Genomic DNA, 55430 nt, shown 5'->3' with positions numbered 1-55430 from the left:
CGGCCAGATCAATGCCATTGCGACAGACAGTTTCAACCAGGCACGTATTGATGCAGGCGACCTTGTCCCTGGCCCGTTTAGCGGTGTGCCGACCTTCATCAAGGACCTGATGAACTGGAAAGGCACTCAGACCCTGATGGGAAGCCGTGCCTTTATTGGCTACATTGCGCAAGAAGACGCACCGTTTGCAGCGGCCTGGCGCAAGGCAGGCGTGGTCTCGCTCGGCAAGTCCACCACACCTGAAGATGGTCTCACCTCCACCACCGAACCGCTGGTCACCGGCCCAACCCGCAACCCATGGGACCTCTCCCGAAATACCGGCGGCTCTTCCGGAGGTGCAGCCGCGCTGGTTGCTGCACGCGTCGTTCCGTTTGCCCATGCCAGTGATGGCGGCGGCTCGATCCGGATCCCCGCATCGACATGTGGCGTCTTCGGCCTCAAGCCATCTCGCGGTCGCCTGAAAGCTGGCAGAAGCGGCCCAACTCCGCCCGTGGATCTCTCTGTGAACCACGCCGTGACCATTTCGGTTCAGGATTCCATTGAGCTCTTCCGCGTCGCTGAGACCAATGACGGCACATATGCACCATTGGGCGAGATCCGCGCTATTCGCCGCCCGCTCAAGATCGGCTTTGCGCCAGACACGATCAGCGGAACACATGTTGCGCCGGAGACACTCGCGGCGCTGGAGAAAACAGCGCAGCTTTGCCGAGACCTTGGCCATGATGTCAGAGACTTCAAAGTGCCCCTGAATGGCGAAGAGTTTACCGATAAATTCCTTATGTACTGGTCTGCAGGCGCAGCCGCTTTTGCACAGCAAGCCAGCGAGTTTACGGGCAAGCCGATCGGCCCTGAAATTGTCGAGCCATGGACGCTGGGCCTCGCTGCCCGCTTCCAGTCCCGCCAGGCGGAAATCCCCGAAATCATCAAATATCTGCAGGATTTTGAAGCCGCCTATGATGCATGGTTCGAGGACATGGATATCCTGCTGACGCCGGTGACAGGCAGTCCCGCAAGACCGATTGGCGAGCAGGCTCCAGATGGCAATTTTGAGGATGTAATGGAAAGCGTCCTGAACTTCGCGGCGTACACCGCCCCGATGAACGTAGCTGGCGCGGCCTCCATGAGTGTGCCGCTTGGCTGGTCCCCGTCCGGCCTGCCGATCGGCTCCATGTTCTCCGGCAAACGCGGAGATGACGGTCTGCTGTTTGAGCTGGCCATGCAGCTGGAGCAGGTCCGCCCCTGGATCGGCAAGGTTCCCCCTGTGTCTGCATTCTAGGCCCTCATGACACCCTCTGCGCCCTCTCAGACGTCCGCCAAAATCCATCCGCTGGTATTTGGATACGGTTTTGCCAATGACGGTACGCCCACGCCTTTGAGCTGGGAAGACGTCACATCCGGCAGGCTGGCGGAGTTCAGCCGCTACTGGCTGCACTTGAACCGGCTGTCAGAGGCGGCGCAGGAATGGGTAAGTAATGCGAGCGGCGTGGATGAACTCGCCGCCGACGCCCTGCTGCAAGCAGGTACACGCCCCCGGGCAGTTCGCCACGGCAAGGGTTTTCTGATCAATCTTCGCGGGATGAACCTGAACGAAGGCGAAGCCCGCGAAGATATGCTGGCCTTGCGCATTTGGGCGAGTGAAACCTCTCTCATCACCCTGCGCTCCAAACGCATCCAGGCTGCTCGCGATGTCGAGGCCTCAATGCGTGAAGGTGATGTGCCCAACTCCACAGGCGGCCTGGTTGCAGCACTGGCCGAGGCCCTGACGAACCGGATGGAGCCTGAAATCGCGCAATTTGATGAGCAGGCTGATGAATTCGAAGACCAGCTGCTGGATGCGGATAGCCGCCTGCCCCGCAGCGCGCTGTCGGAATTCCGCCGGCGTGTGCTGCAGGTACGCCGCTATATCATGCCCCAGCGTGATGCTCTGGCCCAACTGGTGCGTGAGGGCGCGCAGGCCGGACTGTTCAGCGATTATGACATGATGTACCTGCGCGAATCCGCAGACCGGGTGACACGCCTGTCGGAAGAGCTGGAAACCATACGCGACCGCTCAACCGTGCTGCAGGAACAGGTGATCGAGGCACGCGGTGAGATCATGAACCAACGCCTCTTCGTGCTCTCCATCCTGTCTGCGGTGTTTCTGCCAATCAGTTTCGTGACAGGGCTGTTTGGCGTGAATCTCGGCGGCATGCCGGGCCTCCACAGCCCGCTGGCCTTTGCCATTCTGGTCGGCGCGCTGATCGCGGCAACCGTGCTGATGCTGGCCATATTCCGCTGGCGGCGGTGGATCTGAGCGCCAGGCATCGCCGCCCAGATATTAACCATCACTTTCGTCTCCTTCAGAAATTCGGCCTGAAGCTTTGCATGTTCGCAATGTACTTCTGGTAATCGGAACATGTTGCAGCGCGGAAATTCGCGACGCGCGCTCTATATCTGCTGGTACACAGGCCTTACGAAAGCGGTACACCGTGAACAAATCTGTCAAAATTGCCATTGCGATTTTTGTTGTCATACTGGTCTGGTTTGCGGGGCGCAGCCTTCTTCGCGGATCGATCAGCACACAAAAGGAATCCGTCGCCATGACGACGGAGAAGCCTGTTCCCGAGGCCGTTACCATCCAGGCCAGCTCAAAGCTCCACCCCATTCGCGTCGAAGCCAAGGGGCGCACGGCGCCGGACAAGACCGTTACCGTCAAGGCCGGCACAACCGGCACCGTCATCTCCACTCCCGTCAGCGAAGGCCGCTTTGTCGAAAAAGGCACACTGCTGTGCGGGCTGGATGTCGAATCGCGCGCGGCACGCCTGAAAGAGGCTGAAGCAAATCGGGACGCCGCCCGTGTCGATTATGAAGCGGCCGAACAGCTTGCCGAAAAAGGTCTTGGCCCGAAGAACCGTGTGACCGCCACACAGGCTAGCCTGAATGCAGCCGAAGCCGCCGTGAATGCGGCCCGTGTGGAACTCTCCAAAACTCAAATCCGCGCGCCCTTTGACGGCATTTTCGAAACACGCCTGGCCGAAGCCGGGGATTTCCTCTCTCCCGGACAGGCCTGCGGTGAGCTTGTGGACATGTCCCCGGTCATCGTGGCCGTTCAGGTATCGGAAGAACATGCTGGCAAGCTGACCACGGGCATGGACGCCCGTGTTCGCCTGGCGAGTGGCGCCGAATACCCCGCAAAACTGCGCTATGTCTCCCGCTCAGCAAATGACAGCACACGTACCTTCCGGGTAGAAGCGGCTATGGAGACGGGCGAAACTCCTGTGCCCGCCGGGATCACTGCGCAATTGTTCGTTCCAATTGGCGAGGTTGAAGCAACCCGCATTTCCCCCGGCCTGCTCACCCTGAACGATTCAGGCGAAATGGGCCTCAGATACATTCAGGCGGACAACACGGTTGGCTTTGCGCCAGTCACTATCATTGATGAAAGCCCGCAGGGCGCGTGGGTAACGGGTCTGCCGAAGACGACACAGCTCATCTCTCTGGGGCAGGACTATCTGGCTGAGGGCGTGAAGGTGAAACCTGTTCCGAAAGGCGGAGCCCAGCCATGACAGGTTTGATCGATGGCGCCATTGGCCGCGCAAGGATGGTGCTCGCCATCCTTTTTTGCGCGATCATTGCCGGCACCGCCACCTATGTCGGCCTGCCGAAGGAAGCCAATCCGGACATTCCCGTTCCCTTTGTCGGCATTACCGTTCCGCTGGCAGGCGTAACGCCGGAAGATGCCGAACGCCTGCTGGTCAAACCGATTGAACAGGAAATCCAGTCGCTGGAAGGCCTGAAGACCTATTCCGGCTACGGCATGGAAGGCGCCGGACAATTGGTGCTGGAATTCGAGATCGACACCGATATCGATCAGGCGGTCCTGGACGTGAAGGACAAGGTAGACCTGGCCAAACGTTTCTTCCCGGAAGATGCCCGCGAGCCAATCATCACAGAGGTCAATGCCTCCCAATTCCCGATCATGGTGGTCAACCTGTTCGGCCAGGCGCCGGAGCGCGGCCTGAACCGGATTGCGGAAAACTTGCAGGATGCCCTGGAACGCGACCCGGGCGTGCTGGAAGCGCGCATCATCGGCAAGCGCGAGGATGTGCTTGAGATCGTCGTCGATCCGGTCAAACTCGAAACCTACAATCTGTCCTATCAGGACATCTATTCCGTCGTGTCCTCCAACAACCAACTCGTGCCTGCAGGCCAGATCGATACAGGCGAGGGCAGTTTTGCCGTCAAGGTGCCGGGCCTGATCCGCACCGCGAAGGATGCGCTGAACCTGCCGGTCAAACGGGCGGAGAATGCCACCATCACCCTGTCCGATGTGGCCGACATTCGCCGCACATACAAGGATGCCTCCGGCTTTGCCACCTTCAATGGCGAGCCTTCCCTGCAATTGCAGATCGTGAAACGCTCTGGCGCGAACATTCTCGACACGGCCAATTTTGTGCGCGATGTCGTAAAGGAGCAAAAGAAAGCCTGGCCGAGCACGGTTCAGGTTCGCATCACATCTGATGAATCCGAAATGATCGGCGACCAGTTGGGACAGCTGCAAAGCTCCATCGTTACGGCGGTCATACTGGTGATGATCATCTGTGTCGCCGCCCTTGGCTGGCGCTCTGCGCTGCTGGTCGGCATCTCGATCCCCTCTTCCTTTGTAATGGCTTTCCTGCTGCTTGGCGCGTTTGGCTATACCATCAACATGATGGTCATGTTCGGCATGGTGATCGCCGTCGGCATCTTGGTCGATGGGGCAATCGTTGTTACGGAATATGCCGACCGAAAAATGGCGGAAGGGCTGGACCGCAAGGAAGCCTATGCCATGGCCGGCAAGCGCATGTTCTGGCCGGTCATCGCCTCCACGGCCACGACACTTGCGGCTTTTGTGCCATTCCTGTTCTGGAATTCGATGCCGGGCAAGTTCATGGCATATCTGCCGATCACGCTGATCTTTGTTCTGACCGCGTCTCTCGTGATGGCGCTGATCTTCCTGCCTGTGCTTGGCTCCGTCATCGGCGCGCGTCCTGAAGGCACGGATGAGAGCCTTGCTGCACTGGCCGCAGATGCAGACCCGAAAGATGCTACAGGGTTTCTTGGCGGCTATGTCAGAACCGTTCAGGCTTTGATCGACCGCCCCCTGATGGTTACGGCGGTCGCCATTTCCGCAGTCATAGCCATTTTCATCTGGTTTGCTTCTACCCCCCATAAATCCGAACTGTTTCTGGATGTGGAGCCTGAACAGGCCTTCGTCTTCGTGCAGGCACAGGGCAGCCTCTCGGCACGGGAACAGCTGGAACTGGTCAAGCATGCCGAAGCGGCCATTCGCGGCATGGACGGCATTGAAGACATCTCCACCCAGACCGGCAGCGGCGGGGAATCAACTTTCTCTCCAGATGGTGCCAGCGCACCCATTGATACAATCGGACAGCTGCTGCTGGATCTTGCCACCGCCGATGGTGTTCATGATGGGCGCAAGACGCTTGTGAAAGTGCGCGAGCGCCTGTCTGAAGTGCCGGGCCTGCGCTTTGAAATCACGCAGCGCGAAGATGGTCCGCCTACGGGCAAGGATGTGCAGATCGCATTGCTGTCAGAGGATGAGGCTGCACTCAACCAGACCGCAGCCAAGGTCCGCACCTATCTCGACAGCCGTTCAGACCTGCGCGAAGTCGATGATACCCGCCCGCTGCCGGGCATCGAATACCAGTTGGAAGTCGACCGTGAGGAGGCCGGCAAATATGGTCTCGACATCAGCCAGGTTGGCGCCGCTGTGCAACTCGTCACGAATGGTGTGCTCGTGGGGCGCTACCGTCCGGATGATGCCTCCGATGAGGTTGATATCCGTGTCCGCTTCCCGAAAGCTGACCGCAGCGCCAGTGCGATTGACGATCTGCGCATTGCGACACCCCAAGGCAACGTGCCGCTGTCCCTGTTCGTAGATCGCGTACCTGCCCCGCGTGTCAGCAAGATCGAACGCCGCGACGGCGAACGCGTGATTGATGTGCGTGCCAATGCGCGTGAACAGGGCCAAGGCGCAGCGATCGTTGATGAACTCAAGGCCTGGGTCGCAGACCAGAACTTCCCGGCCTCCGTGGAGGTGCGCTTTGAAGGGGCTGATGAAGACAGCGCCGAGGCGGCCGCATTCTTCCAGGGCGCCCTGATGGCCATGTTGTTCATGATGGCGGTCATCCTGCTGTGGGAGTTCAACAATTTCTGGCAAGTCTTCCTGACGCTGACGGCTGTGATTATGTCGACCGCGGGTGTGGTCATCGGCATTCAGTTTGTCCTGCCCTATATTTCACAGCTGATGCTCGGAACCGGGATCGTGGCCCTCGCTGGGATCGTGGTGAACAATAATATCGTTCTTATCGACACGTATAACCGCCTGCTGAGCGATGGACGCTCGCCGGAAGAGGCCGCCATTTCAACAGCTGCCCAGCGTATCCGCCCGATCCTTTTGACGACGGGCACGACCATCTGCGGCCTGCTGCCCATGATCATTCAGATGAATGTGGACTTCGGCGACGGCGCCATCAATTTTGGCGGTGCCAGCTCTGAATGGTGGGTCCAGCTGGCGACAGCGGTCGTGTTCGGCCTTGGCTTCTCGACCATGATGATCCTTCTGGTCACACCGGTCTGGCTGCTCGCACCCTATCGCATTGGCAATTGGGCAAAGCGCCAGAAGCAGAAATTCCAGGGCCGCCGAAATACGTCGGACGTCAAACTTCTGGACAAGTCCGCCAATGAGAACACATCCAAGGATTCTTCCCTTCCTGCGGCGGAGTAGGCTTGCGAGATGACCGGCAGATGAACGCGCCATTCGGATTGCGTTCCAAGCGCCCATGCGAAACAGGGTCAGCAGCGCCGGGCAGCTCCTCCTCCCAGAGGCAAGCGTCTTCACCCATCACGCCTGAATGCTGGCCTGGTAGTTCCCAAACCCTCTCCCCTGAGACAGGTCAACCGGCGCTGCATCTTATCCTTGGAAGAGGTTATCCTGCGAGTGGCCCGCCCGGCGCGATGGCGGCCTGCTTGGACCGTTCGGCCTCGGCCCGGAAGGCTTGCGGATGCGCCATATTGGGGAAACGGATATGCGTCTCCCCGCGCCCATGAACCGACAGGCGGCCATAATCGAATATACGGCCAAAGATGCTCTGCTTAAGGGAGCTGCCCTCAATCGCGTCCAGCGTGATCTCTTCCACATCGGCAGACCACAACCCTGTTTTCAGCACCACGCGCCGGTCTGTCACAACAAATTCTGTCGTGTTGACGCGCACCATTTCCATAATGAAATACACAATACCGAACACCAGAACGCCCAGCAGGATCAACGCCGCCCAAGCCCGTGCATGTACGATCCAGTGGAACTGCCCGCGATAGCGCAGGGTCTCCCCTTCATACAGCCGCTTCTCGATATATCCTGACATATCTGCCTCTCCCCCGTCCCCGGTTTATCCAAGTCGGAAGGCGGCAAGCCGTCAAGCAATCGGTCAGGCGGGTTGAACGAAAGTGGCGATCACCTTCTTGCGGCCTGACTTCTCGAAATCGACGGTCAGCTTATTGCCTTCCGAATGCGCGATCCGGCCATAGCCGAACTTGTCATGAAAGATACGCTGGCCCTTGCGAAAGGTTTCAGGCCCGCCGCTGGTGGCCGACAAATTCGTGGCATCCTTTGGCGGACGTGTATCGAACCGTCCCGCATTTTCCTTGAGCCGCTTCCAGCCCGGGCTCTTATAGTTTGACCGCTCGCCCAGATCCTCAACCGATCCGGTAAAGCCGGTGTCTCCGCCGGGCATGCCGGAATAGCCGGTCTCCGAAACCGCCTCGACATGATCATGCGGCAGCTCGTCGACAAAGCGGCTGGGCAGAACACTCTGCCAGCGGCCATAGATCTGGCGGTTCGCCACAAAGGAAATATAGGCCTGCTGGCGTGCGCGCGTGATGCCGACATAGGCAAGCCGGCGCTCCTCTTCGAGACCCTTCAGGCCACTTTCATCCATACTGCGCTTGGACGGGAAGACTTCCTCTTCCCAGCCCGGCAGGAATACGACCGGCCATTCCAGCCCCTTCGCCGCGTGCAGCGTCAGGATCTGCACCTGATCCTCCCCTGCTCCGCCGGCGGACGTATCCATCACCAGTTCGATGTGCTCAAGGAAACCCGCCAGCGAGTCGAACTCGCCCATCGCGCGGACCAGTTCCTTCAGATTGTCCAGTCGCGTCTGCGCCTGCGGGCTGCGATCCTTTTGCAGCATATCCGTATAGCCGGACTCTTCCAGAATCGTCTCGGCAAGTTCCGTATGCGGCATGCCATTGGCCAGCTTGTCGCGCCACAGGTTGACATGGTCGATGAACTGGGTCAGGCCGCGCTTGGCTCCGCCTTTGATTTCATCTGTCTGCAGCACCATCGGCGTCAGCGTGAACAGGCTGCGCCCGTCCTGGCGCGCATAGGATTGCAGCTTGATGAGGGAGGTGTTGCCCACGCCGCGCTTCGGCTGGTTCACCACACGCTCGAACGCCAGATCATCATCGGGAGACCGCACAAGCCGCAAATAGGCCAGCGCATCACGTATCTCTGCTCGCTCGAAGAAGCGTGGCCCGCCGATCACACGATACGGAATGCCCAGCATAATGAAGCGCTCTTCAAAGGCGCGCATCTGCCAGGAGGCCCGCACCAGAACGGCGCAGTCATCATGCTTGCCGCCCTTGGAAACCCAGCTTTCAATATCGTCCGCGATCAGGCGGCTTTCCGCCTCGCCATCCCACAGGCCGCGCACTTTCACCTTGGCCGCGTCAATCTCGTCAATCGCATTGTCGTCGCCGACATAGAGCGTCTTGCCAAGGCGGCCCTTATTGTTGGCGATCACCGCAGACGCCGCCGCCAAAATGTGTTTGGTAGAACGGTAATTTTTCTCTAGACGGATCACTTTCGCGCCGGGGAAATCCTTCTCGAAGCGCAGGATGTTGTCCACTTCCGCGCCGCGCCAGCCATAGATGGACTGGTCGTCATCGCCCACACAGCAAATGTTCTGGGAGCCCTGAGCCAGAAGGCGCAGCCACAGATACTGGGCAACGTTCGTATCCTGATACTCGTCAACCAGAATATAGCGGAACTTGTCGTGATATTCCTTCAGAAGATCCGGATTGTTCTGGAAGATCGTGATGTTGTGGATCAGCAGATCGCCAAAATCGCATGCATTCAAAACTTTCAGACGGTTCTGATAAATCTGGTAGCAGGTGATGCCCTTGCCATCGGCAAACTGATGCGCCTCTTCCGGCGGCACTTTGCCTGGCGTCAGCGCCCGGTTTTTCCAGCCATCGATCAGGCTGGCCAGGAAGCGCGGCGTCCAGCGTTTGGGGTCAATGTTTTCGGCCAGGATGATCTGTTTGCACAGACGAACCTGGTCGTCCGTGTCCAGAATTGTGAAGGTGGATTTCAGGCCCGCCAACTCGGCATGCTTGCGCAGGATCTGCGCGCTGATGGAGTGGAACGTGCCCAGCCAGCGCAGGCCCTCGCCAGCCTCACCCAGCATGGACAGGGCCCGCTCGCGCATTTCCCGCGCGGCCTTGTTGGTGAAGGTCACCGTCAAGGTCTGCGACGGCCAGGCCAGCCGCGTGCCGATAATGTGCGCGAGGCGCGTCGTCAGCACGCGCGTCTTGCCCGTGCCCGCCCCTGCCAGCACCAGCAATGGGCCCTCCGTCGTCAGCACGGCCTCGCGCTGTTCGGGGTTCAGGCCTTCAAGATAGGTCTCATTGCCTGCGGACGCGGGGGCTTTCGCCGCCGCCATCTCGGAAATGGACAGTCGATTCGGATTGGAACTCATAGCGAACATATAGCAGGGATTGGCCCAATGGGCAGGGTTCGTTGCACCCAGTGAACCAATCCCGCACCTAGGCGTTGAAACAGGATGCCGGATATCCACCTCCCCCGCAGTGTCGAAATTGTCTTCGACATTGCCTGCGCCCTGCTTGTGGCCTTTGCCATCGCTCTGATCCTGATGGTTTTCCCGGCTATCGCAACGCCAGTGACCAACTGGTCGCTGAAACATTGGGGCCCGGAAAATGCCTCCGTCAGCCGAGCGCACCTTCGGTTTCCGGCCGTGAACGAAATGACGCTTGAGAATTTCCAGGCCCCCGGTACCGCAGAAGCAGAATCTGGCGAATTGCGCGTCAATTTCTTCGGGTTCCTGCCCGGTCTCAGCTGGGTGTCCCGGGCTGAGGCCCGTAATGGCTACATTGTCGTGCGCATGGACGAGCCGGAAGACGACAAGAAAGGCATGACGCTGAAAGACTGGCGCGCCCTGATTGATGAAGTGCGCGCAAAGGATATCGAAGTGCGCTTTGTACGCGATGAAGGCACAGAGCCGATCATGGTCCAGACGGCTAAAGGCTCCCTGCGCAGCGGAGACTTGTCAGTAACCGCCAACAGCAGCGGCGTGGACCTGGACTTTGAAGGCCGGGCCCGTCCATCTGACCTGTCTGTTCTGTCCGGCAAACTGAAACTGTCCGGCGACAATTTCGCAGACTTTGCAGACCTGGCCGGCTTCGCCTCCCCTGACACGCCGCCCTATGATGCGGTCGCGTATCTGACCTTCTCCAGCCAGCAAATTGCACTCGACTTCGCCCCGGAAACCCGCATTGGCGACAGCGATCTCAGTGGCCCGCTGAAGATTACCTTCGGCGAAGGCACGCCGCTGCTGGAGGCGGATCTCCAATCGGCCAATCTGGACTTTGACGATCTCGGCGTCCTGTTCGGCATACCTGTCGGGACGGGAGACAATGAAACGGCAAATAATGTTCAGAAGAAGTCCCGCGAAGCCTATGATGCCAGCGGTCGGCTGATCCCGAATGCCGTGATCGACTTTACCCGCCTCGACGCCGTGGACGGTCATGTCCTCTATCATGCCAATCGGGTGACCAATGCCATTTTCGATATTCGTGGCATCAAGCTGGAATTCAACATTGAGGGCCGCGTCGTACGCGCGCCGACCCTTCAGCTCGATTTCGAGGAAGGCGGCCTCGTTTCCTATGTCACACTGGATGGTAGCCAGTCGCCTGCCAAAACAGATGCGCAGGGCGAGCTGACCAATGTGCCGTTCAGCAATCTGTCGCTGACTCCGTATGTGCGCGGCAATGCCAATGGTCGCTTCCAGATCGAAGCGACCGGCAATGGCTTCCAGCAAGCCGCCGCGACACTTGATGGCCGTGTATCCGTCTGGTCAGAAAAGGCTGAGCTTTGGGCCCTCGCCGCCGAAGGCGCCGCCCTCGACATCGGTGAGGCACTGACTTTGCTGGGAGAGTCACCGGGAGACCGAACTTACACCCCCGCGCGCTGCGTAGCCCTCTCAATCCGCTTCGATCAGGGTATCGGAAAGGTGGATCCGGCCATTGTGGACACGGCGGACAGCCTGGTCATCGTGGATGGTAAAGTGAACATGAAACACGAGACCATGGATTTGAAGGTACGCTCTGAAGCCAAGGATGCTTCATTTGGTTCACTCATCGGGAATGTCAGCATCATGGGGACATTCCGGAATCCTCAGATCTCGGCCCTGAGTGGTGAGACCATTCTACAGCTCGGTATCTCTGCCCTGCTGGGCAGTGTCAGCGGAGGCCTGGCCGCCCTGCCTTTCATAGAACCGGGCATGGCCAAAGACGCGCCCTGCGGCGCCATCATGGCGCGGGCCAAAAGCGCGCAGCCCTGAGCCACCCACACAGAATACGCTGAAACAAAAAGTCCCGCAGGGGATGTATCGGGTGTGAGCAATACATCCCCTGCAGGGACAGACGGGATGCTGGTGTGAAGGCATCTCGTCTCAAATGCGGGCGATGCCCGCGAAGATGGGAAAATCAGACCAACCGCACAGTGCCGCCTCAGACCGGGTCAAGTATCTGAAGCTGGGCCAAGGCACACGCACAGGGTCCCCCGTACGCCTTCGCCATGTCACTTGCCAGGGAGGTCTGCCATTCGTCCCCACCACCATTTATGAAGGCTGACACGTCCCCGTCAGCGCTCCAATCAGGTATATGAAAACCATGGGCACACTCCCCTGACAAGGGAATTAATGACTTAATAAAGCTTGGCCAGGCTCGCTGCATCATAATCGTTCAACTCTGCATAGCGGCCGTCATGCACCTTGCGGGCCCATTCCGGATCCTGCAGCAAGGCACGGCCGACAGCCACCAGGTCGAATTCATCGCGCGACAGGCGCTCTTCCAGATCGTCCAGCTTACGTGTTCCGGCGCCTTGGCCCTGGAACGCGTGCATGAAATCACCCGACAGGCCAACAGAGCCAACCGTGATCGTTGGCAGGCCGGTCAGTTTCTTCGCCCAGCCAGCACCATTCAGGCCATTCTCGCCATCAATCTCTGGGAATTCAGGCTCCCAGTAGCGTCGCTGGGACACGTGCAGAATGTCGACACCCGCCTCCACGAAGACTTTCAGGAAGGCTTCCAGATCATCCGGCGTCGTGGCCAGGCGCGCACCATAATCCTGCTGTTTCCATTGCGAGTAGCGCAGGATGACAGGGAAGTCCTTGGACACTCGCTTGCGCACTTCTCGGATAATATCTCCTGCAAAGCTCGCGCGCTCGACCAAGCTGGTGCCGCCGAACCGGTCATCACGCTTGTTCATTACATCCCAGAAGAACTGGTCGATCAGATAGCCGTGTGCGCCGTGGATCTCGACACAGTCAAAGCCCAGCTCTTCGGCCTTGGCCGCCGCATCTGCATAGGCCTGCACCATGTCGTCAACTTCGGCGTCGGTCGGCGCATCAACCACCTGCTTGCCCGTATGGGTCATGCCGGAGGGGCTGTCGGTCGGCGCATCCGGTTCCGGGCCGCTGCCTGCCTTACGCACCATGCCCATATGCCAGATCTGCGGCGCGATCTTGCCGCCCTTCTCGTGCACCTTGTTGACGACAGTCTGCCAGCCAGCCAGCGAGTCCGGCTTGTAGAAGTTCGGCACGTTCGGATCATTGGAGGCCCCGCCCCGACGGATGGTCGTGCCTTCCGTCAGGATCAGGCCAACTTCATTCTCGGCGCGGCGGGCATAATAGTCGGCAACATTCTCGCCAGGCACGCCATTCGGGGATTGCGACCGCGTCATCGGCGCCATCACGATCCGGTTCGGCAGGTTCAGGGATTTGAATTTGAAAGGCGTAAACAGCGAGCTTGTCATCGGGAGTTCCTCATAAGTGTGGCCAACAGGTGGCGGTACCGGGCCCTGAGGTCAAGAATGACCCTGCGCGAATAATCGGGTGGTAAGGTTCATGCACCATTCAGTATTTCTGAAGGCTAATAGGCTGAAATCACTGGACCAAATACTTATGAGACGACTGCTTTTCCTCGCCATTCCCACTCTGGCAACGGCCTGCGCCACGCCGGGATATGACTATCAGGCCCGCATGGCCCCCAACATTCCGGAAGCCGCAAGCTACCGCGATGTTGAGGTCGGCCGGTTCCGCGGTCCGGCCGGAGAGGTCGCCGAAGCCGAGTTTGCCAACATGCTGGACCAGGTAGCTCTGGATGGCACCTACTGGTTCACGCAGACCAGTCAGGTCCCGCAAGGTGTCTATGAAGGCCGCGTCGACATCGACTCCTGGGAAGAGGAATTGCGGTTTGAACGCGAGAAACGTTGTGTGGAATATGACGGCCCGTTTGACTGTCAGCACCGCGCCATCGTCGAAACCGAGTGCCGCGAGGAAACCGTCGAAGTCGTCGTCACCGCCAATCTCGTGGATTACGATACGGGCCGACCTGTCTTCACACAGAAACAGATTGGTGGCGCAAATCGTGAAACCTGCCGCGACATTGCCGAATATGAAGACTATGGCCAGGAGCTGGGTACATGGCGCGACCCCGTCCACTCAAGCTACAATCCCTACAACGCCCCGATCGGCATGATTGAGGATGCCACCGTCGAAGCCGTGCGACGCTTCCGCAATGATGTGGCCCCCTATTACAAGACGATGCGGGCTGAGATCATCACTGAGGGGCTGATCCCCGAAGCCCAGAACGACCCGCGTTTTGCGGCGGCCGTCAAAGCCACCAAGCGCGGCGAGATCATGGGGGCTTGCGCGCAGTGGGATGCCCTTGGCCGGGAATGGCCGCGCGCACCTTCGGTGATCCATAATATCGGCGCCTGCGCCGAAGCGCGCGGAGACATGGCCACAGCCCAGCTGCGCTATGCCCGCGCAGCAGAGATCGCGCAGACCATTCCCCTGCTCAAGGACAAGAAGGCCCGGCCAATCTTCTCGGCCCTGGAACGCGTTTCGGGCCGCCGCATGGACGACGCCCTGATCAACTCCATCCTCCACCCGGAGGAGCCGGCATCGCCCGCGGAAAGCAAGCCGGGCAGCTGATCCGCGCTGAACCTAGAGCCAGTCAGTATCCAACAGGCGACGATACTCCGCGACGGCGCGCTCGGTATCGGTATCCAGAAAGCCATGCGACCATTCAGGGTGCGGTATCACCGCGCCATTGTTCAGATAGGGAACCACTCGGAGGGTCTGCAGTGTCAGGTCGTCGTCCGGATTGATCACGGCGATGCGATGACTGAGCGCCTTCAGCGTATCGGGATAGTTTGGCGCATATTCGAAGGCGGCCCGGTGGCCCCATTCGTAATTCTCGCCAGCGCGCAGGTTCTCGGCGAATGACGCCGCCATCATTTCCAGGGTCATGTCTGGTCCGGAATGGGCCTGCACGGCCTGCCACATCCTGTTGAACCGTGTTCCAGCAGCGTCAACCGGGATGGCTTCATAGGTCTTATGGAAGATGGCTTGCTCATCATCCGTGATGACCGGCGCACTGATCAGGACAAGGCGTCCGACGCGGCTCGGCTGTTGGCGGGCCATTTCGGGGGCAACCATTGAGCCTGTGTGATACCCGGAAAGATCCACCTCGCCGAGGCCCAGCGCGTCTACAGCGTCCCACATCGCCGCCGCATAATCTTCAACGCGCACAGGTGGTTCGGCGGGGGGCGGATCAGATTCCCCAAAGCCTGGATAGTCCGGCGCAACAACGATGCGGTCTTCGCCGATATGCTCCATGAACCGGGCATAGAGCCAGCCCGATTTCGGGCTCATATGCAAGCAGACCAAAGGCCGCTTCAGCGCCGTTTCAGGCTGGGCGAGCCGCAGATGTATCTGTCCGAAACGCCCATCCACATACTGCTTCCTGACTCTGACCACGCTGCCCCACCCATTTAAATGTCCGGACAATTATCTAGCAGGACGGCCGCGCGACGCGCAATGTGCCGTCTGTGATTATCAGAATTAGAAGCCTGGCAGGACGCCCGTTTCTGCCGCCTCGGCAATCAGGCCCCAGACAATGCCCACACTGAACGCAGCGACACAGAAAAGAAATTTCTTGGCGATACCGGCCATGTGAGTCCTCCCGGATTGGAACAAAGTTTCCGGGAGTGCTGCAAAGTGCAGGCCGCAGGATGAGGCGACAGGCTCAGGCCGACTTAGCTATCCTGTTCGGGATCATCCTTCAGGCGGTGCCCATCCGTCAGACGGGTCACAGTGTCGGCGCGGGCCTTGTCGAGCGTTTTTTCGGCTTTTGTCCGGCCGAATTTGGCGCGGTTTTCCTTTGCGCGCTGTTCCTTGTCGGCCTTGGCCCTTGCCTTGCGAAACTTGTTGAGATTGATCGGATCACTCATCCGCCCTGCTCCTCAAACCGTGCGAGGCGCGCCTCCAGACCGGTTTTCACACCCGGCCATTCGCGCGCCAGTATTGAGAACACCACGGTCGAGCGTACAAATCCATCCGGCAGGATACGATTGTCACGAAGAATACCCTCCTGCACGCCGCCAAGCTTTTTGACCGCCGCCTGAGAGCGTTTATTGCGCTCATCCACATTGAAGAAGACGCGGATGGCCCCCTGCTCGAAGGCATGGGCCAGCAGCAGATGCTTGCAGGCGGGGTTCACCGCCCCGCCCTGATACTCCGGCGCATAGATCGTCATGCCTACTTCGACATGTTTCGATGTGGCTTCCGGGCTCAGATAAGCCGTCATGCCGGCAAATTTCCCATCCGGCAGGATCACCGCAAACGGGATCAGCGTACCCGCTTCAGCCCGCTTGCGAATGGTCGCCACCCAGGGGGTGATCCAGTCCCCGGGTGGATTGAAATAGGGCCAGGTCGCCAGCCGCTCACCAGATCGCTCCGCCATGTCGCGCAAATCACTGGCATGCCGTTCCAGATCAAACGGAACGATCCGTACGAAACGGTTTTCGAGCGTAACCGGGCCGAGCTGCACCTGAGGTGGCTCCCTATTCCTCGTGGTTTTCGCGCCATTGCTCCATGGCCAGAGAAATCGCGAAGGTTTCGCGATATTTCGGGCTGGATGCCGGGCGCGGAGCCTTGGCAGAGGTCATAGCCATGATTTCGGCCAGCTTGTTGTGGGCAGCGCCCGACTGACCGGCACCGATATAGGCGTGCAGCTCCACAAGAGCGGAAGACAGCGGATCATGCGCCCGAATGACGAAGTAAGGCTCATCCGCTTCGAGCTTTTCCAGCACATCGAATTCGGACGGATTGGATTTGGATCCGACAGGAGCTTTAGCCATGAGCGGGGCCTTTCTGGGCAAGGGGTGATTCTATGTACGCGCAGTCTAAACTGCGTCGCCATATCTGCCATCCCCTGCCCGCAGGCTTTAGCTGCCGGAGACGATGCCGCCATCGCACGGAATGGTGTGCCCGGTGATATAGGCCGATGCCTTGGACGACAGGAAGATGGAGAGGCCCGCCACATCGCTCGGCGCGCCAACGCGGCCCATCGGCGTGCGGCTGCCAATCGCATCCCAATCGACGCCCTCGGTTTCGCCTTTATAGCCAACACCGGTCGACAGCATGTAGGTCGGGAACGGACCCGGCGCGATGCCGTTGACCAGGATGTTCTCCTTGGCAAGCTGAGACCCCATGAAGCGCGTCAGGTGAATAACGGCGGCCTTGGACGTGCCATAAATGTACCCGCTCATCGGAGAGGTGTGCATGCCATCGACGGAAGCGATATTGATGACGCGAGCCGGATTCTCGGCGCTGGCCGCCTTGCGCAACAGCGGCATCATTTTCTGCGTCAGGAAGAAAACGCCTTTGACGTTCACATCCATGACCTTGTCATAGCCATGCTCCGGAAACTCATCGAGAGAGGCGCCCCAGGCTACGCCGGCATTGTTGACCAGCACATCGACCTTGTCTTCCTTCTTCTCCAGTTCGCTGACCAGATGGTTCACGCCGTCCAGGCTGCCGACATCTGACGGGATGGCGTAGATTTCGCCACCATATTCCGCTTTCAGTCGCTCGACTGTTTCCTCACAGGCCTGCGCCTTGCGGGACGAGATGATAACTTTCGCGCCATTGGAGAGAAACCCAGCCGCGATCATTTCGCCAATGCCGCGAGAGCCGCCGGTGATGACAACTGTCTTGCCAGCGACCGAGAACATATTGCTGAAGTCCATTTCCATCCTGTTTCCTCCAAGTTTCTGAACGGCGTACCTAGTGGCGGAACAACCTGTCAGGGGCAAGGAAATTTCCGGAAAACGCGACAGACTGACCGGTCAGTGGGCCCCGCCAAACGCGCCGGTCCGCACGGAATAGTCCACCGCCAGCGCGTAATCCGGGTCATCATCGGAATCGATCATCAGCTGCCCGGCCTTGCTGAGCAGGCGGTGACAATCGCGCGACAGATGGCGCAGCTGCAGCGTCTTGCCTTGCGCCTCGTAGCGACGGGCGAGGTCTTCAATGGCCTGCAGGGCGGACTGGTCCACCACGCGGGAGCGCATGAAGTCCACGATGACCACATCCGGGTCGGTTTCCGGGTGAAACAGTTCGGCAAAGGCATCGGTGGAGCCGAAGAAGAGCGGGCCCTCAATCTCATACACATGCGCACCGGGCGTGCGCACGCTGTCACGCTCGATAACGTGAATGCGCCGCGCATTGCTCCAGGCATAGGCAAGCGCAGAAACGATCACGCCCACGACCACTGCCGTCGCAAGGTCGTAAAATACGGTCACGACCGTCACCAGCACGATCACAGCGGCGTCCATCAATGGAATGCGCGTCATGATGCGCAAACTGTTCCAGGCAAAGGTGCCGATCACGACCATGAACATCACGCCGACCAGCGCCGCCAAAGGAATCTGCTCAATCAGGCTGGAGCCGACCAGAATGAAGGCCAGCAGGAACAGCGCGGCAGCGATGCCTGCCAGGCGTGTGCGCCCGCCGGATTTCACATTGATCATGGACTGGCCGATCATCGCGCAGCCGCCCATACCGCCAAAGAAACCGGTGATCAAATTCGCTGCGCCCTGCGCCACGCATTCCTGGCTCGCCCCGCCGCGCTTGCCAGTCATTTCGCCAACCAGGTTCAGCGTCAGCAGGCTTTCGATCAGGCCGATGGCTGCCAGGATGATGGAGTAAGGCAGGATGATTTCCAGCGTCTCCCAGGTCAGCGGAACGCTCGGAATATGGAATGGCGGAAGTCCGCCCTGGATAGAGGCCAGATCGCCGACACGCGGCACATCCAGGCCAAAGCCGATGACTACGGCAGCAACGATGCCAATCCCTGCCAGCGGCGCAGGAATGATCTTCGTAACTTTCGGCAAGCCCCAGATGATCAGCATGGTCAGCCCGACAAGGCCCAGCATCAATATCAGCGGCCAGCCGCTCATCCATTCGCCGCCAGACAGGCCATGACCAGAGGCCTCCGCCGTTCCGGGCACCTTGAACTGTGTCAGCTGCGCCATGAAGATGACGATGGCCAGGCCATTCACAAAACCCAGCATAACCGGATGCGGCACCAGGCGGATGAATTTCCCGAACCGGAATATCCCCGCCGCCAGCTGCAATATGCCCATCAGAACGACCGTCGCGAACAGGTATTCCACCCCATACGTGCTGACCAGAGAGACCATCACCACCGCCAGCGCGCCCGTTGCGCCGGAGATCATGCCCGGACGTCCGCCGATCACAGCTGTCACCAAACCCACAATAAACGCAGCATATAGCCCGACCAGCGGGTGCACATGCGCGACAAAGGCAAAGGCCACAGCCTCCGGCACCAAAGCCAGCGCCACGGTCAGGCCGGACAGCAATTCAATCTTGATCCGGTTCGGCGTGAACTGGGTGAAGCTTGCCTGCGACAGGCCTTGCGCGCTGAGCCGGTCAGCGAACGCTGCAAAAGTCGATTTTACCACGGGCTTAAACTCTTCGGTCTTGAGGGAAGGAAGGGAGTTTGCCCGCCCTATGACGGTCTTCCTGCCATGGCGCAACCCGAAGGCCTGAGAAAACTGGGCCCGCGCGGCTTAGCCTGCCGCCTTTTTGTACAGGGAAACATGCATGTGACTGTCGGCGGTAAAGGGCTCCCTCGCCCAGCCGCCCCAACGCTGTTCCAGTTCCAGTCCGGCCAGCTCTGCCATCAGATCAATTTCCTGCGGCCAGGCATAGCGCATCACCAGAGGCACAAGTTTCACGCCCTGCTCCGTAATCCGCACACGCTGATACTCGATCACCTGCCGGGTTGGGTCGTGCAGCTTGGCCTCGAACCAGAGAGACTTGAAGCCGATCTTCCGTGTCCGCAGGCTCTGATGGCCCCGATAGTCGGAAAAGTCCGGAACGAAGGTCTCGATCAGGAACGCCCCGCCCGGCGCCAGCCTGTCGGCGACATTACGAAAGCAGCGCACCTGATCGGCCTGGCTCGTCAGATTGAACATTGTATTGAAGACGAGGAAGGCAAAGTCGAACCGGCCCTCTATGGCGCAGTCCGCCATGTCGCCGATCACGACCGGAATGTCCGCGCCCCCCGGCTTCTCGCGCAGCTTCTCCACCATGGCGGCCGAGCCTTCGATGCCCGAGATATCGAACCCGCGCGCCTTCAAGGGCAAGGCCATACGCCCCGTGCCGATGGCCAGCTCCAACAGCCGCCCCTGCCCTGCCAGCTCTGCAATCAGGGCGACGGACTCCTCCGTCGTGCCCGGATCGTGAAGGGCATCATAATCATCCGCATTGAGCGTACCGAACGTGTCGGGATCGAAGTCCATCATGACAAGACTTTAGCGCATGATCCGGTCCTGATCACCCTTCAATCTATCCGAGTTGACTCCCGTTCAGGACACGGCGAATAAGGCGCCGATGAAAATCGAACAGATTTCGGGAATACGTGTCGCATTCGTCGATACGAACGGTCCGCCTCTGAAACAAGAGGCCGATGCCCTGACGCTGCTAGGTGACATGTATGGCAGCGAGGCGGACTGGATCACCATTCCGGCAGAGCGCCTTCACCCCGATATGCTGGACCTTTCAACACGCCAGTTCGGCCTCTTCCTCCAGAAGTTCATGAACTACCATGCCCGGGTCGCCATCCTCGGCGATACCAGGGCCATGGCGGCATCGAGCAAACCCATGGCGGATTTCATCCGCGAGTCGAACCGCGGGCAGCACGTGCTGTTCATGCCCGACCGGGCCGCGCTGTCTGCGCGACTGGCCGGGGCATAGCCTGAAATCAGCCCGGTGAGATCATCTTGGACGGATCGACAATGTTGTCGAAATCCTCGCCCGGGATGCCATCCTTGATAGCTTCCTCACGCAGCGTCGTCCCGTTCTTGTGGGCCGTTTTGGCGATCTTGGCGGCGCGGTCGTAACCATATTTCTCTTTCAGGGGTGTCACCAGCATGAGCGAGTTCTTGAGTCCACGCTCAATATTGTCGAGGCGCGGCTCAATACCGACAACACAATTCTCTGTGAAGCTCACAGCTGCATCTGCCAGCAAACGCACTGATTGCAGGAAATTGTAGGACATCATCGGGTTGAACACGTTCAACTCGAACTGGCCCTGGCTGCCGGCAAAACCGATCGCAGCATTATTGCCATGGATGTGCGCACAGACCTGAGTCAGCGCTTCGCATTGTGTCGGGTTAACCTTGCCCGGCATGATGGAGCTGCCTGGCTCGTTCTCTGGCAGAGCCAGTTCGCCAAGGCCGGACCGAGGGCCGGAGCCGAGGAAGCGGATGTCATTGGCAATCTTGAAGCAGGACATCGCCACCGTCGTGATCGCGCCATGCGTGAACACCATCGCGTCATGCGCGGCCAGCGCTTCGAACTTGTTCGGCGCCGTCGTAAACTTCAGGCCGGTGATTCCGGCAATCTTCTCGGCCACCTTCTCGGCAAAGCCGACCGGGGATGCGAGGCCCGTGCCGACAGCCGTGCCGCCTTGCGCCAGTTCCATCAGTTTCGGCAGGGTCAGCTCGATCCGCTCGATGCCATTGGTCAGCTGCTGGGCATAGCCGGAGAATTCCTGCCCCAGCGTGACAGGCGTTGCATCCTGCGTGTGCGTGCGGCCAATCTTGATGATGTCCTTCCACTCGGCAGCTTTCTCGGCCAGCGCGCTTTGCAGCACGTTCAGCGCCGGGATCAGGCGGTGGACGACTTCCTCGGCACAGGCAATGTGCATCGCCGTCGGGAATGTGTCGTTGGAGGATTGGGACATGTTCACATGATCGTTCGGGTGAACCGGCTTCTTGGAGCCCTTCTCCCCGCCCAGAATCTCGATGGAGCGGTTAGAGATCACCTCATTGGCGTTCATGTTGGATTGCGTGCCGGAACCCGTCTGCCAGACGACCAGCGGGAAATGCTCGTTCAGCTTGCCGTCGATGACTTCCTCGGCGGCCTGAATGATCACCTTGCCCAGGTCCGGGTCCATCTTGCCGAGGTCCATGTTCACTTCGGCTGCAGCTTTCTTGACGATGCCGAGGGCGCGGATGATCGGCTCGGGCTGTTTTTCCCAGCCAATCTTGAAATTACCGAGGCTGCGCTGGGCCTGCGCGCCCCAATAGGCGTCATCGGAGACCTCGATTGGTCCCATCGTGTCGGTTTCGGTACGGGTATTGCTCATCTGATCTCTCCGCTTTGCGGTCATTCGCCGGGTCGCGCTGCGGTGTAGCATGCTGTAGAAGGACTGCAACACTGCGGCGATTGCCGCACCAGAAACAACCGGACCAGAATGGGATCGCTCGCGGACATGATCGCCAGTTTCCTGCACATCGAAGTCGCCATCGCGCTCGTGATCGCCTTTGCGCTCGGCTATCTCGTGCGCGGCAGTGGCCGCCAGAAATCGCATGGGCCCTCGCACCATAGCCAGGAAGAGATTGATGCCGCCCTCGCACGCATACCGGAAACCAAATGGACCGAGATCAATCAGGCCATTGAAGACCGGCACAAGCTGCACGCCATCAAACTCCTGCGCGAAGCCTCCGGCCTTGGCTTGAAGGACTCCAAGGAAGCCATCGAAGCGCATATGCAATCGCGCTTCCGGATGCGCGGATGAGCATGGACTGGATTTCCGCCGGCAAGGTCCGCGCCCGCATTACGGATGAGGGCGCCCTTGAAGTGCGTTGCACCGGCCTCACCACGCAGACAAAATACTACAAGACGCTGCTGAAGGAATTCTTCCGCAAGGAGTTCCCGCCGCTGCGGCCCGGCTATGGCGATTACTCCGTCCACATCATGATGGAATATACCGGCGACGCGCCCTGGATGGATCTCGACAATCTGGCCAAGGCCCTGCTCGACAGCCTGACCGGCAATGTGTTCGAAGATGACCACCAGGTTGCCCGCCTGCTGGTGGAGCGCCGCGTGGGCGAACGCGAAGGCATCTGGCTGAAGGCCGAAGCGATGGACTAGCGTTGCGCCGCCCTAGAACGGGTTCAGCGTATAGCCTTCCTGCTGCAATTGCGCATGGGCCGTCATGGCCGATAGCGCAATCTCAACACCCGGCAGAAGATCGCTCTGGCGGATATCCTTGTACATCGCCGTCTGGCCGCACAGGATGATGCGCACACGATGCTTTTGCAGTGCGGCGATCAGCGGCGCATTGGCATTGTCTTCCACATCCAGCAAATCCTCTGCTGCTGGTCCGTGGATCACAACCGCCAGCTTGATGTTCGACGCCGGAATGCCAACGGCCTCATGCATGTTCAGAAACCGCGCCGCGCCTTCCAGGGTTCGGTTCAGCTTGCCCGGCTGCGCAGCGAGCGACGTATCGAAAGCTACCTTGAACACGCTGTCTTTAGACAAGCGCGTCGCGTCAGGCACCTGCGCGACCGGACCATAGCCCTCAATGGCTGGCCCCATCGTGAAATCCTCTGGTCCGGCCAGCGCCGGAAGGGCCAGCACACAGGCGGCAAACAAGCAGGCAGAAAGGCGTGTCATCGGCAAGCTCCCATTGGTTTCAAGTGAAACGGTAACGGGCCGACACACGCCTGTCGAGCAGACTCTCGCCGCCTAGGCCTCCAGCGCGCGCGCATGGTGCGCGATATGCTCGTCCATATAGCTGGCGATGAAATAATAGTCGTGCCCATACCCATCGCGCATATTGTAGTCGAGCCGCTGTCCGTGCTTGCGGCAGGCTTCAGTGAAGATTTCCGGCTTCAGTTCGCGCTCCAGGAAGGTGTCCGCCGTGCCGGTATCGACCAGGATCGTCGCCTTGGTCTGGCGCTCCTTGACCAGTTCAGTCGCATCATATTGCTCCCAGGCGACAGAGGCATCGCCCAGATACGCAGTGAAAGCCTTCTGGCCCCACGGCACCTGGCACGGGCTGGTGATCGGGCTGAAAGCCGAACAACTCTTGTACATATCCGGATGCTTGAGGTGCAGCGTGATCGCGCCATGCCCGCCCATGGAGTGGCCGAAAATTCCCTGACGGCTCATATCCGCTGCGGGAAAATGCTCTGCGATCACCTTTGGCAGTTCGTCGGCGATGTATTGGTCCATCTTGTAATGCTTCGCCCAGGGCTCCTGCGTCGCGGTCAGGTAAAAGCCGGCGCCCTGCCCCAGATCATAGGCGTCGTCATCGGCCACATCCTCGCCGCGCGGGCTCGTATCCGGCGCAATGATCATGATGCCATGCTGAGACGCGGCGCGTTGCAGGCCGGATTTCTCCATCACATTCGCCCAGCTGCAGGTCAGGCCGGAGAGATACCACAACACCGGCACTTTCTCCGGGTCTGCCTGCGGCGGCGTATAGACCGCAAAGCGCATCGTACAGTTCTGCAGTGCGCTTTCATGATCATGCACCGACAATGTGCCGCCAAAGGATTGCCACGAGGAAACTTGCGTAAGGGTCATGTCATGTCCTGCATCTGGGAATTTGATCTGAGCCTGATCTGGTCTGACTTGTACTGAAGCACAAGGGCGCGGCGTTCGCCAAGCTGCACCAGACGCCGCCGCACAGGCAGGGCTTGCTTGCCAGTGCCCGCTGGCGCATCACATCAGAGAGAGACCGACAAAAACGAGGGAGGAAAAATGGTAGACTACATCCTGTATGGCGCAGAGGTCAGCTATTTCACCGGCAAGGCCCGGGCCTATTTCAGCTGGCGCGGCGTGCCTTTTCACGAGGAAGGCGCAACACAGGAGGTCTACCGAGACATAATCCTGCCGAATGTCGGCTGGCCGGTCATCCCGGTGATGAAAACGCCTGCAGGCGGCATCGTGCAGGATACCGCAGAGATCATCGCCCATGTCGAAGCCGCCGAACAGGCTCAGCCGCCCGTCATGCCGGAGGGCTCCGTGCAGCGTTTCGTCAGCCAGCTCTTGCAGCTCTATGCCGATGAGTGGCTGGTCATCCCGGCGATGCACTATCGCTGGACCTATAATGAGGACTTTGCCTATCAGGAATTCGGCGCGCTTTCCGCGCCTGAGCTGTCAAAGCCCGAACAATATGAAGTCGGCCGCAAGAATGGCCAGCGCTTCAAGGGCGCCCTGCCACCGCTCGGCGTTTCTGCGACCACCATTCCAGGCATCGAGAAAAGCTATGAGGCCTTCCTGAAGGAATTCTCCACGCATCTGGAAGTGCACCCCTATGCGCTGGGAGACCGCGCGAGCTTTGCCGACTTTGCCCTTTATGGCCCGCTTTATGCCCACCTTTACCGAGACCCGGCCTCAGGCGAGATCATGCAGCGCCTCGCGCCGAAAGTGGCAGACTGGGTCGAGCGGGTTCAGGCAGGCTCGCCTTCAACAGGCGATCTGCCTGCGGATGATACAATCCCCGTCACGCTGACGCCGATCCTGGCGCGGCAGATGCGCGAACAATTGCCGGCCCTGCACCAAACGGCGCAATTTCTGGAAGACTGGGCGAAAGAGGCAGAGCCTGGTGCCTTCCTGCCCCGCGCGGTCGGCCAGATCGAGATCAATATCGAAAACAGTATCGGGCCAGCCGCAGCACGCACCTTCCCGCTCTGGCGCCTGCAGGCTGCGCTTGATGCCTATGACGCGCTGAACGATGAGGCCCGCGCACGTGCGGATGCCCTGCTGGGCCGCATTGGCGGCAGTCCGCTCAAGGAGTTTCGCCTGCCGGTTCGCCTGACCCGGACACAGAACCGCTTGGCGCTTGCCTGAAGGGTCAGCCCGCTGCGTTAGTGGATGGTCGGGCGGTCATCATCGAGGCTGGCATCCGCCTCAGCTTCTTCATCCGTATACGCAGTGAACTGCACATCATAGCCAAAGGGCACATCCTTCATGGGCGCCTCAGGGTCTGTAACGAACACTTGCAACTCACCATCAGGGTGAAAACCTAGGCGCGGTCCGATCTCCGCAATCATCTCGGCGGCCTGCTCAGTATCGCGCGCCCACACTTTCATGCCCATGATGCAGGGGCCTGGCTCGGTGTCGAACTCCTCATTCGGCTCAACAATCCGGCCATCGCACAGCAATGTATAATGGGTGAACTCAGTCATCATGCCTCCTGAAGCTGGATGCGCCGTGCAAGTCTCGCGCGTCAGCAGGCAGAGCGCAAGGGCAAGGCAGCACCGCCGCCCTGCCCCTGTGATCAGGTTTTAGCCGCGGCACATGGCGCAGATCTTGTTGCCGTCCGGGTCGCGCAGGTAAGCCAGGTACAGCTTCATGCCGCCGCCTTCGCGCCAGCCCGGAGGGTCTTCGATGGCCTTGCCGCCGGCTTCGAGACCGGCCTTGTGCCAGGCATCGGCCATCTCCGGATTCTCAACCGTAAAGCCGATCGTACCGCCATTGGCGAATGTTGCCGCATTGCCGTCAATCGGCTTGGTGACCAGAAAGGTGCCGCCATTGTGCAGATAGATCAGACGGCCTTTAGGGTCCGTGATCGCCTCGCGGCCGCCCAGCGCCTTGAACGTGGCGTCATAAAATGTCTTCGAGCGGTCAATGTCATCCGACCCGACCATTACGTGACTGAACATATGTGTTTTTCCTCCTGCTGTGTTGGGAATTAGTGCACCACCCGCACCGCCAGCGCCAGAGGCATTCCGGCTTCCCGCTGGGTCAGCTACGGGATTTCCGGGCAGGTATTTGTGATCAGGCTTTCGTCATCGGCCAGCCGCGCCGTCAGCAGCGCTGTCTTCTCCGGATCATCTGGCAACAGCTCCGCCTCGGCCCGGCCAAGGATATTCTGCAGGGTCACCAGGCGCGTGCGATAGATGTCGAGATTGCGTTTTACTGTGGTGATTTGAGTATCCCTCTAATCCCGGCTCAGCGGTAATCCACTTCAAATGTGGTGCAGCCTTCGAAATCGCAATCCGTGCGATCCCAGGAAATGACAATACGGGCGCCATTCCTGCGCGCGATGGACTCTCGCGGTTCGGCCTCATCGTCGAGGAGATCAATCTCGCTGATCCTCGGATTTCCGCGCAGGCAAACAGATGCCGCCTCGGCAAACTGATCCATCCACCAATAATGGGTCATCGGGGCGACTTCACCGACAAAGTGCCTGTCTGCTTCGTCACGGCAATCGTCTTCTTCACATCCCGCATCGGTCGCTATGCCCCACATGATGATTTCGTCTTCAGATCCGCGAAACGCCGCAAAACGCATATACCGGGCGGAGGAACCCGTTCGCGGCCCTGAATCGACCCACGTCTGAAGATCACTGCAGAATTTCTGATCCATCGTCGGGCCGGTGCTCATGCAACCGGAAACGATCGAAGCGCCCGCCAAGGCCATGCTTGCGCAAAGAATCTGTGCGGGCCAGCTCCGCACTAATAAACCACCACGCTCCGGATGCTCTCGCCCGCATGCATCAGGTCAAACGCATCGTTGATCTTGTCGAGCTTCATGACGTGCGTGATCATCGGGTCGATCTGGATCTTGCCGTTCATGTACCAGTCGACGATCTTCGGCACGTCGGTGCGGCCCTTGGCGCCGCCGAAGGCCGTGCCACGCCAGTTGCGACCAGTCACCAGCTGGAAAGGCCGTGTGCTGATTTCCTTGCCGGCTTCCGCCACGCCGATGATGATCGAGGTGCCCCAGCCGCGATGGCAGCATTCCAGCGCCTGACGCATCACATCCGTATTGCCGGTACAGTCAAAGGAATAGTCCGCGCCGCCATCGGTCAGCTCCACAAGATGGGCCACCACATCCGCGGTGTTCTTCGGATTGACGAAGTGCGTCATGCCGAATTTCTCGCCCCATTCCTTCTTGGAGTCGTTGATGTCGACGCCGATGATCTTGTCAGCGCCTGCCATCTTCGCGCCCTGCAGCACGTTGAGGCCGATGCCGCCCAGGCCGAACACGACGACATTATCGCCAACCTGAACCTTGGCCGTGTTGGTCACAGCGCCGACGCCGGTCGTCACGCCGCAGCCGACATAGCAGGCCTTGTCGAAGGGCGCGTCAGTGCGGATTTTCGCAACCGCAATTTCCGGCAGGACGGTGAAGTTCGAGAAGGTCGAGCAGCCCATATAATGGTAGATCGTCTTGCCTTTGTAGGAGAAGCGCGAGGTGCCGTCCGGCATCAGGCCCTTGCCCTGCGTGGCGCGGATCGCGGTGCAGAGGTTCGTCTTGCCCGACAGGCAGCTTTTGCACTGGCGGCATTCCGGCGTGTAGAGCGGGATCACGTGATCGCCCGGCTGCACGCTGGTTACGCCCGCGCCAACCTCGCGGACAATGCCCGCGCCTTCATGGCCCAGCACGCTTGGGAAGATGCCTTCGGAATCCAGCCCGTCCAGCGTGTAGGCGTCTGTATGGCAGATGCCCGTCGCCATGATCTCGACCAGCACCTCGCCCTCCTTCGGGCCTTCCAGGTCCAGTTCGACAATTTCCAGCGGTTTCTTGGCCTCAAAGGCCACAGCGGCGCGTGTCTTCATAAGGGAACTCCATAATCTGTTGGTGCCATACTACTCTTGCGCCCACGGGGTTAAAGTGGGTAATTCGCAATTCATTGTTGCAGGGCAGGGATAATGCGGACGGATTGGGACGGAATTGAAGAATTTGTCGCTGTGGCGACCAATCTCGGGTTCAAGCCGGCGGCGCAAGCGCTGAATGTCTCCACCTCCCATGTCAGCCGCGCGGTCACACGGCTCGAAAATGCCATAGGCGCACCCCTCTTCTACCGAACGACGCGCAAAGTATCGCTCACCGATACAGGCCGCACCGTTTTAGCCCATTGCCGCCAATTGATCCAATCGCGAGACGAATTGTTCGCCGCCGTCGGCGGAGAGAATGATCCACAGGGCGAAATCAAGATCACCTGCTCCACCCTGCTGGGAGAGCGCTACCTCTCGCCCATTGTCCGCCGCTTCTGCCAGGAGTTTCCCAAGGTCGAAGTTACGATGGATCTGTCGAACCGGCTGGTGGACCTGATTGCAGAAGGCTTTGACCTCGCCATCCGCACAGGCCGGCTGGAAGATTCCCGGCTGATCAGTTCACGTGTCGCAACACGGCAATTTCTGGTCTGCGCTTCCCCCGCCTATCTGGAGACCCATGGCACGCCTGAGCGGCTGGATGATCTGAAGGCGCACAATTGCCTGATTGGCTCGTCCAGCAGCTGGCGGTTCCGGATTGGCAGCAAGCATGAAAGCCTCCGCCCACGAGGCAACTGGCGGTGCAACTCCGCCGCCTCGGTTCTGGACGGCCTGCTTGCCGGCACCGGCATTGGCCAGTTGCCACTTTTCTATGTGCTGCCCTATCTGCAAAGCGGCGCGCTGGTGGAATTGTTTGAAGACTACCGGCCAGAGCCGGAACCGATCTGGGCCGTCTATCCCCAGGCCCGCCACCTACAGCCCAAGGTCCATTTGCTGGTGGACCGTATCCGAGCCCAGCTGCAACCAGGCTTTGAAGCGGCGCCTCTGCACCAGCCACACCCTTGAGCACAGCCCTTAATCACTGTGTTCGAAATTTGCGTCGAACCGGCCCATGCCGGTTTCGGTCACCTGTCCGTCGATCAGGTCGCATCGGGAAATGTCGAACTTGCCCTTCTCAATACGGATCATGTTGAAGGAAGGCGGCTCGGCCCTCAAACGTGTGGACAGTGTGCCGGAGGATACCGCCAAATATGCCCCATTTGCGCGCTGGCGCAGCACAACGGATGGCGTATGCACATGCCCTGTCAACAGCATCTGGATATGGCTCGCCGCCACCTTGTCGCAGGCCCGCCTGCCCCGACGCGTCCGCACCCGCAAAGGCGCATGCGGTAGAGACCTGAACGGATGGTGGCAAGCCAGCAGCTTGACATCTGCCTTCTGTTCACCGGCGCGTACAATGGCCTCGTCCAGATCGTCCAGATCGACGGACCCTTCGGCCCAATTGCGGCGCACCTGCCAACCACGCGCTGTATTTAGGCCGACCGCGATAACGCCGTCCACCCGGGCCTCATCCTTATACTCCGCAAAGTGGCGATCGAATCGCGCAAACGGGTCCAGCGCCCGGCTCGCTAGGCCAAACATCGGCGTGTCATGATTTCCGGGTACGATCAGTTTCGGCATGTCAAAGCCGGAGAGCCATTCTGCCGCCGCATCGAATTCCTGCCTGCGCCCTCTCTGGGTCAGGTCTCCACAGATTACCAGCAGGTCCGGCGCGGCCTCCTTGATATGGGCCTCACACCTGGCAATCGCGTCAGCGTCTTCGGATCCGAAGTGAATATCTGAAAGTTGGGCAATCAGGGTCATGAAGACATGTCAGGCACAAAGATCCGCGCCGCGACATCTATCCGTCGAAAACGGACAGGCGGCTCCATCTCTGTCAGTTCTCCGTCCAGGGTCAGGCTGATCAGGCGCTTATTGGTAACCGTCACGTCGACTTCTGGCACATTGCGCACATCGACGCTTTCCGCATCCCGCCACCCGTCATTCAGCATCTGAATTCCGGTCTTCGCCAGATCGATCAGATTGCCGGGATTGATCGTGGCGACCTCCAGGAGACCGGGCGTATCGGCATTGATGTTCACCGTCACAGCGGTCGCCGTCTCGGGCGTCTTGCCTGGCTCGCCCCATTCGATGTTGGAATCGAGAGAGAGCGCGGAATCATCATGCACGATCTGCGCGGCCTCCAGGATACGGCCTTCCCTCAACGCTTCGCGTGACTGGGTCAGGCGCGTCATGTCGCCAATCATCGCGGCCACGAAAAAACGGTCTCCGCCGATAACCTCGCCGCAGGCCATGTCGCGAATCTCGCCGCCATTCAGGGCGCTATCCAGAATGATTTTCCAGTCGTCTATCTCGCCAATCGCGCGATGCGGCAGCAAATTCATCGTCCCGCCCGGCAGCGGCAGCACAGCAGGCCCATCCGGACCGGCATGCGACAAGGCGCACGCGATCGTGCCGTCCCCGCCCCATACGATCAGCACATCCGGCTTGTCAGCCAGCGCAGCCTTCACAATGTCACGAATATCCCCTTCCCCGGCTTCATGTATCTTTGCCTCATCCGGCAAGCCTGAGAGTTTCTCGCGCACGAGATCTGCCGCATTCGCCGGCGTGCTCCCGGAGAGCGGATTGATCACACAGGACACACGGCCAAGCCGCGTCAGGGACTTTGTTGTTGTCATCTCGGTTTAACGCAAAACCTTGCGCGCGGTTCCGGCCAAATTGCAGCCCGGCCGCAACCTCATGAGGTCAGCGCGCGCCGCGGAAATGGTGCGCCAGCGTGACCAGATACTCCCGAACCCGTGAGCTGGCCTCACCCTTTGCGACAACCGCCTCCAGCGTCTCGAGTGTCCAGCCGTCGGCCGGCACCAGCTCTGCTTGCAGGGCCTCCAGCGCCCCTCGCTCCTCTGCCGTCAGCGCCATCTGCCCGGCCTGGTCCAGCAGCACGAGCAGCTCATGCACCTGCCGCATCGCCAGAAAAGCCCGTGACATGGGCGCCATCAGGCTGGCATCCTCCCGCCACGACCGGCCGCCGAACATGTCCTGCGTTACGGCCTGCCCTGCGCCATGGCATTCATAGCTTATGCAGCCCGCATAGCCCTCTTCCCGGCGGCGCGAATGAATGGCGCAGCGATTGTCCGCGCCAAGATGCTGGCAGGGCGTATTGGCCGGCTTGGCATGGCCAAACTCCGGCGACATGTCGAAGGGCGGCGCGACACAGCACAACCCCGCACACCGGGCGCAATCTGATTTCAGGGAAATGGGCTGTGACATCGCTGGCAGTCTGGTCTTCTGGAGGGGCGCGCGAGAGCTATCGGTTAGGCGATCCGCCTCCACTTCACAACCGGGCCGGACAGGTTGGACCGAGTTGGGGGCTCCCACCACGCAAAATTATGTCTATATGTGCCCGATGACTGATTCTGCGGGTACCCAATCCTTTTCCGTTGCCATTGCTGGCGTAGGCGGCCGTATGGGCCGGCAACTCGTCGGCGCGGCGCTCGATTCCGGCCTGGATGTCACCGGCGGCAGCGAAGCCCCGGCGTCTGAGCATCTCGGCACAGACATTGGCGAACTGGCCGGCCGTCGCCTGCTGGATCTGAAGCCCGCAACAGACCCTGTGTCTGCTGCAGGCAATGCCGATGTGTGGATTGATTTCACCCGCCCTGCTGCCACACTCGCCGCGCTGGACTCCCTAAAGCACACCCGTGTGCGCGCAGCCATCATAGGCACCACCGGCTTCACCCCGGCGGAAGAAGCTGAGATCGCCCGCGCCGCGAATAGCCTGGCCATCGTCAAGGCAGGCAATTTCTCGGTTGGCATCAATCTGCTGCAGGCGCTGACCCGAATGGCCGCAGAACGCCTCGGCCCGGACTGGGATATCGAGATTTACGAGACCCATCACCGCCGCAAGGTGGACGCCCCCTCCGGCACGGCGCTGATGCTGGGAGACGCCGCTGCCGATGGCCGGGGCAAGTCCCTGTCAGAGCTGCGCGCAGAGCCATATAACGGACCCGATGCCAAGCGCCGCGCAGGCAATATCGGCTTCGCCGTGCGCCGCACGGGCGGCGTGATCGGAGAGCATGAAGTCAGCTTTGGCTCCGATATGGAACTTTTGACCCTCAGCCACACGGCGCTGGACCGCGCCGTCTTCGCCCATGGCGCTCTCAGGGCTGCTGCATGGGCCGTTCAGCAGGATCCGGGCCTGTACAATATGAACGATGTGCTGGGGCTTTCCGGCAACTAGGGCGATTCCTCGCATCCCCAGCAGATGAATCAGGGTTGACGCCCCGGCGTGCAATGGCAGCATGACAAGTTCGTTATGTTTTTGCCACAGGATGGGCGATGATCGGTATAGTAGTTGTCAGCCACGGGAAGCTCGCGCGCGAACTGGTCGCCGCCACAGAGCATGTGGTTGGAGAGCAGGAGCGCTTCCGTTCGATCTCGATTGAGGTCGAGGATGATATTGAAGCCCGTCGGGATCAGATCCGCGAAACGGCCAAATCCTGTGACACCGGCAAGGGCGTCATCATCCTGACAGACATGTTCGGGGGAACCCCGTCCAATCTGGCCATGTCGGTGATGAGCGCGGGCCATATTGAGGTCCTCTCCGGCGTAAACCTGCCCATGCTGATCAAGCTGGCCGAGGTACGCGGAGAGCTGGGCCTGAAGGATGCGGCCAAGACCGCCGCCGAAGCAGGCCGCAAATACATCAATATCGCGTCTGAATTGCTGGCGAAGTCCAGCTGATGACAGACACGCAGACCACCGCCAGCCAGCGCGCCACGATCGTCAACCGGAAGGGTCTGCATGCCAGGGCCTCCGCCAAGCTGTCGCGCCTGGCCGGGGAGTTCGACTCCCGCATCATCGTGACCCATGAGGGCGAAACGGCCGATGCCCGTTCGATCATGGATCTGATGATGCTGGTGGCGCATACCGGCTGCGAAGTGGGCATCACCGCAGAAGGCACAGACGCCGCAGAAGCGGTCACCGCCATTGCCAGCCTGATTGCAGACGGCTTCGGCGAACAAGGCGATGCCGACGCAGTTTGCTGAGGACAGGCCTGCCCGGTAGAACCTCAGTTCACGTTCATGTTTGCAGCAATGATGGATTCTGCCTTTCTGCGGGACGCGTCCCGAATATCACCGGCAATTCCCGCATCCGGCAAGGTTCGGGCAATGACCATGCCCCCGACACATAACGCCGCGAGTGTCAGCGCCGTTTCGTGAGACGCCTTGCCGTTAGATGACAGGCTGCTTTCGAACAGGCCCACCATCGCATTGAGCAGAGACTCGTAAGCGATCTTCACCTCTTCAGACCCCCGCGAGATATCGCTCGGCAAGGCAATGAGGGGGCACTGCCCCTCAAGATCGCCCAAGTGCTCGGCCGAAAGGTAGGATGCCACCATCCGCTCAGCCGCCTCAGGGCCAGCCGTGTCATGGACGCCGGCATCATTGCGCCAGCGCGCGCCGCGCCCCATGAGGAAGCTGTCAACGGCCGCCGCAAACAGCGCTTCCTTGCTTTTGAAATGATTGTAGAAGCCGCCCCGCGTCAGGCCGGCACTTTCCATGACCATGTCGATACTGACTTTCTCGAAGCCATGCCGGTTGAACAGCATGCGGGCGCATTCAACGATATGTTCGCGTGTTCTTTGCTTGTGCGCAGGACTGTAGGGCATGGCGGGCCTCCTCTTTGCGACGAGCATAAGCACAATTCTAAATATGTTCTTGAACATATTTAGATCGGCGCAACAACAGGGTCTGTTTTGCACTCAGCCCGGAAGGACACAGACCCATGCCCAAATTCGTATTCGCCTATCATGGCGGCAACACAGACATGACGCCCGAAGCGGGTCAGGCAATGATGACCCAGTGGCGCAACTGGGTCGCGGGCCTTGGCGCGGCCATGGTGGACCCCGGCCATGCCGTCGGAGAATCGATCACCATCAGCCCGTCCGGCGTGGCGCAGGATGGCGGCGCAAACCCGATTTCAGGCGTCTCTGTTGTCGAGGCTGCCTCCCTGGAGGCCGCAACAGAGATGGCCCGGGTGTGCCCGCATATCACGCTGGTCGAAGGCTCCATCGAGATCGCCCCGGTGCTTGATATGGACATGTAGGCAGCGCCCGAAAATCCCTGGGCGGCCGGGCTCAGCTTCGGCAGACGGCCGCCCGTTTCCGAACAATCTGAATGGGAGTAGTTTCATGGATCTTCATGTGACCCTTATTTTCATCGGCCTGATGGCAGTCCTTCAGGTGCCAGCGACCTTCTTTGTCGGCATACGACGCGTGAAGACGGGGGTCATGATCGCCGATGGCGGGGATCAGACCCTTTTGCGGCGTATCCGCGCCCATGCCAATTACACAGAGACTGTACCCATCACGCTGCTCGCCATGGCAGCGGCAGATTTCGCGGGTGCGGGTGATATGATGCTCTGGATCGGTGGCTGCAGCCTTCTTCTGGGCCGTGTCGTGCACTATTTCACGCTTGCCCTGACAGACGGTACCAGCCTGTTCCGGGCAGCCGGCATGCTTCTGACATTCGCTGCAATGCTCATGTTTGGAGGATACGCCCTTTGGACAAACATGTGAGGCATGAGCATCCGGTCGGCGTGCGCTGGAAACACCTTCCCCCTTCCAACCCCCGCCAATCGCCCCTATATTGGTTATGTCTTCGGACTATGGCGATAAACGCGCGTGTAATAAGCGGTTCGGACCCGGGGGCGGTACCCGGCGGCTCCACCAAAAGCAGGTTCAGGCGGTTTCACCTTCGCCTGTTTCTGACGGGGCCGAAATAGGATCGACGGACGTGTAAAGACGATGCCTTCGCCGGATTGGGCCCCCTCAGAAGCCCATATCACATAGTTGCAAACGACAACTTTGCTGAAGGTGAACTGCTCGCAGCGTAAGCTGTGCGCGGATTACCGCTTTAACTCCTAGGGATTCAGCTCTCTAGGCGGGGCCCGGAGGCGCCTGGCAACAGAAGCCTCCACCTTACCCTCTTCTCGCTGAAAACTGCCGCGCACAACCCTTTGGCGTTTCGCGTACCAACGGTACGTTTAATTCGACCGGCAGAATATTTACTCTTTTAAAGCTTTTCCTTCAGTCCATCATGCATATGCACCGCGATACGCTCATCTCGCGCGTCAGGCTCTCGGGCAGGCGCCGCTTACCCAAGACCTCAACACTGTTCATCGCATGGCTGATCGCAGGCCCGATGAACCCGTTGTGGTACGCTTTGGGTTTTGCGGGCCTCATCCCGACCGTGGAAGAGCTGTCTGATCTCTATCGCTGGTCGTCCCCTCTCATAAGCGGGACAATTGCCTTTTTCATTGTCGTGATGTTTCGCAGCAGTTCGGTCGCCCGGCTGCCCCGTATCTGGATGACCTGCCTGAAAGCCTATCTGCTGCTCGGCGTGCCCATTCTGCTCGCTTACAGCTTCTTTGACATGTCACGGACAAGCCTGTTCGTCGTAACACTTGTCCCCGCTATCGCGATTGCCATGGTCATCATCGTGATCGGGGCCACAGTCTCGTCCCCGCGCACGCTCCACCACCAGAGCGCCGCCAAGGGCCGGGAATAGGCAGACGCCGCCAGCGGAGGCCTGTCCGGTCTCATTCAATCTGGCCAATCCGCCATCCGGTCGTTAGGCTGGCTCCAGCACAAGGGGGTTCACCATGAAACGCACTCTACTGGCGGCGGCATCCATCCTGCTTCTGACGGCCTGCTCGGCGGAGCCCCCTGCACCGGACACGAGAACCCGCACCATGCCGAAACAGGATACGCACACCGCGACCGCCTATGCCGCCAGTGACTGGACGGCGAAGCCCCTGCCCGAACTGGCCGAGTCCCTTAAAGCGGGTGACATCAGCGCCGAAGCTCTCACGCTCGCATATATTGAACGCATCCAGGCCGTCGATCAGGCCGGCCCGAAACTTCAGGCCGTGCTCAGCCTGAACCCGGACGCCATGGCGCAGGCGCGCGATCTGGATGCCAAGCTGATGGCTGGGGAGCCGGTTGGCCTGCTGCACGGCGTGCCGATCCTTGTGAAGGACAATATCGAGACGCGGGACCAGATGCCGACCACGGCCGGGTCGCTTGCGCTGGAAAGCAATTTCAGTGAACGCGATGCGCCCCTGATTGCGGCCATGCGCGCCGAGGGCGCGATCATCCTTGGCAAGACCAATCTTAGCGAATGGGCGAATTTCCGCTCAAATAGTTCCATGAGCGGATGGTCCGGGCTTGGCGGACAGGTGCGCAATCCGCACATGCTGGATCGTAATCCCTGCGGCTCCAGCTCCGGCTCAGGCGTTTCAGCCGCAGCCTCGCTGGCGGCTGGCACGATTGGCACGGAAACCAATGGGTCGATTATCTGTCCGTCCACCATCAATGGTGTTGTTGGGTTCAAACCCACGGTCGGCCTCGTCTCGCAGGAACATATCGTGCCGATCTCCTCGTCTCAGGACACGGCTGGCCCCATCACGAAGACTGTGGAAGGCGCCGCCCTGATGCTCACCGCCATGGCGACCGGAGAGGCAAAGACAGACTATGTCGCCGCGCTCGACATGCAGGCTCTGGATGGCAAGCGCATCGGCGTGCTGCGGGATGCTGAAGGCGACAATCCGCATATCCGCGCCCTCTTCGAACAGGCCCTGAAAGACATGGAAACCGCTGGCGCAACGCTGGTAGATGTCAAAGGCCCGGACCTGCCAGGGGAATTCTGGGGCAAATCCTATGACGTGCTGCTTTACGAATTCAAGGCCACGGTCAACGCCTATCTTGCGACAACACCGAACACGGTGACCCATCGCACGCTCACCGATCTGATTGCGTTCGACAAAGAGAATGCTGCCACGGAACTCGCCCTGTTTGACCAGAGCATCTTTGAAGCTGCAGAAGCAAAAGCCGGACTTGATTCCGAAGACTATATCGCCGCGCGCGATTTCATTCAGACGGCCACGCGGGAAAATGGCATTGACCGGATGCTGACCGAAAATGACGTCGACGTTCTCGTTGCGCCCAGCGGCCCCTTCGCCCCACGTGTGGACCCGGTGAATGGCGATGTCTGGCCAGACTGGCCAGGCGCGGGCTCGATGGCGGCGGTCGCAGGCTATCCGCACCTCACTGTGCCCATGGGCACGTATCGCAGCCTGCCGGTCGGTATATCCTTCATTGGCGGCAAGGATCAGGACGCAAACATCCTGTCACTCGGCTATGCCTATGAACAGCTCAGCCAGAAACGGGCTGAACCGCAATATTATCAGAGCGCAGAAGACCTGCCCGAAATCTCCACCGCCATGAACCGGCATTAGAGCCGGTCAAGACTGGTATCCCAATGCTCAGGCCGCAGGCCCATGCCGACCAGGCGTGCAGGAATGCGCCGCAGCAGCGGAATCCATTTCAACATGTGCAGTGGAAACGGAACATGTATTTTCCGCGTCGTCGTCAGCGCGGGGATCAACACGGTCTTGTGCACCATCACCTGCATGGCCTGGGTTTTCTCTGCGGGCGCTTCACGGCGCATCTGCACGGCGGCGAGGTCTGCGTCATCCACCCTACCCTCTCGCAAGGGCGCGCCCAGAATACGCGCTGCCGCAATGGCATCCTGAACCGCCAGATTGACGCCCACACCGCCGACCGGTGACATGGCGTGCGCCGCATCTCCGATGAAAAGCAGGCCCGGCTTCCACCAGGTTTCCAGCCGGTTCACCTGCACGGTCAACAGTTTCAGATCGTCCCAGCTTTTCAATTCGCCCACGCCGTTTTCCAGCATTGGCGCCATGCGCACCAGACGCGCGCGAAGGGCGTCCAGCCCCTGCACCTTGATCGTTTCATCTGCGCCTTTGGGAAAGGGCAGCGCGCACTGCCAGTAATCGCCGCGATTGATCATCACCAGCATACCATCAGCTGACACCCGCCCCAGGGATTCCGTCGCGTTCCCGCTATCCCGGGGCACGCGGAACCAGAACACATCAATCGGCGCGCCAATATCCTTTACGGCCAGATCGCTCTGCTCTCTAAGCGTGGAGTCCCGCCCGTCTGCGCCGACGACCAGATCGGCGCGAATATGCACGGGCCCATCCGGGGTCGTCACCTCAACGCCTGTCACACGGCCATTTTCTTCCGCATACCGCTCTGCCTTGGCAGACATCATCAGATGGAAGCTTTCGATCTCTCGCCCATGCTCGGCCAGATGGTTCAGAAACTCCCATTGCGGCATCATCGCGATATAGGGCGCGGCCACAGGTAGATGCCGGAAGTCCGCCACCGGAATATCCTTTCCATCAATATGGACGCCAATGGTTTCGGTCTTCTGGAACGGCTTTTTGAGATAGCCCTCAAGCAGGCCCATCTCGTCCATCGCCTGCAGCGTGGAGGGGTGAACCGTATCGCCCCGGAAATCGCGGAAGAAATCCTCATGCTTTTCCAGCACGATCACATCGACGCCCTGACGCGCCAGCAGATAGCCCAGCATCACGCCCGCCGGTCCGCCCCCGGCAATACAACATTGTGTTTTCAGCTCTTTCATGGCGGCCTCCTGTCTTTCGAGCAGCAGGCTACGCCCCGGCGCATGACCGCTTCAAGTCACGTTTAAAGGAGGATGGTTCCCTTGCCGTCCTTTTCCATGGCGCGGATGTAAGAGGGGTATTCGCGCATCTGCTTCAGGAAGCGATGGGCATTCGGATAGGTCTCGGCGTCCATCCCGGCGCGGTGCGCGCACAGTTCCATGGAATAGCCCATCACGATATCCGCCGCCGTCAGGCTGTCCCCGGCAAACCATTTGTGCTCGCCCAGCGCACGTTCAATCTCTCCCATCAGAGCCGTCAGGCGCGGGCCGAAGAAGGCCTTGTCCAGCCCGCCGACCAGCATCTTCGCGGTTGGCTTCAGGAAGAAAGGCACCCGCGATGTCATCGCCATCATGACGAATTTGTTCGTCAGCAAGGGTTGCAAACTGCCTTGGGAGGTGTGGAACCAGAACAGATAGCGCGACCGGTCCGGCGTGCCCGGCGCAGGACGCAGGCGGCCATCATCATGCTTGTCGCAGATATAGTCGACAATCGCGTTCGTCTCCGCCAGCGTCACCCCCTCATCCGTGATGCAGGGCGCCGTCCCCAGCGGGGAGACAGCCTTGTAGTCTGCCGGGGCCAGCCGCGTCTGCGGGTCTCGATCATACAGCTTCACCTCATAGGGCACGCCCAATTCTTCCAGCAGCCACAGGATGCGAATGGACTGGGATTTCTCCAGATGGTGCAGCGTGATCATGTGTTTCCCCTCATCAAACAGGCGCTTCTCAGCAAATTAGGGCAGCCCCGCACCGCCGCCCAGCTTGTCGCAAGGGAAAAGCCGCAAATAATATCAAATCCTGCACCTTTCGACGCAGTCTGCGCCGCACGGCTTCACATCGGCGCAACAATCGGCCTTTACCGAAAGCCAGACTGCTTACCATCGGGATGACACATCATGAGACACCCCCTTCGCCTGATCCTTTCTGCGGCCAGCTTGCTGCTTGCCGCCACCTGCGCCACCCCGCCGAAAGACACCGCCCTCGCCCCGCAGGACCAGCCACGCGTCCTGATGATCGGCCTGGATGGCCTGCGCGCGGACCTGCCTGGCAAGGCCGAGGCGCCAAACCTGCAGGCACTGGCGGCGCGCGGTGTGCAGGCCGAGGCGATGTATCCCGTCATGCCCAGCAAGACCTTCGTGAACTTCTACTCCCTCGCGACAGGTCTCTATCCCGAACATCATGGCATGGTGGCCAATGCCCCCTATGACCGGGAACTGGATGAAACCTTCACCAACAAAACCGGCCCGCAGGACAGCCGCTGGTGGGGCGGAGAGCCGATCTGGATCACCGCCGAGAAGCACGGCCTGAAGTCGGCCATCATGTTCTGGCTCGGCTCCGAAGCAGAGATCGAAGGCATGCATGCCAGCCGCTGGAGCCCCTATGAGCACGAAAAACCGTATCAGGAGCGCGTCGACGAAGTGCTCTCCTGGTTTGATGGAGACCCGGCAGACTGGCCCCGCTTCGCCGCCGTCTATTTTGACCGCGTCGATACTGCCGCCCACTATTTCGGTCCGGACTCCCCGGAAGCGGCAGAGGCCGTGGCGGAAGTTGACAACTATGTCGGCCAGTTGGTCGAAGGCCTGAAAGCGCGCGGCCTGCTCGACACGACCACCATCATCGTGGTCGCCGACCATGGCATGTCGCTCGCCACAGAAGATAAGGTGATCGACATTGGCGCGATGCTGGATCAGGACACGCTGATCATTCCGCAATTCAGCGGCAAATATGGCGGCTCGCCCCAGCCCTTTATTCAGGTCTATGGCGATGAGGCCGCCATCGACACGGCCTATCAGCAGCTGAAAGACTACAACCCGCACATCAAGGTATGGAAACGCGGCGAGATGCCGGACTATTACCATTTTGACCACCCGACCCGCGGCCCGGACATGTTCGTCCTGGCAGAGCCGGGCTGGAATGTCCGTGCCGTGAAGTTCGGCAGTGGTGGCATGTTCATGAAGGGTGTGCACGGCTATGACAATCACGCGCCAGACATGGCCGCCACCTTCATTGGGGCCGGGCCAATCTTCCCGAAAGGCGAAATCGCCAAGCCCTTCGAGAATGTGAATGTCTATATGATGGCCGCCTGTGCACTCGGCATCCCCCCTGCCCCGACTGATGGAGACCCGGCCGTGGTCGCAAAGATTACCGGCAATCGCTGCCCGGCAAACTAGACCTTCCTGCGGGGTGTCCGGGAACACCTTGACGCCCCGCCCCTTACAGCCTACTCAGTGGTCTGTGTAATTTGCCTCTCAAAGGCCTCAACCCCGAAAGGAGATCTCTCATGCGTATGCCTGTCATTTCTCTTTTCACCCTGTTGAGGTCTCATGAAACAACACACTTGGCTGGCACAGCTTGCCGCCAGACTCTGGCCGTTTGGCCGAACACGCAAAACTGACTCCAACCCCCAAAAAGATCGTGCCGTCGCAGCGCGGGCTTTAAAAACCCGCCTGCCACCGCATTTGCGCAAGGATGTCGGTGCAGATGATGGCTAGTGCGCCAAGCGGCGGGGCTCAGGCCGCCTCCAGCTCCGCGCGCACATTCAGATGGTCTGAACAGATTTCGGCCCCGTGATGGTAGTGGTTCAAATCCAGTGCGGGGCCAGTCAGGATATGGTCATAGGCCTGCTGCGGTTTCCAGGCGGGATAGGTCGGCACGGCCTGATGAGACAGCTCTGTCTGCATACGGTCCAGAAAGCCTTCAATGGCGCTGGCGTGCAGGCCGCAATTGAAATCTCCCATCACCACCCAGCGGCCATGGCCGGGCAGATGATCCGCAATGAAGTCCAGCTGGCGGTCCTGGTCCTTGCGCCCAAGGCTCAAATGCACGCACACAACATCAAAGCTGGTCTCGGCCTCAACCGTCGCAATCAGACAGCCCCGGCCCGGCACACGGCCCGGCAGTTTCAGGTCGCGCACATTCGACAGCGGATAGCGGCTGAGAATGGCATTGCCATGGCGCGAGATGCCCCGGACCACCCGGTTTTCCTGAATGGCCAGATGCTCATGCTCGGACAGCTCGGCAATCGTGTTCGCCTGACAGCGATAGCCAGCGCGCCGGCCGCCCAGATCCACTTCCTGCAGGCAGACAAGATCTGTGGAACGGATCGTCTCGGCAATGGTTTCCAGTATGGTCGCCTTGGATCTGGTATGGAAAACCTGCCGATGCGCGCGCGTCAGATATTGGGAATAGCCAGCGGTCGCGATTGCAGCCTGAATGTTCCAGGTCATAAGTTTCAAGGGTACGAGCTTCCTTTGGCAGTTCGGGCAAGTCAGGGTAAGTGCACAGTGTTGCGCATTATTGGGGTGAACACATGATTCCTCTTTTGAGTTCCATACCCTTCCTGGTTCACTTCACGCTGTCCGTGCTGGCAGCCATCCGCCTACTTTACAGCAAACGTGCCGTGAACACGACCCTGGCCTGGCTGTTCCTGCTGTTCGGCCTGCCCATCATCGGCGTCGTGCTTTACCTCCTGTTCGGCGATCAGCGCCTCGGCCGTCGCCGCATGCAGATGGGCGAACGCCTGCGCAACTTCTTCCTGCGTGTCTTCAATATCGAAGAGGCGACCGTACCGCTGAACGCCGCAGGCTCGCCCCGCTATGAGGGCCTTGCGCGAGCCATTCAGGCCGATATCGGCTTCCCGGTCCTGCCCGGCTTCGGAACCAAATTCTTTACAGATGCCGGGGACCTTTACGCCTCCATGCAGGCAGACATTGATGCCGCCAAGGACAGCGTATTCCTGGAATTCTACATTCTGGACCCGGCCGGCCGGGTGGCGGATGTCCTCTCGGCTGTAGAGCGGGCAGCAAAGCGCGGGGTGGAGTGCCGCATCATGGCCGATGATTTCGGCTCGAAGGCCTTTTTCCGCTCCGTCTGGCCGCACAATCTGGAACGCGCCGGCGTGCATATTGTCCGCTCCCTGCCCGTCAATCTGCTGACCTCTTTCTCCCGCCGGTCAGACCTGCGCAATCACCGCAAGATCCTCGTCTGCGACCAGAGCGCCGCCTATGTCGGCAGCTACAACCTCGCGGACCCCAAACTGTTCAAGGCGGATCGCGGCGTTGGCCAGTGGATTGACATGATGATGCGCGTCGAGGGCCCGGTCGTGGATGCCATCACATCGGTCTTCCTGTCAGACTTCCTGTTCGACAGTGTCGGCCACGCAAATATCGGGCGCGCAGACCTGAACGCCCTGCCGATTGAAGTCCGCGAGACCACATCTGAAGGCACAGCGGTCAGCATGCAGGTGCTGCCCTCCGGGCCTGAGATGCGCAATCCCACAATCTATGAGGTTCTGGTCGCGATCATCTACAATGCGCGCGAAAAGCTGCGCATCGTGTCGCCCTATTTCATCCCGGACCCGGCGGTGCAGCTGGCGCTCGTCTCTGCGGCCAAGCGCGGCGTGGAAGTGGAGGTCATTGTGCCTGAGCGGCTCGACTCCCGGCTCGCCCAGTTTGCCAGCCAGTCCTCCTACCGCGAATTGCTGCAGGCGGGCGTGCGCCTCATCCGCTATCGCGGCGGTCTGCTGCACACCAAGATTGTCCTCGTGGATGACGAGATCGCCCTGTTCGGCACACTGAATGTCGACATGCGCAGCTTCTACCTGAATCTGGAACTGACGCTGGTCATCTATGATGCCGCGACCAATGCCACGCTGTGGCAGGAAACCGACAGCTATTTGCCAGACAGTCAGCCGCTGGATCTCGAACGCTGGGAGAAACGCCCGGAATGGCACAAGCTGACGGAGAATATTCTCCGCCTCGCCAGCCCCATTCTCTAAAGCCCTCTTCCCTACAGCTTGATCTCGCGCCCCTCGGCGGCGGATGTGTAGATCGCCTCCATCAGGCGCACATCGCGCAGGCCCATTTCGCCGGGCGTCAGGATGGTCGTCCCCTCCCGGACAGCCTGCCCGAAATGATCACACATGCGGGCGAACTGCACATTGGGGTCCCCCGGCACCAACTCCTCGGATACGCCATTGCGGGTAAGCGTCATCTTCTGTCCGTCATAGCTCGTCGCCGGGCTCATGTGCAGCGTGCCATTTTCGCCTTCGACATGGATCATGTTCTTGCCGTCCGGCGCATTGTAGGAGGTCGCCAGCTGCGTCACCGCACCGGACGGGAATGTCAGCTCCGCCGTCACAGTGGAAAAGATCTGCTCAAAGCGCGGGTCATTCGCGGGCTGTTTTGTCGCCGCCTTGAGGCTGACCGGCATTTCGCCTGTCAGGTAGAGCGCCGCCTGCAGCGAATAGATGCCATAATCCTCCAGCGGTCCGCCCCCGGCCAGCGCCCGCACAACGCGCCAGTTCTCTGACACATTTGTCGGCCCCATCATGTACTGGTGCGCTGTGTCGATCATCCGTATCGGGCCAATCGCGCCCTCGCGCATCAGCTCCGTGGCGCGCAGATTGAACGGCTCGAAGTGACAGCGATAGCCGATCATCAGCTTCTTGCCCGCCGCTTCAGAGGCCGCGATCATCCGCTCGCACTCCCCGGAAGACAACGCCATCGGCTTTTCGCACATCACATGCTTGCCCGCGGTAAAGGCCTTCTCGGTCCAGTCCGCATGCAGGCCCGTCGGCAGCACGATATACACCGCCTCGATCCGGTCATCCCCGGCAATCTGGTCAAAATTGTCATAGGAATAGATCGCGTCTTCCGGCAGGCCATAGGCGGCGGCCACTTTCGCGGGCTTCTCCGGATTGCCGGACACGACTGCCGCGACATGGCAGCGATCAGACGCGGCCAGCGCGGGCATCACCTTGCCGATGGCATAGCCACCCAGCGCCACGACGGCGACGCCGACACTCCCCTCTTTCGGAGCGGGTGGCGGGCTGTCCGGTAACTCGCCCCAATCCGGCCAGGGCCGGCCGATGGCTTTCGCAGGAAGGGCCGCGCCTTCGGCAGTGGCACATCCGGCCACCCAGGGCGCAGCGGCAAGGCCTGCGCCGGTCATAACCATGAAATGTCTGCGCGACTGAATGAAATACGTCATCTCTCTCCTCCCGGATGCGCTGATTTTTGTTAGCGCTATCTCAAGGCAGGAAAACCCAGTCCGCCACGACGGTCAAGAAAAAAGCCGGGGCATGCCACGAATGGCGCGCCCCGGCCCTGAAAGACACTCGGTCTATTTGACGTTGGCCATTTCCTGATCCAGCGTTTCCATCAATTCAGGGTGTTCGCGCTGGATGCGCATCATCTGATCCATGATGCGGGTCTGCAGAACGGTCAGTTCACCTGACCGGGCCGCCAGAATTTCCAGAGTCTTCATGCTGTCAGCTTTGCCGTCCAGATCTTCCTGAAGGGAGTCGAGACCCGCAGCTGCCTTTTGGATCGTCTTGGCGGCCTTTTCAGCGCTCTGCTTGTTGTCCACCGTTTCCAGCGCATCCGCGATCCGCGTCAGCTCATTCACATAAGCCTCGCCGATATCCTTTGCAGAGGATTTGGCGGTGATGTCCGCAGCGGTCTTGCCCTGCGCGTCGTCCTTGCTGCCACAGCCGGTCAACATCACAGCGCCCGCCAGAAGTGCGGCAGATAATATTCGGGTCTTCATGTCCGGTTTCCATTCATTTCCGTTGGGATACACCGCACCACAGATGGAAGACTGCGGCAAGCACCGGGAATGCAGCCGCAATGCCTGCCCAGGATAGAAACCTGGGGGTCAAGAAAAAGCCGGGGCGCACCTCAAATGGCGCGCCCCGGCTCTTGCAGGCAATTGCTGGCAGTTGCCTATTTGATTTCGTTCAGTTCATCACCCAGCGTGTCCATCAGTTCGGGGTGCTCGGTCTGGATACGCATGATCTGCTTCGCGATGTTGGTCTGCACATCGGCCAGCTCGCCTGCCCGGCTCGCCATAACCTGCATGGCCTTCTGGCTGCCGGCATCCGTGTCCAGCTTTTCCTGCATGGAGTTCAGTTCTTCAACGGCATCTTTCAGCGTCACAGCAGCTTTCTTGGCGCTCTTCTCGTCATCCACCGTTGCCAGTGCGTCGGAGATACGGATCATCTCGCTGACATAGGCGTCGCCAATTTCATCTACAGAGGATTCGGCCGTGATATCCTTGCCCTTCATGCTGTCCTGGCCACAGCCGGTCAGCATCAATGCTGTTGCGAGCCCTGCGGCTGCGAAAATTCCTGTTCTCATGAGGTTGGCCCCTTTTGTCTTGCCTTGAGAATGAACGTACTTAGTCCACCGGATACGGCAAGACTATGACACGCGCTTCGTCTTAGCTATACCGCGCTTCCACACCAGGACCAGAGGTTCCGCCCATCACCGCCTTCAGGCTCGCCTCCAGATCGGAAAGATATGCGTCCACCACATCGGCATGCTTGGGGCTCAGCATCAGGTGCAGGCTCGGCGGCTCCTTGGTGACAGAGGTGAACCAGCCGCGCCGATAAATCTCGCCATACACCGCAAAGGCATGGGCATCCGGATGGGAAAACGCCATCAGACCCAGCATCGGATTGCCGACAATCTCAAAGCCGAGCCGCTTCACCCCCTCTTCCATCCTCTCCCGCGTGGCGCAGACCTGACCTTGCAGGCGCTTGTAGCCTTCCACGCCCAGCGTGTTCATCACGCCCCAGGCGGCTGAGATCGCCCCACCCGGCCGCGTGCCCGCCAGCGTTGGCGTCTTCATCGGCGCGCCGCTCCAGCCCGCCATGTCGAACGGCATGTGGCTGTATAGCTCCTCTGAGCGGAACAACACGGTCGAGGCGCCCTTGGCGCAATAGCCATATTTGTGCAGATCCGCGCTCATCGAATGGACAGCAGGCACCTCGAAATCGAAGGCCGGCACGGGCACGCCATTCATCCGCGCGAAGGGCGCGAAATACCCGCCGACGCAGGCATCGACATGCAGCCACACGCCCTTCTTGGCGGCCACCTCTCCCAGTTCGGCAATCGGGTCGATAATGCCATGCGGGAAGTTCGGCGCTGAGCCGACCATCATCAAGGTCGCCTCATCCACCGCGTCCCCCATCGCGGCAGGGTCGGCCTTATAGCTGCCATCTGTCTTCAGCGGCACGCGGCGAATCTCGATGTCCATCAGATGCGCCGCCTTGTCGAAGGCGAGGTGCGCCGATTGCGCCAGCACGACATTCTGCCCCTCGCGCGGCTTGCCTTGCGCGCGGGCATAGTCGCGCGCCGTCTTCATCGCCATGGTGATCGAATCCGTGCCACCGGAGGTCATCGCCCCGGTCGCCCCCTCCGGCCCGTGCAGCAGGGAGAGCCCCATGCCGATTACCTCCTTTTCCATCTGCGCGAGACTTGGAAAGGCCAGTGGCCCTAGGCCGTTTTCCGCCATGTACAGCCCATAGGCCTCATGCTGGACGGCGGAGATGTCCGGCCCGGCATTGAAGACATAAACGGCCGTTTTCCCGTCGCGCCATTGGGCGTCTCCGCCGCCGCGCTGGATCATCTCCGCGCGCACCTCGCTCCAGTCGCGTCCCTTTTCCGGCATCGTGATCATGTGGTCTCCTCCCGCTCGCGTATATTATTGTGCACAAAGCTGGGGATAGCCTAGGCCACGGCCCGCAGGCTGACCAGCCTTGCCACCGCCAAATAGCGCCCGCGAAACAAGGCGCCAATTCCTTAACGAGACGTCCCGCCACCGCTCTGCCAGACAAAGCGAACGAAGAATTTTTCCTCGCCCATTGTGCGAAGGCCGTTGCGGCTGCAGCCATGCGCGCTTACTGTATGTGCATCGCGATGAATTATTAACGAACCGGGAAACTGCGCGCCTATGACGGACTATATTGGCTACGAAGCGCTCACCCAGGCAGCCATGCGCGGCGTTGTGCGTGAGGCGCTGAAGCAGGGCCGCAGCAGCGGCGGCCTGCCGGGAGAGCATCACTTCTATCTCAGCTTCCGCACCAAGGCGCCCGGCGTAAAGATTGCCGACTATCTGGTCGAACGCTTCCCGGAGGACATGACCATTGTCATCCAGCACCAGTATTGGGACCTGGAAGTGCATGACGGCCATTTCGAAATCATCCTGAAATTCTCCGGCGTGCCACAGCATTTGTTCATCCCCTATTCGGCGATCACGCGCTTTGTGGACCCGTCCGTGAATTTCGGCCTTACGTTTGAATCGGCCAACAAGGATGACACCGTCATCTCCCCTGCCGCTGAGGTTCAGGCCGAACATCAGGCCGCCGATTCCGACGAAGAAACGCCGGGCACGGTCGTCAATCTGGACGCCTTCCGCCGCAAGTAACGGGGCCGCCTGAATGTCAGATACGGAAAAGCCCCGCGTCTCGGACGCCGAGATGCTCGCACGCTTTCAGAATTCCAAGAAGCGTCCGCCCTGTTCGGATACGCTCGGCATGCGCCTGGCGGAAGTCGAGCAGGACAAGATGCGCATACGGATGGACTTTGACGTCTCCCCCAGCTTCGCCAACCCGACCGGCGCCGTACAGGGCGGCTTCATCTCCGCCATGCTGGACGAAGCGATGAGCACCTGTGTGATCATCGCGTCCAACATCACGATGACCGCGCCAACCCTGGAAATGAAGACCAGCTTCCTGCGCCGCCTGATGCCCGGCAAGGCCAGCGTCGAGGCCCGCATCCTGCGCCTCGGAAAGTCTGCGGCCTTCATGGAAGCCGAATGTTTTGACCCGGACGGCAAGCTGGTTGCCAAGGCCACCGCGACGGCCATCCCGATGCTGTTCAAAAGGCTCAGCTGATGAGTTTCGACAAACGCGACTTCTGGCTCGACATGCTGACCAAGAGAGAGCTGCCGAAGGCCGCCGCCTTTGTCGGCTTCGAACTGATTGAGTTCAATGAAGAGGAGGCCTGGATCGAGGCTGCCTTCTTGCTGCCGCCCGAGGCCACCAATCCCGGCGGCGACGCGCAGGGCGGCTTTATCTCCGCCATGCTGGATGAAGTGATGAGCATTGCCGGCTCCATCGCGCAGGATGGCCCGGCCATGGCGCCCACCTTGCAGATGACGACCTCTTACATCCGCCCTGTTCCGGTCGGCGTGCGCCTGATCGGGCGCGGCGAATGCGTGCGGCGCGGCCGCTCCGGCATCTTCACGCGTGGAGAGCTGACCAGCGAAGACGGAAAACTCCTCGCCCAGGCCACCGCCAGCTGCATCCCCCGCCCGATGAACTGGTAAGGACAGCCAGCCCAATCCAGCACGCCGGGTTGAATAAAGTCAGACACACCCCTAAATGCGAATGAGAATAAATCGCAATCAGGAGCCTGTCGTCCATGCCATCTCCCCAAGCGCCCCGTTTCGGCGAAGCCATTGTCCTGGGCACCAAGGCCCTCACGCCGCACATGTACCGCCTCAGCTTCCAGTCAGAGCTTGCAGCGGATTTCTCACCAGGGGCACCGGGCGGGTATCTGAAAGTCGTCGCCCCGGCGCCCGGCGAGACCGGCCCGCCGCCTGTCGATCCCGCAAATTTCAAGGCCCGGATGCGCACCTATACGCTGCGCAATGTCAGCCCCGCCGAGAAGACGTTCGACATTGATTTCGTCGTGCATGGCGATGACGGCATTGCCGGCCCATGGGCCAGCCAGGCAAAGCCGGGCGACCGCATCCTGATCTCGCGACCCGGCACGCTGAAATTCGGTACAGACGGCGCAGCCTGGCACCTGTTCATTGCAGACATGGCGGCCATCCCCGCTGCCGCGGTCGAATTGGAGGCCCTGCCCCCATCCGCCGTGGGAGATGCCTTTTTCGAAATCCTCAGCGAGGAAGATCGCCAGCCCATCCGTATACCCGCAGGAATCAATGTGCACTGGATCATCAAATCAGATCCGCATGCCCCGAGCGATGCATTGACAGATGCCGTCACGAACATGGCCTGGCGTGATGGAACCCCCAGCGTCTTTGTCGCCGGAGAATTCGCCCTTGCCGGGGCATTGCGCACCTATTTTCGCGCAGAACGCCCTTCCCCGAAAGAGCTGACCTATGTCAGCTCCTATTGGAAACTCGGCCTCATCGAACCCGAACACAAAGCTTACAAGGCGCAAATGGCCTGATTAGCCCGTCAGGGCGGGCCTGAGGCAGGTGTGCCATAAACATGGCGCTCAGCCTGAAAACGTGTCATAGGGCGCGAGAACACTCCTGCGCCGCGCTCAAATCAGCGCCTGCGCCCCAGAAAGCCCTATACATGACGACTGCCCCTTTCATCCCATCGGCGCTCGCCGAGGCCCTTGCCGAGCGTGGCTATGACACGCTGACCCAGGTCCAGACCGCCGTAATCCAGCCAGACCTCGCCGGAAAGGATCTGCTCGTTTCCGCGCAGACAGGCTCCGGCAAGACGGTCGGCTTTGGCCTCGCCATGGCAGAGGATCTGTTCGGCGGCGCTGACCGGTTCGCCCCGGCCGATGCGCCGCTCGCCATCATCGTTGCCCCGACCCGCGAACTGGCCCAACAGGTCGCCCGTGAATTGCAATGGCTCTATGGCCCGTCCGGTGCGCGTCTTGCCACCTGTGTCGGCGGCATGGACATGCGCGATGAACGCCGCGCCCTTGGCCGGGGTGCGCACATTGTTGTCGGCACGCCCGGACGCCTCGCTGACCATATCCGCCGTGGCTCGCTCATTACATCCGGCATCCGCGTCGTCGTGCTGGACGAGGCCGACGAGATGCTCGACATGGGCTTCCGCGACGAGCTGGAATTCATTCTTCAGGGTACGCCCGAAACCCGCCGTACACTAATGTTTTCGGCCACCGTGCCGAAAGGCATCGCTGCCCTGGCCGGCCGCTATCAGCGCGATGCCCAGCGCATCACGACCGCGGCGGAAAAGGAACAGCACGTCGATATTGACTACAAGGCCCTGCTCGTCGCCCCGGGCGATGAAGAAAACGCTATCGTCAATATTGTGCGCCATTCCGACAGCGAAACCGCGCTTGTCTTCTGCACGACGCGCGCCGCCGTGAACAAGCTGATGAGCCGGATGGGCAATCGCGGCTTCCCGGTTGTCGCCCTGTCGGGTGAGTTGAGCCAGAAAGAACGCGGCAATGCCCTGCAGGCCCTGCGCGATGGCCGCGCCCGCGTCTGCATCGCGACAGATGTCGCTGCACGCGGACTGGACCTGAAAAATCTCGGCCTGGTCATCCATGCAGACCTGCCACGGGATCCGGCAACCCTGCTGCACCGGTCTGGCCGCACAGGCCGCGCGGGCCGCAAGGGCACCAGTGTTCTGCTGGTCACGCCCCGTGCCCGCCGCCGGGTGGAGCGTCTGCTGAAAGATGCCCGCATCGAGGCAAACTTCGGAAAACCACCGTCTGCGGAAGAAATCAGCGCGCAGGATGATGCCCGCCTGATGGCCGATCCGATCTTTACTGAAGACGCAACCAGCGCAGACGCAAACCTCGCCCGCATCCTGATCGATACCTATGGCGCCGAACAGGTCGCTGCGGCCTTTGTCCGCCGTCACCGCTCTGAACGCACCGCGCCGGAAGATTTGCGCGAAGTGGATGACCGTCCGCCTGCGCGCGATCGCAAGGAACGCGGTGAGCGCGGAGATCGCCGCGACCGCCCGGACCGCAACCGGGATGACCGTCCCCCGCGCGAGCCGCGGGAACGCCGCCCACGTGAGCCTCAGCCCGGCTTTGAAAACGCCACCTGGATCGGCCTGAATGTCGGCCGCCGCAAGAATGCCGAGGCCCGCTGGCTGTTGCCCATGCTGTGCAAGGCGGGCGGCCTGTCCCGCGAAGACATCGGCGCGATCCGCATCAACCCGGCAGACACGCATGTCGAGCTGAAGCCGGACGCGGCGAAACGCCTGTTCGACACGATCAAGGCCGATGGCACGCTGGAAAAAGGTCTGCGCGCCTTCTCGCTGGACGGGGCCCCTGCCCCTCAGGGCGGCCATCCCGATACGCCGGAAGACGAGGCCCCGCGTCGTCCCAAGCCGCGCATCCAGAAGAAACCGGCCGAAGCCCCGGGCAAGCCGGTCATGGACCCGCTCGCCGCCTTTGACGGAGACGCCCCGCCGCGCCGCAAGCCGAAAAAACCGTTCGACAAGAACAAGACTGGCGGCAAACCCTTCAAGCCCGGCAGCAAACCTGCTGGCGCGCACAAGGGCGCCCGCCCGGCCCATGCCAAATCCAAACCCGGCTTTGCCAAATCAGGCCCAAAAACCGGTAAGCCTGGCAAGGTCCACCGCAAGGGCCCCAAAAAGCCCTCGCAGGACTGAGGCCCAATCACTCTTGCCACCTCAATATATGGTTTGTATATGATTCATATATGAATCATATTGAGGGGCCGGAATGGGCATCGTAAACATAGAAGATGAACTGCACGACCAGCTACGCCGGGCCAGCAAGGTATCGTGCCGCTCCATCAACGCGCAGGCCGCCTACTGGATCAGGATCGGCATGCTGTGCGAGACCAATCCAACCCTCAGCTTTACGGAAATCCTGACGCGTGAACTGCAGGCGGCCGGCGTATCGGCCCCGCCCCTCACACCAGAACCGGCCGGAAGCGACGCGTGACCAAGACCCCGCAGGAACTCGCCCTGATGGCCGAATCCGGCCGTCTGCTGGCGTCCGTGTTCGAACATCTGGATACGATTCCCCTCGCCGGAAAATCAACACTGCAGATCAATGATCTTGCGGAGCGGTTCATCGAGGATGACCTGCAAGCCCGCCCTGCCAGCAAGGGGCAGTATGGCTTTGAATTCGTTCTGAACGCCTCGATCAATCAGGTGGTCTGTCATGGCGTTCCGTCGCCTACGGACATTCTGCATGATGGCGACATCGTGAATTTCGACATCACGCTGGAAAAGAATGGCTATATCGCCGATTCCTCCAAAACCTATCTGGTGGGAGATGTCACCCTTGCGGCCAGACGTCTGGTTCAGGCGGCCTATGCCGCCATGTGGAAAGGCATCCAGGCGGTGCGCCCTGGCGCGCAGCTGGGGGATATCGGCTACGCGATTGAGCGCCATGCCAAGCGCGCTGGCTATTCCGTGGTGCGGGATTATTGCGGCCATGGCATTGGCCGGGAGATGCATGAAGATCCGCAAATCCTGCATTTCGGCAAGCCCGGCACCGGCCTTGCCCTGCGCGAGGGGATGGTCTTCACGATCGAACCGATGCTCAATCGCGGCCGCCGCACCGTCAGGACCGAAGAGGATGGCTGGACGGTTGTCACCGCAGACGGCAGCCTCTCGGCCCAGTTCGAACATACCGTCGCCGTCACCGCCACAGGCGTCGAGGTGCTGACCCTCAGGCCGGAAGAACGCGCGCCCGGCTTCAAGGCGGCCTGATCCCCAGCAGGCAAGGGCCAATGCCTCTCCCCTACGGTCAGACATTGACGGGCCCCGCCCGAGCCCGCAAACCGCTGTCAGATCCTTTCTGACAAGCGGAGCGCCCTTATGAGCGAGCATATTACCCAGAGCCTTGAAAACCGCGTCCTGACGCTCACCATCAACCGTCCCGAGCGCAAGAATGCGCTGACCCAGGCCATGTATGCCGCGCTGGCGGATGCCATCAATGGCGCCAATGACGACAAGGCCGTCCGCGCCATCATCATCACAGGCCAGGGCGAATTGTTCACCGCTGGCAATGACCTGACAGACTTCGCCGGCAACATGAATGATGGCGAGCCGCCCGTCGCGCGCTTCCTCGCCGCCATTCGCGACGCAGAAAAACCGCTGATTGCCGCCGTGAACGGCCCGGCCATCGGCGTGGGGCTGACCATGCTGCTGCATTGTGACATCGCCTATGCTGCCGACACGGCCGATTTCCGCGCGCCGTTCACGGCCCTCGGCCTGGTGCCGGAGGCAGGCTCTTCCCTGCTGCTGCCGCTGACCGTGGGCAATTCCATGGCGAATGACATCCTGCTGGCGGGCCGCGTGCTGACCGCTGAGGAGGCACTTGCCAGCGGGCTCGTCTCGCGCGTGGTGCCTGCGGCTGAGCTGCTCTCGGCCGCGCAGAAGACGGCCGCCGCGATTGCCGCCTCTGCGCCAACCGCCATGCGCCGCTCCAAGGCCCTAATCCGCGCCAATCGCGACGCCGTGAAGGCGCGCATGGACGCAGAGGGCAAAATCTTCGGCGAACAGCTCAAATCCCCCGAATTCGCCGAAGCCGCCGCTGCCTTCGCCCAGAAGCGCAAACCGGTGTTCGAAGACTAGGTTTCCGGCATCCCTGGGTCCCGGATCGCCCTGCGGGCATTCCGGGCCCAGGCCTCCTTTAAAAGCCTCCAGCGGGCGCTTTCTGCCCCTGAAACACCCCGAATTCCCGCGCGAATTCAGCGGAATTTCACGCGTTTTTGCCCCCTTATTCCGCAGGCGGATTCACAGCGGGCGCAATACCGCCGCAAAGCGTTGATTTCATTGCCATTTATACGCTGCAAAAAGCCCCTCTCAGCTGTGGCCTTTACGCCCCGAAACCCCTATAAATAAAGGTGAATCTGACGAATCGATGAGGAGGCCTGAATGGCCGAAGAGACGCAAGCTGAGACCCCCGAATATGGCGCCGGCTCGATCAAGGTCCTGAAGGGCCTGGAAGCCGTCCGCAAACGCCCTGGCATGTATATCGGCGACACCGATGACGGCTCGGGCCTGCACCACATGATCTATGAGGTCGTGGACAATGCCATTGACGAGGCGCTTGCCGGCCATGCCGACCGGGTCACCGTCACGCTCTACCCCGATGGATCCGCGGAAATTACCGATAATGGCCGCGGCATTCCGGTCGAGATGCACCCGACCGAGGGCGTCTCTGCGGCCGAAGTGATCATGACCCAGCTGCACGCCGGCGGGAAGTTTGACCAGAACTCCTACAAGGTGTCCGGCGGTCTGCACGGCGTGGGCGTCTCGGTTGTGAACGCCCTGTCCGACTGGCTGGAGCTGACCATTCATCGTGAAGGCCATGAGCACTGGGTGCGCTTCGTTGATGGCGGCCGTGTGGAGAACCCGCTGGTCACGCGCGGCGAGTCTCCGAAGACCGAGTCCGGCAAGCCCTTTACCGGCACGGCCGTGCGTTTCCTCGCCGCCTCCAGCACCTTCACGATGACGGATTATGACCGCAAGACGCTGGAACACCGCCTGCGCGAGCTGGCCTTCCTGAATTCCGGCGTGCACATCATCTTCCGCGACGAGCGTGAGGCCGAGCCTTACGAGATCGACCTGATGTATGAAGGCGGCGTGAAGGCGTTCGTTGAACACCTGGACAAGACCAAGGCCAAGCTGATCCCAGAGCCTGTCTATGCCATTGGCGAGAAGGACGGCATCACGGTCGAGGCCGCGATGGAGTGGACCGACAGCTATCATGAAAGCGTGCTCTGCTTCACCAACAACATTCCCCAGCGGGATGGCGGCACCCACCTTGCCGGCTTCCGCGGGGCGCTGACGCGGATCATCAACAAATATGCCAACGAGACCGGCGTTGCGAAGAAATCCAAGGTCGACATTTCCGGCGATGATGCGCGCGAGGGGCTGACCTGTGTGCTGTCCGTCAAGGTGCCGGACCCGAAATTCAGTTCCCAGACGAAAGACAAGCTGGTCTCGTCTGAGGTGCGCCCGGTTGTCGAAAGCCTGATGGGCGAGAAACTCGCGGAATGGTTCGAGGAGCATCCCAAGGAAGCTCACGAGATCATGATGAAGATCGTCGAGGCGGCGGCTGCGCGTGAAGCGGCCCGCAAGGCCCGCGAACTGACGCGCCGCAAATCTGCGCTCGACATCACCTCCCTGCCCGGCAAGCTGGCCGACTGTCAGGAAAAAGACCCGGCGAAATCCGAAATCTTCATCGTCGAGGGTGATTCCGCTGGTGGCTCTGCCAAACAGGGCCGTAGCCGTGACAATCAGGCCATCCTGCCCCTGCGCGGCAAGATCC

59 protein-coding genes and 1 other RNA gene (1 of these 60 running past the window's edge) are annotated in these 55430 nt (G+C 60.5%); 31 read left to right on the top strand and 29 right to left on the bottom strand.

Translation table 11 applies throughout. The annotated features are described in order from the left end of the window. The 4 genes from HY29_RS01665 to HY29_RS01650 all read left to right on the top strand — a co-directional run. Positions 1 to 1276 carry the 3' portion of an amidase family protein gene (locus tag HY29_RS01665; protein ID WP_034790842.1) on the top strand. It extends 236 nt beyond the left edge of the window, so the window shows 1276 of its 1512 coding nt (coding positions 237–1512); its start codon lies beyond the left edge, outside the window; it ends in the stop codon at positions 1274 to 1276. 6 nt (positions 1277 to 1282) lie between these two features. Further along, positions 1283 to 2293: a zinc transporter ZntB gene (locus tag HY29_RS01660; RefSeq protein WP_051601033.1), complete on the top strand. Its 1011-nt coding sequence runs from the start codon at positions 1283 to 1285 to the stop codon at positions 2291 to 2293. Between the two features lie 175 nt (positions 2294 to 2468). Then, complete coding sequence (locus tag HY29_RS01655) at positions 2469 to 3545, top strand: efflux RND transporter periplasmic adaptor subunit (protein ID WP_034790839.1); 1077 nt, start codon at positions 2469 to 2471, stop codon at positions 3543 to 3545. Beyond that, positions 3542 to 6769, top strand: a complete 3228-nt coding sequence (locus HY29_RS01650; RefSeq protein WP_034790837.1) for an efflux RND transporter permease subunit — start codon at positions 3542 to 3544, stop codon at positions 6767 to 6769. Before HY29_RS01655 ends, HY29_RS01650 begins: the two co-directional genes overlap by 4 nt. Before the next feature lie 202 nt (positions 6770 to 6971). Here the strand turns inward: HY29_RS01650 and HY29_RS18200 are convergent, their stop codons facing one another. After that, on the bottom strand, positions 6972 to 7406 hold the full coding sequence (locus HY29_RS18200) for a PH domain-containing protein (protein WP_051601032.1): 435 nt from the start codon (positions 7404 to 7406) through the stop codon (positions 6972 to 6974). 63 nt (positions 7407 to 7469) lie between these two features. Then, the gene (locus HY29_RS01640) at positions 7470 to 9809 is read right to left on the bottom strand and encodes an ATP-dependent helicase (RefSeq protein ID WP_034790834.1); all 2340 of its coding nucleotides are present in this window, start codon (positions 9807 to 9809) and stop codon (positions 7470 to 7472) included. A gap of 75 nt (positions 9810 to 9884) precedes the next feature. On the opposite strand from HY29_RS01640, the gene HY29_RS01635 reads away from it, so the two are divergent. Beyond that, positions 9885 to 11681, top strand: a complete 1797-nt coding sequence (locus HY29_RS01635; protein ID WP_241765107.1) for an AsmA family protein — start codon at positions 9885 to 9887, stop codon at positions 11679 to 11681. Between the two features lie 365 nt (positions 11682 to 12046). Here HY29_RS01635 and HY29_RS01630 read toward each other — a convergent pair whose 3' ends face one another. Continuing rightward, positions 12047 to 13156, bottom strand: coding sequence for an NADH:flavin oxidoreductase (locus HY29_RS01630; protein WP_034790831.1), 1110 nt, complete (start codon positions 13154 to 13156; stop codon positions 12047 to 12049). A gap of 148 nt (positions 13157 to 13304) precedes the next feature. Here HY29_RS01630 and HY29_RS01625 point away from each other — a divergent pair, with 148 nt between their 5' ends. Then, a complete protein-coding gene (locus HY29_RS01625; protein ID WP_034790827.1) occupies positions 13305 to 14339 on the top strand; it encodes a hypothetical protein in 1035 nt (344 codons plus the stop codon). A 12-nt stretch (positions 14340 to 14351) separates the two neighbouring features. Here HY29_RS01625 and HY29_RS01620 read toward each other — a convergent pair whose 3' ends face one another. The 7 genes from HY29_RS01620 to HY29_RS01590 all read right to left on the bottom strand — a co-directional run bounded on the left by HY29_RS01620 (position 14352) and on the right by HY29_RS01590 (position 20023). Next, positions 14352 to 15143, bottom strand: a complete 792-nt coding sequence (locus tag HY29_RS01620) for an alpha/beta fold hydrolase (protein ID WP_051601031.1) — start codon at positions 15141 to 15143, stop codon at positions 14352 to 14354. A 302-nt stretch (positions 15144 to 15445) separates the two neighbouring features. After that, positions 15446 to 15640, bottom strand: a complete 195-nt coding sequence (locus HY29_RS01615) for a DUF4169 family protein (RefSeq protein WP_034790807.1) — start codon at positions 15638 to 15640, stop codon at positions 15446 to 15448. Next, positions 15637 to 16239, bottom strand: a complete 603-nt coding sequence (locus HY29_RS01610) for a GNAT family N-acetyltransferase (protein ID WP_034790805.1) — start codon at positions 16237 to 16239, stop codon at positions 15637 to 15639. The genes HY29_RS01615 and HY29_RS01610 overlap by 4 nt, the downstream gene beginning before the upstream one ends. 13 nt (positions 16240 to 16252) lie before the next feature. Then, the gene (locus HY29_RS01605; protein ID WP_034790803.1) at positions 16253 to 16549 is read right to left on the bottom strand and encodes a hypothetical protein; all 297 of its coding nucleotides are present in this window, start codon (positions 16547 to 16549) and stop codon (positions 16253 to 16255) included. Between the two features lie 87 nt (positions 16550 to 16636). After that, a complete protein-coding gene (locus HY29_RS01600; protein WP_034791054.1) occupies positions 16637 to 17440 on the bottom strand; it encodes an SDR family oxidoreductase in 804 nt (267 codons plus the stop codon). Positions 17441 to 17539: 99 nt separating this feature from the next. Next, the gene (locus HY29_RS01595; RefSeq protein ID WP_051601046.1) at positions 17540 to 19126 is read right to left on the bottom strand and encodes a SulP family inorganic anion transporter; all 1587 of its coding nucleotides are present in this window, start codon (positions 19124 to 19126) and stop codon (positions 17540 to 17542) included. A gap of 159 nt (positions 19127 to 19285) precedes the next feature. Further along, positions 19286 to 20023 (bottom strand): class I SAM-dependent methyltransferase, encoded by a 738-nt coding sequence (locus HY29_RS01590; RefSeq protein WP_034790800.1) that lies wholly within the window; start codon positions 20021 to 20023, stop codon positions 19286 to 19288. 88 nt (positions 20024 to 20111) lie between these two features. Between HY29_RS01590 and HY29_RS01585 the strand changes: the two genes are divergently transcribed. Beyond that, positions 20112 to 20474, top strand: a complete 363-nt coding sequence (locus tag HY29_RS01585; RefSeq protein WP_034790799.1) for a DUF4180 domain-containing protein — start codon at positions 20112 to 20114, stop codon at positions 20472 to 20474. Between the two features lie 7 nt (positions 20475 to 20481). On the opposite strand, the gene fumC is transcribed toward HY29_RS01585, so the two are convergent. Beyond that, positions 20482 to 21870 carry a class II fumarate hydratase gene (fumC, locus tag HY29_RS01580; RefSeq protein ID WP_034790798.1) on the bottom strand — a complete coding sequence of 463 codons (1389 nt, stop codon included), beginning with the start codon at positions 21868 to 21870 and terminating at the stop codon, positions 20482 to 20484. 108 nt (positions 21871 to 21978) lie between these two features. Between fumC and HY29_RS01575 the strand changes: the two genes are divergently transcribed. Both HY29_RS01575 and HY29_RS01570 read left to right on the top strand, forming a co-directional pair. Then, on the top strand, positions 21979 to 22302 hold the full coding sequence (locus HY29_RS01575; RefSeq protein ID WP_034790797.1) for a hypothetical protein: 324 nt from the start codon (positions 21979 to 21981) through the stop codon (positions 22300 to 22302). A gap of 2 nt (positions 22303 to 22304) precedes the next feature. Beyond that, positions 22305 to 22658 carry a RusA family crossover junction endodeoxyribonuclease gene (locus tag HY29_RS01570; protein WP_034791052.1) on the top strand — a complete coding sequence of 118 codons (354 nt, stop codon included), beginning with the start codon at positions 22305 to 22307 and terminating at the stop codon, positions 22656 to 22658. 12 nt (positions 22659 to 22670) lie between these two features. On the opposite strand, the gene HY29_RS01565 is transcribed toward HY29_RS01570, so the two are convergent. After that, on the bottom strand, positions 22671 to 23186 hold the full coding sequence (locus HY29_RS01565) for a DsrE family protein (protein WP_034790795.1): 516 nt from the start codon (positions 23184 to 23186) through the stop codon (positions 22671 to 22673). A 72-nt stretch (positions 23187 to 23258) separates the two neighbouring features. Then, positions 23259 to 24101: an S-formylglutathione hydrolase gene (gene fghA, locus HY29_RS01560; protein WP_034790793.1), complete on the bottom strand. Its 843-nt coding sequence runs from the start codon at positions 24099 to 24101 to the stop codon at positions 23259 to 23261. Between the two features lie 177 nt (positions 24102 to 24278). Here fghA and HY29_RS01555 point away from each other — a divergent pair, with 177 nt between their 5' ends. Continuing rightward, positions 24279 to 25370, top strand: coding sequence for a glutathione S-transferase N-terminal domain-containing protein (locus HY29_RS01555; protein WP_034790791.1), 1092 nt, complete (start codon positions 24279 to 24281; stop codon positions 25368 to 25370). Positions 25371 to 25387: 17 nt separating this feature from the next. On the opposite strand, the gene HY29_RS01550 is transcribed toward HY29_RS01555, so the two are convergent. The 5 genes from HY29_RS01550 to HY29_RS01535 all read right to left on the bottom strand — a co-directional run bounded on the left by HY29_RS01550 (position 25388) and on the right by HY29_RS01535 (position 28087). Further along, the gene (locus HY29_RS01550) at positions 25388 to 25711 is read right to left on the bottom strand and encodes a hypothetical protein (RefSeq protein ID WP_051601030.1); all 324 of its coding nucleotides are present in this window, start codon (positions 25709 to 25711) and stop codon (positions 25388 to 25390) included. Positions 25712 to 25807: 96 nt separating this feature from the next. Next, a complete protein-coding gene (locus tag HY29_RS01545) occupies positions 25808 to 26185 on the bottom strand; it encodes a VOC family protein (protein ID WP_034790789.1) in 378 nt (125 codons plus the stop codon). 86 nt (positions 26186 to 26271) lie between these two features. Further along, positions 26272 to 26406: a hypothetical protein gene (locus HY29_RS19790; RefSeq protein ID WP_277813007.1), complete on the bottom strand. Its 135-nt coding sequence runs from the start codon at positions 26404 to 26406 to the stop codon at positions 26272 to 26274. 68 nt (positions 26407 to 26474) lie between these two features. Then, the gene (locus HY29_RS01540) at positions 26475 to 26816 is read right to left on the bottom strand and encodes a hypothetical protein (RefSeq protein ID WP_155838170.1); all 342 of its coding nucleotides are present in this window, start codon (positions 26814 to 26816) and stop codon (positions 26475 to 26477) included. Positions 26817 to 26980: 164 nt separating this feature from the next. Then, the gene (locus HY29_RS01535) at positions 26981 to 28087 is read right to left on the bottom strand and encodes an S-(hydroxymethyl)glutathione dehydrogenase/class III alcohol dehydrogenase (protein ID WP_034790785.1); all 1107 of its coding nucleotides are present in this window, start codon (positions 28085 to 28087) and stop codon (positions 26981 to 26983) included. Between the two features lie 93 nt (positions 28088 to 28180). On the opposite strand from HY29_RS01535, the gene HY29_RS01530 reads away from it, so the two are divergent. Then, positions 28181 to 29089 (top strand): LysR family transcriptional regulator, encoded by a 909-nt coding sequence (locus HY29_RS01530; protein WP_034790783.1) that lies wholly within the window; start codon positions 28181 to 28183, stop codon positions 29087 to 29089. A 9-nt stretch (positions 29090 to 29098) separates the two neighbouring features. On the opposite strand, the gene HY29_RS01525 is transcribed toward HY29_RS01530, so the two are convergent. The 3 genes from HY29_RS01525 to HY29_RS01515 all read right to left on the bottom strand — a co-directional run bounded on the left by HY29_RS01525 (position 29099) and on the right by HY29_RS01515 (position 31354). Next, complete coding sequence (locus HY29_RS01525) at positions 29099 to 29887, bottom strand: metallophosphoesterase family protein (RefSeq protein ID WP_051601029.1); 789 nt, start codon at positions 29885 to 29887, stop codon at positions 29099 to 29101. Further along, positions 29884 to 30762: a diacylglycerol/lipid kinase family protein gene (locus HY29_RS18195; RefSeq protein ID WP_051601028.1), complete on the bottom strand. Its 879-nt coding sequence runs from the start codon at positions 30760 to 30762 to the stop codon at positions 29884 to 29886. The genes HY29_RS01525 and HY29_RS18195 overlap by 4 nt, the downstream gene beginning before the upstream one ends. A gap of 67 nt (positions 30763 to 30829) precedes the next feature. Then, on the bottom strand, positions 30830 to 31354 hold the full coding sequence (locus tag HY29_RS01515) for a hypothetical protein (RefSeq protein ID WP_051601027.1): 525 nt from the start codon (positions 31352 to 31354) through the stop codon (positions 30830 to 30832). 136 nt (positions 31355 to 31490) lie between these two features. Here HY29_RS01515 and dapB point away from each other — a divergent pair, with 136 nt between their 5' ends. From dapB to HY29_RS01500, 3 genes are all read left to right on the top strand, one after another. Next, complete coding sequence (gene dapB / locus HY29_RS01510) at positions 31491 to 32324, top strand: 4-hydroxy-tetrahydrodipicolinate reductase (RefSeq protein WP_034791043.1); 834 nt, start codon at positions 31491 to 31493, stop codon at positions 32322 to 32324. A 98-nt stretch (positions 32325 to 32422) separates the two neighbouring features. Continuing rightward, a complete protein-coding gene (locus tag HY29_RS01505) occupies positions 32423 to 32827 on the top strand; it encodes a PTS sugar transporter subunit IIA (RefSeq protein WP_034790781.1) in 405 nt (134 codons plus the stop codon). Further along, positions 32827 to 33132, top strand: a complete 306-nt coding sequence (locus HY29_RS01500; protein ID WP_034790779.1) for an HPr family phosphocarrier protein — start codon at positions 32827 to 32829, stop codon at positions 33130 to 33132. The genes HY29_RS01505 and HY29_RS01500 overlap by 1 nt, the downstream gene beginning before the upstream one ends. A 23-nt stretch (positions 33133 to 33155) precedes the next feature. On the opposite strand, the gene HY29_RS01495 is transcribed toward HY29_RS01500, so the two are convergent. Next, complete coding sequence (locus HY29_RS01495; protein ID WP_034790777.1) at positions 33156 to 33755, bottom strand: TetR/AcrR family transcriptional regulator; 600 nt, start codon at positions 33753 to 33755, stop codon at positions 33156 to 33158. A 116-nt stretch (positions 33756 to 33871) separates the two neighbouring features. On the opposite strand from HY29_RS01495, the gene HY29_RS01490 reads away from it, so the two are divergent. From HY29_RS01490 to HY29_RS01475, 5 genes are all read left to right on the top strand, one after another. After that, positions 33872 to 34192 (top strand): YciI family protein, encoded by a 321-nt coding sequence (locus tag HY29_RS01490; protein ID WP_034790775.1) that lies wholly within the window; start codon positions 33872 to 33874, stop codon positions 34190 to 34192. 85 nt (positions 34193 to 34277) lie between these two features. Beyond that, positions 34278 to 34664, top strand: a complete 387-nt coding sequence (locus HY29_RS01485) for an MAPEG family protein (protein WP_034790773.1) — start codon at positions 34278 to 34280, stop codon at positions 34662 to 34664. A gap of 39 nt (positions 34665 to 34703) precedes the next feature. After that, positions 34704 to 35066, top strand: a transfer-messenger RNA (tmRNA) gene (gene ssrA, locus HY29_RS18755). Between the two features lie 118 nt (positions 35067 to 35184). Beyond that, positions 35185 to 35655 carry a hypothetical protein gene (locus tag HY29_RS01480; RefSeq protein WP_034790771.1) on the top strand — a complete coding sequence of 157 codons (471 nt, stop codon included), beginning with the start codon at positions 35185 to 35187 and terminating at the stop codon, positions 35653 to 35655. Between the two features lie 94 nt (positions 35656 to 35749). Next, positions 35750 to 37384: an amidase gene (locus tag HY29_RS01475; protein ID WP_034790730.1), complete on the top strand. Its 1635-nt coding sequence runs from the start codon at positions 35750 to 35752 to the stop codon at positions 37382 to 37384. Here the strand turns inward: HY29_RS01475 and HY29_RS01470 are convergent. Both HY29_RS01470 and HY29_RS01465 read right to left on the bottom strand, forming a co-directional pair. Next, on the bottom strand, positions 37381 to 38601 hold the full coding sequence (locus HY29_RS01470) for an FAD-dependent oxidoreductase (RefSeq protein WP_051601026.1): 1221 nt from the start codon (positions 38599 to 38601) through the stop codon (positions 37381 to 37383). The two genes, HY29_RS01475 and HY29_RS01470, sit on opposite strands and share 4 nt — an antisense overlap. A gap of 62 nt (positions 38602 to 38663) precedes the next feature. After that, positions 38664 to 39335, bottom strand: coding sequence for a glutathione S-transferase family protein (locus HY29_RS01465; protein ID WP_034790728.1), 672 nt, complete (start codon positions 39333 to 39335; stop codon positions 38664 to 38666). Positions 39336 to 39533: 198 nt separating this feature from the next. On the opposite strand from HY29_RS01465, the gene HY29_RS01460 reads away from it, so the two are divergent. Both HY29_RS01460 and HY29_RS19120 read left to right on the top strand, forming a co-directional pair. Further along, positions 39534 to 40808 (top strand): alkaline phosphatase family protein, encoded by a 1275-nt coding sequence (locus HY29_RS01460; protein ID WP_034790726.1) that lies wholly within the window; start codon positions 39534 to 39536, stop codon positions 40806 to 40808. A 153-nt stretch (positions 40809 to 40961) separates the two neighbouring features. Continuing rightward, positions 40962 to 41129 (top strand): hypothetical protein, encoded by a 168-nt coding sequence (locus tag HY29_RS19120; protein WP_155838169.1) that lies wholly within the window; start codon positions 40962 to 40964, stop codon positions 41127 to 41129. 18 nt (positions 41130 to 41147) lie between these two features. Here HY29_RS19120 and HY29_RS01455 read toward each other — a convergent pair whose 3' ends face one another. Then, a complete protein-coding gene (locus HY29_RS01455; protein ID WP_241765110.1) occupies positions 41148 to 41864 on the bottom strand; it encodes an endonuclease/exonuclease/phosphatase family protein in 717 nt (238 codons plus the stop codon). Between the two features lie 83 nt (positions 41865 to 41947). Here HY29_RS01455 and cls point away from each other — a divergent pair, with 83 nt between their 5' ends. Continuing rightward, positions 41948 to 43414, top strand: coding sequence for a cardiolipin synthase (cls, locus tag HY29_RS01450; RefSeq protein ID WP_034791039.1), 1467 nt, complete (start codon positions 41948 to 41950; stop codon positions 43412 to 43414). Positions 43415 to 43425: 11 nt separating this feature from the next. On the opposite strand, the gene HY29_RS01445 is transcribed toward cls, so the two are convergent. From HY29_RS01445 to HY29_RS01430, 4 genes are all read right to left on the bottom strand, one after another. Next, the gene (locus tag HY29_RS01445; RefSeq protein WP_034790715.1) at positions 43426 to 44628 is read right to left on the bottom strand and encodes a Gfo/Idh/MocA family protein; all 1203 of its coding nucleotides are present in this window, start codon (positions 44626 to 44628) and stop codon (positions 43426 to 43428) included. A 132-nt stretch (positions 44629 to 44760) separates the two neighbouring features. Continuing rightward, the gene (locus HY29_RS01440) at positions 44761 to 45186 is read right to left on the bottom strand and encodes a hypothetical protein (protein ID WP_155838168.1); all 426 of its coding nucleotides are present in this window, start codon (positions 45184 to 45186) and stop codon (positions 44761 to 44763) included. 176 nt (positions 45187 to 45362) lie between these two features. Further along, on the bottom strand, positions 45363 to 45776 hold the full coding sequence (locus HY29_RS01435; RefSeq protein WP_155838167.1) for a hypothetical protein: 414 nt from the start codon (positions 45774 to 45776) through the stop codon (positions 45363 to 45365). An 82-nt stretch (positions 45777 to 45858) separates the two neighbouring features. Beyond that, the gene (locus HY29_RS01430; protein WP_034790710.1) at positions 45859 to 47100 is read right to left on the bottom strand and encodes a pyridoxal phosphate-dependent decarboxylase family protein; all 1242 of its coding nucleotides are present in this window, start codon (positions 47098 to 47100) and stop codon (positions 45859 to 45861) included. Positions 47101 to 47373: 273 nt separating this feature from the next. Here HY29_RS01430 and HY29_RS01425 point away from each other — a divergent pair, with 273 nt between their 5' ends. The 9 genes from HY29_RS01425 to HY29_RS01385 form a co-directional block, all read left to right on the top strand. Then, positions 47374 to 47847, top strand: coding sequence for an SspB family protein (locus tag HY29_RS01425; RefSeq protein WP_034790708.1), 474 nt, complete (start codon positions 47374 to 47376; stop codon positions 47845 to 47847). 13 nt (positions 47848 to 47860) lie between these two features. Beyond that, positions 47861 to 48316 (top strand): PaaI family thioesterase, encoded by a 456-nt coding sequence (locus HY29_RS01420; RefSeq protein WP_034790706.1) that lies wholly within the window; start codon positions 47861 to 47863, stop codon positions 48314 to 48316. After that, a complete protein-coding gene (locus tag HY29_RS01415; RefSeq protein ID WP_051601025.1) occupies positions 48316 to 48750 on the top strand; it encodes a PaaI family thioesterase in 435 nt (144 codons plus the stop codon). Before HY29_RS01420 ends, HY29_RS01415 begins: the two co-directional genes overlap by 1 nt. 95 nt (positions 48751 to 48845) lie before the next feature. Beyond that, on the top strand, positions 48846 to 49622 hold the full coding sequence (locus HY29_RS01410) for a siderophore-interacting protein (protein WP_034790704.1): 777 nt from the start codon (positions 48846 to 48848) through the stop codon (positions 49620 to 49622). A gap of 131 nt (positions 49623 to 49753) precedes the next feature. Next, positions 49754 to 51787: a DEAD/DEAH box helicase gene (locus tag HY29_RS01405; RefSeq protein ID WP_034790703.1), complete on the top strand. Its 2034-nt coding sequence runs from the start codon at positions 49754 to 49756 to the stop codon at positions 51785 to 51787. Positions 51788 to 51860: 73 nt separating this feature from the next. Further along, positions 51861 to 52085: a ParD-like family protein gene (locus HY29_RS01400; protein WP_034790702.1), complete on the top strand. Its 225-nt coding sequence runs from the start codon at positions 51861 to 51863 to the stop codon at positions 52083 to 52085. Continuing rightward, the gene (gene map, locus HY29_RS01395) at positions 52082 to 52861 is read left to right on the top strand and encodes a type I methionyl aminopeptidase (RefSeq protein ID WP_034790700.1); all 780 of its coding nucleotides are present in this window, start codon (positions 52082 to 52084) and stop codon (positions 52859 to 52861) included. Before HY29_RS01400 ends, map begins: the two co-directional genes overlap by 4 nt. Positions 52862 to 52969: 108 nt before the next feature. Continuing rightward, the gene (locus HY29_RS01390; RefSeq protein WP_034790692.1) at positions 52970 to 53728 is read left to right on the top strand and encodes an enoyl-CoA hydratase-related protein; all 759 of its coding nucleotides are present in this window, start codon (positions 52970 to 52972) and stop codon (positions 53726 to 53728) included. A 303-nt stretch (positions 53729 to 54031) separates the two neighbouring features. Continuing rightward, positions 54032 to 55430, top strand: a 1399-nt coding sequence (locus HY29_RS01385; protein ID WP_034790691.1) for a DNA gyrase subunit B, incomplete at its 3' end; no start/stop codon positions are given.

This window comes from Hyphomonas beringensis (assembly GCF_000682755.1).
GTDB classification, from domain to species: Bacteria; Pseudomonadota; Alphaproteobacteria; order Caulobacterales; family Hyphomonadaceae; genus Hyphomonas; species Hyphomonas beringensis.
This window is presented reverse-complemented; position numbering and strand designations above follow the sequence as displayed.

What these genes read in the sequence shown, in the direction of transcription:
- HY29_RS01660 (WP_051601033.1), top strand. Translation starts at nt 1,283, where the DNA reads ATGACACCCTCTGCGCCCTCTCAGACGTCCGCCAAAATCCATCCGCTG.
- HY29_RS01650 (WP_034790837.1), top strand. Translation starts at nt 3,542, where the DNA reads ATGACAGGTTTGATCGATGGCGCCATTGGCCGCGCAAGGATGGTGCTC.
- HY29_RS18200 (WP_051601032.1), bottom strand. Translation starts at nt 7,406, where the DNA reads ATGTCAGGATATATCGAGAAGCGGCTGTATGAAGGGGAGACCCTGCGC.
- HY29_RS01640 (WP_034790834.1), bottom strand. Translation starts at nt 9,809, where the DNA reads ATGTTCGCTATGAGTTCCAATCCGAATCGACTGTCCATTTCCGAGATG.
- HY29_RS01635 (WP_241765107.1), top strand. Translation starts at nt 9,885, where the DNA reads ATGCCGGATATCCACCTCCCCCGCAGTGTCGAAATTGTCTTCGACATT.
- HY29_RS01630 (WP_034790831.1), bottom strand. Translation starts at nt 13,156, where the DNA reads ATGACAAGCTCGCTGTTTACGCCTTTCAAATTCAAATCCCTGAACCTG.
- HY29_RS01625 (WP_034790827.1), top strand. Translation starts at nt 13,305, where the DNA reads ATGAGACGACTGCTTTTCCTCGCCATTCCCACTCTGGCAACGGCCTGC.
- HY29_RS01615 (WP_034790807.1), bottom strand. Translation starts at nt 15,640, where the DNA reads ATGAGTGATCCGATCAATCTCAACAAGTTTCGCAAGGCAAGGGCCAAG.
- HY29_RS01605 (WP_034790803.1), bottom strand. Translation starts at nt 16,549, where the DNA reads ATGGCTAAAGCTCCTGTCGGATCCAAATCCAATCCGTCCGAATTCGAT.
- HY29_RS01600 (WP_034791054.1), bottom strand. Translation starts at nt 17,440, where the DNA reads ATGGACTTCAGCAATATGTTCTCGGTCGCTGGCAAGACAGTTGTCATC.
- HY29_RS01590 (WP_034790800.1), bottom strand. Translation starts at nt 20,023, where the DNA reads ATGATGGACTTCGATCCCGACACGTTCGGTACGCTCAATGCGGATGAT.
- HY29_RS01585 (WP_034790799.1), top strand. Translation starts at nt 20,112, where the DNA reads ATGAAAATCGAACAGATTTCGGGAATACGTGTCGCATTCGTCGATACG.
- fumC (WP_034790798.1), bottom strand. Translation starts at nt 21,870, where the DNA reads ATGAGCAATACCCGTACCGAAACCGACACGATGGGACCAATCGAGGTC.
- HY29_RS01575 (WP_034790797.1), top strand. Translation starts at nt 21,979, where the DNA reads ATGGGATCGCTCGCGGACATGATCGCCAGTTTCCTGCACATCGAAGTC.
- HY29_RS01570 (WP_034791052.1), top strand. Translation starts at nt 22,305, where the DNA reads ATGGACTGGATTTCCGCCGGCAAGGTCCGCGCCCGCATTACGGATGAG.
- HY29_RS01565 (WP_034790795.1), bottom strand. Translation starts at nt 23,186, where the DNA reads ATGACACGCCTTTCTGCCTGCTTGTTTGCCGCCTGTGTGCTGGCCCTT.
- fghA (WP_034790793.1), bottom strand. Translation starts at nt 24,101, where the DNA reads ATGACCCTTACGCAAGTTTCCTCGTGGCAATCCTTTGGCGGCACATTG.
- HY29_RS01555 (WP_034790791.1), top strand. Translation starts at nt 24,279, where the DNA reads ATGGTAGACTACATCCTGTATGGCGCAGAGGTCAGCTATTTCACCGGC.
- HY29_RS01550 (WP_051601030.1), bottom strand. Translation starts at nt 25,711, where the DNA reads ATGATGACTGAGTTCACCCATTATACATTGCTGTGCGATGGCCGGATT.
- HY29_RS01545 (WP_034790789.1), bottom strand. Translation starts at nt 26,185, where the DNA reads ATGTTCAGTCACGTAATGGTCGGGTCGGATGACATTGACCGCTCGAAG.
- HY29_RS01540 (WP_155838170.1), bottom strand. Translation starts at nt 26,816, where the DNA reads ATGCGTTTTGCGGCGTTTCGCGGATCTGAAGACGAAATCATCATGTGG.
- HY29_RS01535 (WP_034790785.1), bottom strand. Translation starts at nt 28,087, where the DNA reads ATGAAGACACGCGCCGCTGTGGCCTTTGAGGCCAAGAAACCGCTGGAA.
- HY29_RS01530 (WP_034790783.1), top strand. Translation starts at nt 28,181, where the DNA reads ATGCGGACGGATTGGGACGGAATTGAAGAATTTGTCGCTGTGGCGACC.
- HY29_RS01525 (WP_051601029.1), bottom strand. Translation starts at nt 29,887, where the DNA reads ATGACCCTGATTGCCCAACTTTCAGATATTCACTTCGGATCCGAAGAC.
- HY29_RS18195 (WP_051601028.1), bottom strand. Translation starts at nt 30,762, where the DNA reads ATGACAACAACAAAGTCCCTGACGCGGCTTGGCCGTGTGTCCTGTGTG.
- HY29_RS01515 (WP_051601027.1), bottom strand. Translation starts at nt 31,354, where the DNA reads ATGTCACAGCCCATTTCCCTGAAATCAGATTGCGCCCGGTGTGCGGGG.
- dapB (WP_034791043.1), top strand. Translation starts at nt 31,491, where the DNA reads ATGACTGATTCTGCGGGTACCCAATCCTTTTCCGTTGCCATTGCTGGC.
- HY29_RS01505 (WP_034790781.1), top strand. Translation starts at nt 32,423, where the DNA reads ATGATCGGTATAGTAGTTGTCAGCCACGGGAAGCTCGCGCGCGAACTG.
- HY29_RS01500 (WP_034790779.1), top strand. Translation starts at nt 32,827, where the DNA reads ATGACAGACACGCAGACCACCGCCAGCCAGCGCGCCACGATCGTCAAC.
- HY29_RS01495 (WP_034790777.1), bottom strand. Translation starts at nt 33,755, where the DNA reads ATGCCCTACAGTCCTGCGCACAAGCAAAGAACACGCGAACATATCGTT.
- HY29_RS01490 (WP_034790775.1), top strand. Translation starts at nt 33,872, where the DNA reads ATGCCCAAATTCGTATTCGCCTATCATGGCGGCAACACAGACATGACG.
- HY29_RS01485 (WP_034790773.1), top strand. Translation starts at nt 34,278, where the DNA reads ATGGATCTTCATGTGACCCTTATTTTCATCGGCCTGATGGCAGTCCTT.
- HY29_RS01480 (WP_034790771.1), top strand. Translation starts at nt 35,185, where the DNA reads ATGCATATGCACCGCGATACGCTCATCTCGCGCGTCAGGCTCTCGGGC.
- HY29_RS01475 (WP_034790730.1), top strand. Translation starts at nt 35,750, where the DNA reads ATGAAACGCACTCTACTGGCGGCGGCATCCATCCTGCTTCTGACGGCC.
- HY29_RS01470 (WP_051601026.1), bottom strand. Translation starts at nt 38,601, where the DNA reads ATGAAAGAGCTGAAAACACAATGTTGTATTGCCGGGGGCGGACCGGCG.
- HY29_RS01465 (WP_034790728.1), bottom strand. Translation starts at nt 39,335, where the DNA reads ATGATCACGCTGCACCATCTGGAGAAATCCCAGTCCATTCGCATCCTG.
- HY29_RS01460 (WP_034790726.1), top strand. Translation starts at nt 39,534, where the DNA reads ATGAGACACCCCCTTCGCCTGATCCTTTCTGCGGCCAGCTTGCTGCTT.
- HY29_RS19120 (WP_155838169.1), top strand. Translation starts at nt 40,962, where the DNA reads ATGAAACAACACACTTGGCTGGCACAGCTTGCCGCCAGACTCTGGCCG.
- HY29_RS01455 (WP_241765110.1), bottom strand. Translation starts at nt 41,864, where the DNA reads ATGACCTGGAACATTCAGGCTGCAATCGCGACCGCTGGCTATTCCCAA.
- cls (WP_034791039.1), top strand. Translation starts at nt 41,948, where the DNA reads ATGATTCCTCTTTTGAGTTCCATACCCTTCCTGGTTCACTTCACGCTG.
- HY29_RS01445 (WP_034790715.1), bottom strand. Translation starts at nt 44,628, where the DNA reads ATGACGTATTTCATTCAGTCGCGCAGACATTTCATGGTTATGACCGGC.
- HY29_RS01440 (WP_155838168.1), bottom strand. Translation starts at nt 45,186, where the DNA reads ATGAAGACCCGAATATTATCTGCCGCACTTCTGGCGGGCGCTGTGATG.
- HY29_RS01435 (WP_155838167.1), bottom strand. Translation starts at nt 45,776, where the DNA reads ATGAGAACAGGAATTTTCGCAGCCGCAGGGCTCGCAACAGCATTGATG.
- HY29_RS01430 (WP_034790710.1), bottom strand. Translation starts at nt 47,100, where the DNA reads ATGATCACGATGCCGGAAAAGGGACGCGACTGGAGCGAGGTGCGCGCG.
- HY29_RS01425 (WP_034790708.1), top strand. Translation starts at nt 47,374, where the DNA reads ATGACGGACTATATTGGCTACGAAGCGCTCACCCAGGCAGCCATGCGC.
- HY29_RS01420 (WP_034790706.1), top strand. Translation starts at nt 47,861, where the DNA reads ATGTCAGATACGGAAAAGCCCCGCGTCTCGGACGCCGAGATGCTCGCA.
- HY29_RS01415 (WP_051601025.1), top strand. Translation starts at nt 48,316, where the DNA reads ATGAGTTTCGACAAACGCGACTTCTGGCTCGACATGCTGACCAAGAGA.
- HY29_RS01410 (WP_034790704.1), top strand. Translation starts at nt 48,846, where the DNA reads ATGCCATCTCCCCAAGCGCCCCGTTTCGGCGAAGCCATTGTCCTGGGC.
- HY29_RS01405 (WP_034790703.1), top strand. Translation starts at nt 49,754, where the DNA reads ATGACGACTGCCCCTTTCATCCCATCGGCGCTCGCCGAGGCCCTTGCC.
- HY29_RS01400 (WP_034790702.1), top strand. Translation starts at nt 51,861, where the DNA reads ATGGGCATCGTAAACATAGAAGATGAACTGCACGACCAGCTACGCCGG.
- HY29_RS01390 (WP_034790692.1), top strand. Translation starts at nt 52,970, where the DNA reads ATGAGCGAGCATATTACCCAGAGCCTTGAAAACCGCGTCCTGACGCTC.